We start from the raw sequence: 57,671 nt of genomic DNA, 5'->3' as shown, positions 1-57,671 counted from the left end.
AACCTTTTTATTATAGGATGAATACTTATGGTTTTTCAAGATAGAAGTGATGTAAAGCTCCTCAACAAGTTTATTCGAGAAAATAAAAACCCTCTCCTTCCATAACGGAAAGAGAGGATTTCATTTTATCTATACCATTTTCTTATAATCAATTGTTGAACTATTAACAATAAAGCACTAACAGTCCAATAGATCGGGATAATCGCTGGATTGAACAGACTAAAAATGAGGATCATGAGAGGATTAATAAATACCATTATCTTCATATTTAATGGTTGACTTTTCTCTAGGGCTATACAACTTTGAATGAAATAAATCAAACAAGCAATCATCGAAACCCCAATATCAATCGTCCCTAAATTCATCCAAAGGAAATTTTCACTGGCAATCACTGAATCTAGCTTAATCGCGTAGTACAGTGAAAATAATATCGGTAATTGAATAATGATTGGTAAACAACCTAGTAAAGAGCTTTTCAATGAATCTGAAGTTAGCTCTTGGATTTGTTGCTGTACCATTCTTTTTTCAGATTCGCTTTGACTATTCTTATATTTATCTGTAAGCGCATCTAATTCAGGCTTAATGGTAGTCATTAATTCTTTTGAGTGCTTTTGGTGTTTTGCCGATCGAATAAATAACGGCATAAGAATTAATCTGACTGCAATCGTAATACCAATGACACTAAGTGCGTAGCTACCTGTAAAAGAATGGATGAAATGAATGAGGGTAATAATAGGTTGTGCTAAAAATGTTAACAATGGTTGTCCTCCTAGTTTTAAAGTTTAAATCAAACTAGGAGATACACTTTCTTCCTCATTGTCTTCGGATATTCTAATACATAGAACAAACCACGTTAGCATAGGTGGAGTCCAAGTATTCGTGATAGTATAGTCAACTTCAAACTCCTCGTCTTTCACATCTTGAACGGTTATTTTATTGACGAGATACAGATGCAAATGAACACTTAATACAGTTAAAACCAAAGATGCTAATAGCCAAAAGTATTCCATTGTACTGACAAAAATGAATAAATCATTCATGAGAAGTGACCAAATCATAATACTCCTCCTCCCTTTATTAAAATTGAAGAAACATACATTTTACCTAACTTATCTACGCTACAAAGTAAAATAAGTTTCAATTTTATGCTAAGGCTCATTCTTCATTTCAAAAATATAAAATGGGGCTAGCTCATAGCTAAACCCCATTCAACCAATCTTATTTATTTTACCCAGCCTAAAATCATTTCCCGTAATAATTTTGAAGCTGTGTTTGCTGTCATTTCTGAAGAATCGTAGATCGGTGCTACTTCAACTAGGTCGAAACCTACTACATTTACACCACTTGCTGCAATAGCATGGATGGAAGCGAGTAATTCTTTCGAAGTAATACCACCACAGTCTACTGTACCAGTGCCTGGTGCGTGTGCTGGATCTAAAACATCGATATCAATTGTTACATACACATTGCGTCCAGCTAGTGTTGGTAGGACCTCTTTTAACGGTTCAAGTACTTCAAATTTTGAAATATGCATGCCGTTTTCCTTTGCCCATTCAAATTCCTCTTTCATACCTGAACGGATACCAAATGAATAGACATTTTTTGGTCCTATATGTTCCGCAATTTTACGGATTGGTGTGGAGTGCGAAAGTGGCTCTCCCTCATATTCCACACGTAAATCCGTATGTGCATCAAAGTGAATAATAGCAAGATCATCATATTTAGCTGATACAGCCTTCATTACTGGCCAAGACACTAGATGCTCGCCACCCATGCCGACAGGAATCTTGCCATCTGCTAATAATTTCTCTATAAATTTCTCAATTTCATCTAAAGAACGCTGTGCATTACCGAATGGTAGTGGAATATCCCCTGCATCAAAGTACTTTACTTCCTCAAGCTCACGATCTAGATATGGACTGTACTCTTCAAGACCAATGGATACCTCACGGATACGCTGTGGACCGAAACGTGATCCTGGACGGTAACTTACTGTCCAATCCATTGGCATACCATAAATTACTGCCTGTGCGTCGTCATATGTAGGATGACTTTTTATAAAAACATTTCCTGAATAAGCTTCATCAAATCTCATTGCTAGCCCTCCATATAATTAATCATCATTTTTCGTCTTCTTCTATTATGGCTTACAGGATTGTAATGAAACCTGTATCCTTTTATCCTCGTATACATTATTGGAACGTCTAGCAAATTTCGATTAAAATCTACAAGGTGCAATTTTTTTGTCGAATGCCAGCATTTCAAGTAGTACAAAAAAAGTATAGATGTTTTTGAATAAAGTGCAATAGTTTTTAGTTAGAATTTCGATTAAAGATGAATGTTCGAACACATACTAAAGCTAAGTTCGAAGTTGTGAGAAAACGAGGTGAAGTCGGATGAAACGAAAAAGCTATCATCGAAAGCAACAACGTGTAAAGCGCACACGCAAAAGCCTTACGTTATTCGTGGCCTTTACATCTGCAATTGTCGTAGCGTTTGTCGCACTCCGCATCTATGTTCAAGTGGCTGGTGCACCGCCTTTAACCGTACCAAAGGCTTCTATTTTCTTAGATGAAAATGAGAACCAAATTGGGGATCACTTTACAAATCAACGACGATATTGGGTCGGCCTCGATGAGATGTCACCTTATTTAAAGGAAGCAGTTGTTGCTGTTGAAGATAAAGATTTCTATCAACATGGCGGTTTCGACTATTCACGTATTGCTGGTGCCATTTTAGTGGACATTAAGGCTGGTGGTAAGGTTCAAGGAGCTAGTACCATTACGCAACAATATGCTCGTAACCTTTATCTTTCCCATGAAAAGTCTTGGACACGTAAATTAAACGAAGCCCTGTATGCTTATAGATTAGAAGTTTTTTATGACAAGGACGAAATACTAGAGGGCTATTTGAATACGGTATATTACGGTCATGGCATGTATGGAGTAGAAGCTGCAAGTCGTTTTTATTTCGGAAAATCTGCCAGTGATTTAACGCTTGCTGAAGCAGCAATGCTAACAGGCGTACCAAAAGGACCAAGTATTTACTCACCAATTGCCAATTTAGATAAGGCTACCAATCGTCAACACGTTATTTTAAAACTTATGGCAGACCAAGGTGCCATTACACAAGAAGAAAAAACGCGTGCTGAAAATGAACAGCTCGTCTTAAAAAATGATAGCTGGGTTGCAACCAAATCTGTTGCCCCTTATTTCCTGGATGTGGCTTGGCAAGAAGCCAGTGAAATCTTAAAATCAAAAAACCTTGATATTAGTGAAGGTGGCTGGACAATTCAAACAACGCTTAATCTGGAGCATCAAAAAGCAGCTGAAGAAGCAGTAGCCAAAAATATGCCTGCCAATGATCTGCAATCTGCGTTTGTAAGTATGGAATCTAAAACAGGAGCTGTCACTGCACTAGTCGGTGGTCGTGATTATTCAGTAAGCTCATTTAACCGAGTTACACAAGCCAAACGTCAACCAGGCTCTACTATTAAGCCGATCTTATATGCAGCGGCGCTAGAAAATGGTTACACGCCACTAACTTTTTTAGATGTTGGTGAAACAACTTTTACGTATGATAATGGGCGTGGCACTTATGCACCTAAAAACGTCAACGGTCAATTTGCAGATCATGATATGACGATGGCACAAGCTATTGCTATCTCAGATAATATTTACGCAGTAAAAACCTTAGAGGACATTGGCTTCAAAGAGTTTCATGATATGGCAAACCGTTTTAATGTAGGAATTGGTGCGAAGGATAATTTATCCATTGCACTAGGAACGATTGAAACGACATTATACGAAATGACAAATGCATATAATATTTTGGCGTCGCAAGGACAGCAAACAACACCAACAACCATTGTATCCATTAAAAATGCACATGGAGATGTTATTTATGAAAACAAAGATGTAGCAAGCAAAGCTGAAACAGCCATTTCTAAAGAAAATGCATACATCTTAACAGAAATGATGACAGGTATTTTTGATCCTGTTTTCAGTGACTATTCACCCGCTACAGGAATCAGTATTCGTTCACGTATGACACACACATATGCTGCTAAATCAGGTTCTACGAATAGTGATCAATGGTTAATTGGTTTTACTCCAAAACTAACTGCTGGTGTATGGAATGGCTATGATCAGGGTAAAAACCTTACCACGAAGGAAGATACTGCTGCAACAAAGCAAATCTGGATTGACTTTATGGAAACTGTCAACAAAGGTACAAAAAATGAGGATTTCAAAAAACCTAAAGGTGTAGAGGGCGTTGTCATTGATATTGAAACAGGTAAATTAGCGACTGACGCTTGTCCTAAACAACGTCTAGTCTATGTAGAGTCGAAGGATGTACCTACTGAAAAATGTACAAACTTCGATATTCTCGACAGTAATACATGGGGAGAATTTTGGAATATGCTACCATTCTCTATATTTAAGGACTAAAAACAAGATAATTTCGGAAACCTTTTTAATCCTAATACGTTTTTAGCTATGAAGGCTCTCGACAAAGTAACTGATATACTAAAAATAAGAAAAGCTTTCTCTTCCCCGGAGACGTGTCCGTGGGAACAGAAAGCTTTTCTTTTTTTATGGTCCGCGAAGTATGAGCATCATGGGGCATTTGGCTTGGGTTTGGGTTGTTCAAATGCCGCATAGCGCTCATCACATTCGCGATACCAAGTGTCCTAGCTTACTAAAATGTAAGCTCTGCATCAAGTGTACTTTGTTTCAAACACACTTTCAACCTAATATCGAAAGCGATTGCAAAATGTCACAGATTGTTCAATCATTACGAGTCTATTCGACAAATAAGTCTTGACGCAATTGCTCCTCACTACGTTCCCACAATTCTGGATTAAGTTGTTTAAGGAAAGAAGCTAACACTTTTTTAGACGGTGCATCCATATGCTCTACAATAATATGACGTTTCATGGATTTATCCATTTTATTTACATGATCAGCTAGAATTTTATAGCCACGTCGTTTTTCACGATTTACAACCATCTCACAGGCTGTAACTCCTGCATAATATGGCCCATTTTCTTTATGGTCTATCGTCACCCACACGAGCCAATACAGTTTCCCGCCCTCTGAATCAGCACGGTCCATTGTAAATTTAATACCACGCTCTACGTCACTTCTTGCATGCATGGCACCAATTTCAACAGAAGCCGTCCCCTCTTCTACGTCCACTATTACAGGCGATACATTCTCTAATGAAAGTGAACCGATACCAAACCCTTTATGTCCATCTGTTGGATCGTTTTTTATAATGGTAAAACCCATTTTTTGTTTTGGTTTTTCTTCATTTGTCATACTTAAATATCCTCCATTCTGCTATTATAAAGGAAAGCATATCAACGCATATTTTGTCGAAACAATCACTATTTTCGCCATTGCGTATATGCCTCAACGCAAGTAAGAAGTTTATACTTTCTTATAAACTAACTATACAACATTATTCTATAAAGGAGGCAATATTATGCCATACGTAACAGTGAAAATGCTTGAAGGTCGTACAGAGGAACAAAAACGTGCTCTTGTAAAAGAAGTAACAGAAGCAGTATCTCGCACAGTTAATGCACCTGCAGAAAATGTAACAGTTTTTATTGAAGAAATGTCTAAAAATCATTACGGCGTTGCAGGCGTGCGTTTTAGCGACAAATAGTAGTAAGATGGATAGAGCAAGCATCTTAACGCTCTATCCATTTTTTTGAAATGGTCATAAGTTAACCATCTTTTGCTGGAATAAAACCTTCTATTTCAAAAACAAGGATGTGATCTACGACATGAATAAACTGAAGATAATATTGCTCATCACTATGCTCGTCCTTGGCCTAATACTTGTATTTATCAGCCCCATTCAAAATGCGATCATTGCCCATTTAAGCCATCAATTAAATACTACTGAAATCAGTGTAGAAGAGATTGAAAAGAATAATCAGGTTAATGCAGATTATGTATTTGAGGATGTACAATCGCTGTCCATAGCGGAGGTATTAAAGGCTCAAACAAAGGCCAATAAAATGCCCATAATTGGTAGTATCGCCATACCAAGTGTTGACATGCAACTTCCGATTGTCAAAGGTGTTGGAAATGCTGCACTTGCCGTAGGGGCAGGTACCATGAAGCCAAATCAAAGCCTCGGGCAGGGAAATTACGCCTTAGCAGGACATTATTTTGAAGAAAAGGATATCTTATTTAGTCCTCTATATAAAGCAAGTATAGGAGATACAGTCTATGTAACGGATTTAACCAATATTTATGAATATCATTTAGCTTCTAAGAAAGTCATTGCGGCAACAGATATTTATGTAATCGATGATATTCCAAATAAAACTGTTTTAACACTCATTACATGTGCTGATAATGGATCAAAGCGTCTTGCCATACAAGCTGATTTTGTTCAACAATATCCATTTGATAAAGCACCTGAAAAGCTATCAGAAGCATTTTAGAAATAGGTGAAGCCCCTAAGATTTAAGAGTCTTAGGGGCTTCTTCTTTTAAGTAATTATTTAACTTCAGCGTTGCGGCGACGTAAGAAGTATAATGCACCAAGAATAAGTGCTACTCCAATCAGCATTAGTGCTGTTTGATCGGCACCATCTGTCTGAGGTAATTTACCTTGTGCTTTTAATTGAGCTTCTAATCGTTTTGCATCCGATTTAATTTTGTTAATATCAAGTGATTCTGCAACAGCTTCCTGTTCCTCTTTAGTTAATTGACTATATTTATTCAAGAAATCCTTATAAGCATCTAATGTATCTTTTGTAGCTTTAGTTGGATTATAAGGCGGTAAGTTTTTCCCTTGATCAATGACACCTTGAACAGAAGGTTTAGATCCCTCAGTTTTTCCAGGATTGGCCGAATTATTTGAATCTGTATTTGGTTTGTTTGGTTCTACAGGATTCTCTGGATCTGGATTTGGTTTATTCGGATCCACCGGTTTTTCTGGATCTGGATTGGGTTTGTTCGGATCCACCGGTTTTTCTGGATCTGGATTTGGTTTGTTCGGATCCACTGGTTTCTCTGGATCTGGATTTGGTTTGTTGGGATCCACTGGTTTCTCTGGATCTGGATTCGGTTTGTTCGGATCCACTGGTTTCTCTGGATCAGGATTCGGTTTGTTCGGATCCACTGGTTTTTCTGGGTCTGGATCTGGATTTCCTGGATTAGTTGTAGGAGGTGTTACTGGTAGACTTGGCTGAATTTTAGCCTCGCATGTATTACCCACGATAACTGTACCAATAATTGTCTTACCATTCTCCCTTACAATATACTTACCTGGCTTAATAATTGAATTATTGATCGTAATTTGACCCTTACTATCTGTTATAAACTCTGTTGAACCATTATCTTCAACCTGTATACCATCTTCACCTGTTATTGTTACTTTTACGCCTACACGTGGTTGACCAAACATATTGTTAATTGTCAATGTAAAGGCTGGACAAACTGGTGCAATTGATAATGTAATTTCACAAGGAACACTCGCATAAGAAACTTCTATCTCACCTAAGTAAATATTTTTATCATATACATCATATTTACCCGCAGGAGTTGTTTTAGATACAAATGTTAAATTTCCATCTTTATCCTTATTTGTTGAGATTACTTTTCCAGATTTATCTTTAATAATGACATCGTTACCTGGCTTGATGATGCCAGTATTATCTTTGATTATTACTGTGAAGTTTTCACATTTTGGTGTTGGTTGAACGCTCGCTTTACAATCGATATTGCTTTCAAACTCATCAATTTCTTCTCCATCAACTACAACTGTGTAAACACCTGGCTCTAAATCACTTAATTCAATTACACCGTCTTTTGTAGTTTTTGTAGCTATAATGTTACCTGTATCTTTATTTTTAACCGTTACTGAAGTACCATCTGCAACTAAATTACCATCAACATCATAGACAGTTAATTCAAACGTTTCACATTTTGGTGATAACTGTACTTCACTTTGGCAATTATCATTGTGATACGTAACATTTACTTCACCTAAATACTGGGTACCCTCATATAGCTTATATTTTCCTGCTGGAGTTGTTTTATCAATGATGAATTGACCATCACTATTTGTTGTGCCAGTAGCTATAACAGTATTACTTAGATCTTTAAGTGTAACTGATACATTTGGACGTGGATTTCCATTCTCATTTTTTACAGTAATTTTAAAGTTAGGACATGAATTTGTAGGTTGGACTGTATCTTGACATTCTCCAGTACCATATTTAACGGTAACAGTACCTAAAGGAATGTCATTTTCGTCCACTAATGTATACACGCCTGCTTGGACTTCTTTACCACCTGTACCAGGTCGCTTAATATCTGATACTTGCCCCGCAGCATTTGTTGTGCCCGTGTATTTTGCATTGCCGTTGCTATCAATTAATTTAATATTTTTATTAGCAATAGCATTACCATCAATATCTTTCACTGTTAATGTGAATGCTGGACAGGCATTTGTTAAATTAACATCCTCAATGTTATCAATAACATATGCTTTACCATCCACACCTGGAGTAATATCTATATTTGCTCCCATTGTAATCGTGATTGGCGCAATCGCAATATAGCCCCCTGGTGATTCCTCTCTTAACGTATACTTTCCGTAACGCACTTGTTCAAATGTCAATGTACCATCTGCATCTGTTGTTCCTTCATCAAGTTTGATTGTGTTATTTTTATTCCATAATTCAAACTTAACACCAGCAAACTGTTCACGTTTACCTGTTAAAGGATTTACTTTATATTTTTTTAATTGCAATGTACCCTTAACACCTGATGCACTTGTATCAGATGAGCTATATTTAAATGTTTTGCTATCGCCACCGTGGTCACTTGTACCTGCAGCTGTTGCTCCAGCGTAACCAATAGAGGCACTATTAGAAATTGTTTCACCCGCGTTACCATCCCCCATAAAGAATGTGGAATACGTAACAACATAACCTTTGCCATTTAATTCTCCCAAATTAAGACTAAAACTACCATCTTGATTTAGGACAATTTCGCTAGCATCCACAGTAATAGGGGATCCTATATTTTGAGAAGTCCCATTTGCATTTAGTTTAATCTCTTGTTTCTTGAACGTATTTGTTAATATTTTTTGGTTACTTGATGGTTTGTCTGTTAATGTAATATTTCCTAATTTTGAATTAGAAGCATTTACTGTAACTGCCCAATTAATAATATCGCTGGCTGGAACAGGTGTCGCTGTTTTTTTAATTAACTCATTTGCAAGATTACTAATTTTTGCTGTTGCATTATAATTATAGCTTCCATTGTGTGGAGTATCTAGAGTCGCTGTATTTGTGTAATCTCTTGGAGCATTAGTTGAGTTTTGACCATAAATATCGTCAGCATCTTTTGTTTTGTATTCAATTAAATACGCTTCGTTGTTATCAGTAATTGGATCTAGGTTAATAAACGTAATTTCAAAACCTGTAACCTTGTTATCTGTTAGTGTTTCTGTAACAGTCCATTTAGCAGGATCTAATGTACCATTTTTTGTTCCCTCTTCTGTTGTTAAGTTTAGCTTAGATATGGTAATTTGATCTTTTAATGTTTGACCATCTGGAACAGGAATATAATGACCCGCACCTAATGTATCTGTTAAGGTAGCACTGTTTATATCTTGTTTATTGATATTAACCCCAATACGCCAAGAAAACTCTTGTGTCTGGTTATCTACGACAACTTTTTTGTAGCCATTATTGTTTGTTGGAGAAGTAGAATCTGGCGTATAATTAGCAGTTCTATCTAATGCTTGGTTATGAGAATCTATTGCGCCATCCCATGTTGCATCAGCCGTATTAATATACGCGGTTGCTACACCTCCGTTTGGCTTAATATCGTACTTTGTTTTGTATCGAATAGTAACTGTGCGGTCTTTTGGAATGTCACTTGAAAATTCCATTTTAAAACCTTCGTTGCCTATAGTTGGGGCACTCCCCCCCTTATCTGTAATCGTGTACGTTAAACCATTTGCACCAGTAACCTCATAGAAGTCAGTACCGTTCCATGGTGTTAAAGTGTGTTTTAACGTTTCTCCAGCTTTATTTGTGGTTGTAAAGTCATCTTCTATTACAAAGTTTTTCAAATCTTTCTCAGCATTAATGGTTAAAGTCCATGTAATTGTTTTGTTTACATAGTCAATTGCCCCGCGTGCTTTATTAAAGATGTTTGAAGCCAGGTCTAGAGTTGCTGTGTCTGAACCACTATCTCCTCTTGTTACAGTATTTGTAATCGTACCCGTATTTGCATCTGTAACAAATTCATCTTCCAGCTCTGTATCATAGACAACTTTAAACGCTGATGTCACCTCACCAGCTGGACCTGTAGTATTTGTTGAATGATCAAAGTTGATTATAAAATTATAATTATTTTGTGAATCGAAGCTATAATCTTGACCTTCACTTAACAGAATTGAAGATTGCTCCGTTTGACCGTCATTCGATAAAGTTACACGATATACTTCAAAACTACTGTAATCAATTTTATGCTTACCAGTTGTTGGCGACGAGCCTGTTAGTGTATCTGTTAGTTTCGCTTTATCAGCAGGTATTTTTTGACCTAGCCAGTTATACTTGATTGTCCATGTCGAATTATATTTATCGCCACTTCTTGTTTTATCTAAGCTTGGTCCATACTGTACAGTTTGTGTTCCATTGGCTGTTGTGTTAGCAGGGATATTTGTCCCTGTCAAAGTAGCTACGTTTGTATAGGGCATACTTGATGCAGTTGGATCTGCTGTTACAACAGTGTTATATGTTACTTTGTATGCATAGTATCCATCTGTCAATGAGATAGGGAATGAGGTTTCATTGCTTGTAGCGTCTACAGCACCTGGGCTGTTTGGATTAAATCCACTCAAACCTATTTTATATCGCTCAACTGTAATATTTCCTGCCAGCTCATGCTTTGTATCTGGTACATCATTCAAACTTGCACTTTCAAGTTTTTGCCCACCAGTATTCACCCAAACTGTCCATGGAATCGTTACTTCACCACTTGCGTCACGTGTAATAGAACCAGCATTTTTAGTTAGTAATTGCCCACTACCTGTAGGTGCAAATTCAAAGTCTAGTTGAACATCTGCTCCTCCAAGCACAGGGATTATTAATGATTGTTCAAGTTCACTTTCATCAGCAAAATTATCAAATTTCGCCATAAACTCAAAGTTCATACTACCTGATTGCCCTTGTTCTAATTCACTATCTATTGTGACTGTTACTGTTTTTGTAGCACTGTTATAGCTTGACGAATAGGCTAACCAATCACCAGTCTCTGTTAATGTTCTTGATTGATTAAAAGAACCTGCTGTGTACTCTTCAATCATATTGGCAGGTAATTGGAATGTGAACGTAGAACCTATTCCATAATCAATTGTTGGATCCACAGAGAATGTGTAGTTTAGATATACTACATCACCCTTTTTCGGTTTTGGCCCTGAATAATTTGCTAAATCTGTAGCATTTGTAATTAATGCTCCACCTTGTGAAAAGAGCTTTAAGCCACTAAATGACATCGTCACATCTGCTTGCATATTTTCAACAGGGTAACCTACTGGCGCACCTAATGGCATTATTAGCTGTGGCTGGTTTTCTATCTGCTCTTCTTCTTGTTGTTCTTCTGGCTGTCCTTCTTGCTGTTCTTCTGGTTGCTCTTCTTGCTGTCCTTCTGGCTGCTCTTCTTGCTGTCCTTCTGTTTGCTCTTCTGATTTTGTTTCATCTTCTGGAGTTGTCACTTCAGCAGCATCTTCACTTGGTATTTCACTTGTAGTATTTTGGTTTCCTACTTCTCCATTAGAATCAATCACAGTATTTTCGCTAGATTCATTTTGAGGAGTCACAGGTGGTTGACTCTCGTCGGCAAACACTGAAATTGGTGAAAGTACTGTTTGAAATACAAGTAGCAATATAATTATCGCTATGTTTAATTTTTTCATGTTTCTCTCCTTTTTTAGTTAGAGAGATACCTGATACTGTTTGCTACAAAGATTGATCCTTTCAGTTTTAGGAAAGGAATGAACAAACAATAGGTCACTCTCTCTTTCCTTTAATTTTTATGGAAACATCTCAAATAAAACTCAACCATTATCTTAATATAGGTCATTAGAATCACTCAAATATGTTTCCACATATCTTCACGGCACTTTTGTATCACAACAATCAATTTGCACCACCTCCATTTCAAAATTATTGATTAATTATATCTAATTCAACTTAACAGTTTCTAAACAATTATCTAAAAATAATAAAGCAGTAANNTTACTGCTTTATTATTTTTAAAATTTATATTTATTTATTGTCTTTCCTTAATAACATTAATATTTGTTTTTTTACAGTTGAGTTTGTTGAATCGTCCTCTAAGAAATCTAATGGGAAATAGATTTTATGATCTCGTTTCATACGCCCTGAGATAGCATCCACAATAATGGATTCACGTGAAAGCTCCCGTAGCTCACCATTTTTCATTTCTAAAAAAATTGGTACACGCACTTCTTCCTCTCCTGGTCTGTAAAAATCATATGGCAGATCTGCTGTTGTATCATGTACAAGATAATAATCGGGGTCTAATCCTGCCTTTTTGAAAAGCTCTTGGAGTTTTTGATATTTATTGAGCTCTACTCCAGGGTCTAAATCAATGTATTGAAATAGCTTACGATTCACAAAGCGGCGGCTTAAATCACTTAGAATGGCATCCTCCTCTTGCATCCATAACTGAAAATATGTAAAAAGTATACTCTCGTCTAACGCAAGATAATCCTCTAATGTAATAACATTTCGGAAAAATGCTAGGAAATGAGTAGGCTCATGCTTAAATGTATAGCCCGCTAAGCTTAATTGTTTTACTCTTTTTAATATATTATTTAAAATTACCTCTGCACTTCGTGAAACAGGATGGAAATAAATTTGTAAGTACATTTGATAGCGACTCATTATATAGTCTTCCACCGCATGCATGCCTGTTGCTTTGATTACTACTTGGTTTTTTCTTGGACGCATTACTCTTAAAATCCGTTCCATATCAAAATGACCGTAGCTTACACCTGTAAAATAAGCATCACGTTGTAAGTAATCCATACGATCTGCATCAATTTGGCTCGAAATTAAACTAATTACTTGCTTATTTGGATATGTCTTTTCAATTACTTGGGATACCTTTTCAGGAAAATCAGCTGCCACTTTTTTTAAGATCGCATTTACTTCCGTATCTCCCAACAAAATCTGCCTTGTAAAATATTCATGATCAAGCTCAAATACATTTTCAAAGGCATGGGAAAATGGGCCATGACCTAAATCATGTAAAAGGGCTGCACATAACACTAATAATCTTTCACTTTCATCCCAATCTGGACGCCCTACAAAGATATCATCTACTATGCGACGTACAATTTCGTAAACCCCCAGAGAATGACTAAAGCGACTATGCTCTGCTCCATGAAATACTAAAAATGTGGTACCTAGTTGACGAATTCTACGTAAACGCTGAAATTCTCTTGTACCCACTAAATCCCATATCACTTGATCTCGAACATGTACATAACGGTGTACTGGATCTTTAAATACCTTTTCTTCTTCTAATTTAGCGTTTGCATATGTCATTTGGATAGCACCCCCATTTTGTTATAGTTCTATTATATGCGATAAATCTAGGACTAGCATACTTATTGCCATTTTTCTATAGATATTAACAACCTATTTCGATTACCTTTATCATTATTTTTATATTTATATTGGTCTAATTTCTCAACATATAAAAAAAGCAAAACAAAAACTATCCCCCAAGTAGAGATAGCTTTTAGTTTTACTTTTTTAATTTTGCTAAAACCTTTTCCATTAGTTCATCTTCTGTTAATGCAGCAACAGGTCGGCTATTTACAAAGGTAAATGTCTTTTTGCGTCCTGGACCACAGTAAGAATGACAGCCAATTTCGATGGTTGCATCAGGATCGATTTCCTTTAATTTTGGAATTAACGTTTTTAAGTTAACGGCCTGACATTCATCGCAAACTTTAAATTCGTTTGCCATTTTGTCAACAACCCTTTCTATATAGTATTTTTCAAACATAATCTCGCTTTATTGCACACATGACCTTCACATATTTAAGTATGCAGCATGTGCGCAAACCTACATCGGGTATTGTATCGTACTTTTCCCCTTCTATTCAAGCATAATTCCTTCTACATAGATGAATAAAAGGTTAAAAGATTGGTCATGCTAGTCTTAAATAACAAGTTCCAGATAAAGGTGGGAGGATTTTAATATGAGTAAAGTAAGACAAGATGCTTGGTTAAAAGAAAACGATGAATTACTAGCAGAGGCTGTAATCCGTCATGTAACAGAAGGAAGCACACAGCTTAATGCCTTTGAAGAAGCGGGCGATGCATTAAATCGTACTGCGGCGGCCTGTGGTTTTCGTTGGAATGCCGTTGTTCGTAAAGAATACGAGGAACAATTAGCAGAAGCTAAAAAGGAAAGAAAAGAGAGAATGCGAGTGTTGGGAGCGCCAGCAAGACGCCGTGCTTCTAGTATGTTTACCGTAAATAATAGTGCTGCAGAAGGAAAATCAATTCCGCTATCTGCCCTTTCTCTTGATATTGTCATAGCTTATTTACTACGTTTACAGCATTCTGGTGAAGTAGGAAATGAATCTTCAAAATGGCGACAACTTGTACATGTAACATCTGAGAAAAATAAAAAACTAGAGAAAACCATTACAAAACTAGAAGAGGAAAATCGAGCGATTCGCAAAGATTACGAGCAATTTGTACAAATTATGAATCGTGCTAGACGTCTTGTTACGCTTGATGAAGAGGAAGAGCGAATTGCACCTGTTTTTAAAATGGAGAAGAACGGAAATCTTGTAACTAGCAGTTCTATTTATCAACCAGAAAATGGCGATGCGCTAAATTAGCCGCATCGCTTTTTCTGTTTCATATAATCAACCAGCTTACTTACGTTCAAGCATTTTGGTGTTGCGCTCAAAAACGCGCTGTAAATAAAAACCATACAACGTTAATTCTTCGTCGTAAAAGGACTGTGGACGTACTTCCTCGGCCCACTGATTAAGTAGTTGCTGTAGACGAATAACAACCGCTTCTACTGTTAAATGAGGGTCTATAAGCTCCGATAGCGAAGCCATGACTTCTGGCACGATTTGAGGGTAAGCGAATTTTGTTTCCTCTTGTTGCAAGCTCTCTTCATAAAAGTCACGGATAAGTGCCGCGCGTTGTGAGCCACTCCCCTCAATACATAAATAAATTTGCACTGCCACCCCTTGACGTAAGCGTCTTTGTGAAATACCAGCAAATTTTTTCCCATCAATACTTAAATCATAAGAACCTGGGCAATAAGAGCCCACTATTTCATAAGCCTCAATTTTTTCAGCTACTTCTGGGAACAATCCCTTCACAAGGTCCACCATCACATCGTAGCCATCATTTATACTGAGCGACTCTTTTTGTTCAGACAATACCACGGAAATATTGAGAACCCCTTCATCTAGCACAACAGCTAGTCCACCAGAATTACGAACAATAGGATGATAGCCTCTAGATTCTAGTAATTCCATACCTTGCTGAACATAAGGTAACCGATGGTCTTGAATACCTAGCACAACAGATGCCTCATGAACCCATGTACGAATTGTTGGAGGAGACATCAATTGGCCAACTAATTGGCACAATGTATCGTCCGTCGCAAAAGATTCAAGCGGTGATCTTTGCTTCGCACTAATGGATTGATCATAATAACGCCAAATTGGTTGTTGTAAAATATGTTTCATTTTGGAACTCCTCTTATTACATCTCTTCTCTTTAGAATACATTATCTTTAGATGGTGTCAAATTCGTGAATTACTATCATGAACTTAGGGTTTTTGTACAAACTATGATAAACTAATTTTTGAATGGTATTCACTTATAAAGGAGTGTTTTCAATAATGAATGAAGCAGCAATTACGTTAGATGGATGGTACGCTTTACATGATTTCCGCTCAATTGATTGGGCATCTTGGAAACTTGTATCTGCTGAGGAACGTCAAGCAGCAGTAGAGGAATTTATTGCTTATTTAGAAAAACTGAACGAAGCAGACGTAGCTAAAACAGGTGCTCATGCTTTCTATGCAATCGTTGGTCAAAAAGCTGACTTTATGATTATGACATTGCGTGAAACAATGGATGAGTTACAAGAGCTTGAAGCAGAATTCAATAAATTAGCTATTGCAGATTTTACAATTCCTACATATTCTTATGTATCTGTGGTAGAGCTTTCAAACTATTTAGCTGGCGAATCAAATGAAGATCCTTACCAAAATCCACATGTACGTGCGCGTCTATATCCTGAACTTCCACGGGCTAATTATGTATGCTTCTATCCAATGGATAAACGCCGTCAAGGGAACGACAATTGGTACATGCTATCAATGGATGAGCGTAAATCATTAATGCGTTCACATGGAATGATTGGTCGCGGCTATGCTGGTAAAGTAAAACAAATTATCACTGGCTCTGTAGGCTTCGATGATCACGAATGGGGCGTAACTTTATTTGCTGATGACGTACTACAATTCAAAAAACTAGTATATGAAATGCGCTTTGACGAAGTGTCAGCTCGCTATGGCGAGTTCGGGGAATTCTTCGTCGGCAACCTACTTGATAAAGAAAAATTGGTTAAATTCTTAACTGTTTAATATCTAATTAAAAATGCGAGTCCATATTGACGGACTCGCATTTTTAAATTTCGTTTTCTTCTGCATTCTCAGATTCGAATATTAAAATAATAATATGAATAAAAATCCCAGTTAGCATCATAAGAAAAACTAAATACCAATTATATGGTTGATGATAATATTCTGCTATTCCAACTGCCAGAAAAGCGCTGATGATGATCGCTACAAACATACTAAAAATACGCATGGAAACGCTCCTTCATAAAAGCAAAAATAAAGTCAATTTTAGTATGTCACGCTATATTTTTAATATACTTACTAGGCAAGAATAATTATGTCTTATTGGATAGCAGCTAAAACAAGCATTGTAAAGGCATTTTTCCTGATGCTCTGCTTTCCACACTATTACTCACAATATAAAAAAGTGCCATCTTTTAGCGATGACACTTTCTTAACCTCAACACGTTTCTTCTATATACCTCATTAAGAGCTCTCGTTCTTTACTTTTAAAATTAAGATAACCGTTTGAATAAAAAAACCAATCACTATAATAACAATAAAGAGATACCAGTGGAGCGGCTGTCCATAAAACTCCCCTAATAGAAAAGCCAGTACTGCACTTAATAAGATCCCAAACCAAACGCCAATTTCCATAAGCCATCACCTCACATGTATTAGATACACATGCAATTCATTGATCTCACGTTCCCCTAAATCTATTTTTTTCTATTTACCCTTTTTGCTATAAAAACTATCGGGCCTTGCAGGATTTGAAGTATTTTCTACGTACTTGTCGTTATTACTACTATATGCATAGTAACTTTAATATGTGATTGTCTTTCTTAACAAAATTGAACATGACTACTATACCTTCGTGCATATACTGTCTGCGAGGAGGTATGAAAATCGCTGTTATTAAGACGAATGATGCACAGACAGCCCTACTTGCAAGACTAATGCGTGCCGAAGCAGAAGGCGAAGGAGAGTTAGGCATGCTGATGGTTGGGAATGTTGGCGTTAATCGTGTAAGAGGTGATTGTTTAGATTTTGGTGATATTCGAACAATTGAACAAATGGTTTATCAGCGTCCGGGAGGCTTTGAGGCAACACAAAAGGGTTATTTTTATCAAAGAGCACGTGATCAAGATATCCGGTTAGCTAAAAGGGTGATTCAGGGTGAAAGATTTCATCCAGCTACCCGCTCTTTGTGGTTTTTCATGCCAGCAGGTGATTGTCCTGCACAATGGTATGGCCAATGGAATACTGGCAGGTTCAAATCCCATTGTTTTTTCTCGCCAACTGAACAAGATTGTCCTCAAATTTAAAAAGAAAGTAGGTTGATAATTGATGATGCCTTATTATTGGACACCAACAACGCAACAACAAATGACTCCTCCTCCAGTCACACTTCCGAGCGGACGACCACCTGGCCGTGAGGAGTCCTATATAGAAAATATTTTGCGTTTGAACCGTGGAAAACCAGCTACCTTCCATTTTTCTTTTGAGCACGCAGTAGAGCAGGGAAAAAACACAAAAACTGTTCGTGGTGTGGTAGAAGCAGCTGGTCGAGATCATGTCATTATTCGTGAGCTTAAGTCTAATCATCGTTTTCTTTTCCCTATGATTTATTTCGATTTTGCTGAGTATGATGAGGAAATGGCTTACTTTAATCAAAATCCATAATTCTATCTCTAAGTAAAAATCCGCAATACACTCACTGACCAAAAGTCGATGGGCGTATGCGGATTTTTATATTCGCTATATTCAATTTTCTTTTAAATACGTTAAGGTTGCTTTACCTAAGGTTTTTGCTGCAATTAGCATGGCACGTTCATCAAAATCAAAGCGTGCATGATGATGCGGATAAGCCGTTTCCCATTCTGGCTTTTTAGCTCCTGTGAAGAAAAATGTGCCTGGTACTTTTTCTAAATAATACGCAAAATCTTCCCCAATCATAAATGGCGGACATGTTATTACTTGATCTACCCCTGGTACAGTCGACGCCAATTGTTCCAAAAACTCGGTTTCTCTCTGATGGTTATAAACAGGTGGATAACCCCTTGTGTAACGATATTCGTAACTTGCCCCAAATGCCAGACAAGTCGCATTTAATACTGCTTCTAACTCTTGTTCCATTTGTATGCGTACTTCTTCTTCAAATGTACGAATTGTCCCCGCTAAAACTACCCGATCAGCTATAACGTTAAATGGATTAATTGCCTCAAAATGACCGATTGTTAAAACAGCTGATTTCAATGGGTCTATTCGTCTTGAAACAAGCTGTTGAGCATTAACGACAAATTGGGAGGCTAGGGTAACTGCATCAATAGAATGATGAGGCTCTGCGCCATGACCACCCTTTCCTTGTACCGTTATTTCTACTTTATCCGCGGCAGCCATGATGGCCCCATCTTTCACTAATATTTCTCCTAATGGTGTAGGTGCCCATAAATGTGTACCAAAAATAACATCTACACCTTCTAAACAACCATCCTCAATCATCGGCTTAGCTCCACCTGGAGCCACTTCCTCTGCATGCTGATGAATAAATACGACATTGCCTTCAATTTGGTCCCTCATCGCATTCAATGCCTTAGCTAGCCCAAGCAATGTAGCTGTATGTCCATCATGTCCACATGCATGCATTTTTCCAGCTATTTTAGATTTGTAAGGTACATCATTTTCTTCTTGAATCGCTAATGCATCAAAGTCAGCTCGTAAAGCCACCGTTTTGCCCGGCTTTCCGCCACGTAATATCGCTACGACGCCACGTCCTCCCACTCCTTCTCGAACCACATGACCCAATTCTCTATGAAAAGTAGCTATATAGGATGGCGTTTCGACTTCTTCAAAGGATAATTCAGGGTATTCATGTAAATGGCGACGAATCCCTACCATCTCATTATAGTTAGCATCCAGTAATGTAAATAGTTTTTCCATACTACGTAACCTCACTTTTGATATTTTCGAAATATTGCAAGTAATATTAGTAGTGTACTATAAATTCTTACAAAATGGATAGGATTTAAATCCCTATCTTTGAAAGATGACTCATAACAAAGAAAAACCCCCCTACAAATAATGTAAGAGAGTCAGCTTAAAATTAGCGAGCATGCTTGATAGCAGTTAAAATAATAAGTAGCCATCCAGCTAAAAATAGTACGCCACCAATTGGTGTAATAGCTCCTAATACTTTAATACCACTTATCGCCAGAACATATAAGCTCCCAGAAAAGAAAACAATACCAAGGTTAAAGAAAATACCTGCTAGATTTAATTGTTTCACTTCACCTAATAGTTTAGAGCTCATTAACAGACCAATGATTAGTAATCCTGTAGCGTGAAACATTTGATATTGAACAGCTGTTTCCCAAATACCTTGACTATATTCATCTAAAATTTCCTTTAAAGCATGTGCACCAAATGCACCGAATGCTACTGCTAATAGGCCATGAAGAGCACCTGTCACGATAAATCTTTTCATTTTCGTTACCCTACCTTTAAAATGGATTAAAAATCAAAAATGGAATCGCCATTGGCTCCATCTTCTTCAATCTTTGCTGTATATAAAGTGGATGGTTTTGACTCTGATACAAGCATTTGCGGTACATGCTTATGAGGAGTGATAGATGGTGCATCACTTGAAGAATCTAACACCACATCACATAATGCTCGAATGGCTGTAAGTGTCTCACGAATTTGCTGATCATTTCCCGCATTTTTTGCGTAAGATAATTGTTTTTCAAGTTGCTGTATAACGGCTTGATAAGAAATCATTACATTCTCCCACTTTCTACTTTTGGTACGAATTTTAAACAATCTACACCCGAGGATTGCTTCACAACAACGGATGGTATTTGCTTTGTTTTAAAGCCATAAGCTGCACATGCTCGTGGGTTTTGAGGGTCCCAGGTTACTTTAAAAAATTGACACTTAAAACAATTCACCTTCATCAATGTCCCTCACTTTCTTCTATATTAAATGTAACATGATTGCTAAAGCGTATAAAGCAAACGATTTGTGCCAATCTATTCTAAACACCAATCAATCGGCTGCTTGCCCCACTCAACTAATTGTTGATTTATCTTTGAATAAGGTTTACTACCAAAGAATCCTCGATAAGCACTTAATGGACTTGGGTGTGGCGCTTCGAGTATGACATGTGGTGTTTTATATTTTCGAATTAATTGCTTTTTGCGTTGCGCTGGTTTGCCCCACAATACAAAAATTAGTGGTTCTTCCCTTGCAGCTAATAGATCGATAACCGCATCGGTAAATTGCTCCCACCCTTGTTCTTTATGGGAATTCGCTTGTCCTGCTCGAACTGTAAGCACCGTATTTAATAGCATAACACCCTGTTCAGCCCACTTTGTTAGCGTTCCATTTTGAGGAATTGGACAGCCTAAATCATCCTGTAGCTCTTGAAACATATTCCGTAAGCTAGGAGGATGTGGAATACCTGGTTTAACAGAAAAGCTTAGCCCATGCGCTTGATTAGGCCCATGATAAGGGTCTTGTCCCAAAATAACAACCTTCACATCATGATATGCTGTTGTATAGAATGCGTTCATCACATCATTGATTGGTGGATAAATAGTTTGTGTCGAATATTCATTTGCGACAAATTGACGTAGTTTTTGATAATATGGTTTTTCTAATTCTTCTTTGAGTACTTCTTGCCAATCATTCGGGAATACTTGTTTCATCGTTCATTAAGCCCCTTTCTCTTCTTACAACGGTACAAAAAATTAAAGATGAATTCAAGCATCAGTTGAAACTGACCATATAAAAATATAGTATTCTGGCTATTTTTATAGAATCAGAATCGGACTATACTAGATGTTAATTTTATAACTCTTAACGATAAAGGAGATCCTTTACATGACTCTAAAAAAAACATTAACAATTGCTGGTTCAGATACATCAGGCGGTGCAGGAATGCAAGCTGACCTTAAAACATTCCAAGAGCACGGTACATATGGGATGGTGGCATTAACAGTTGTCGTAACAATGGACCCTAACGGCTGGACACATAACGTCACACCTTTGCCAACTGATTTACTACAAAAACAAATTGACACAGCACTTTCCACAGGAATTGATGCCATTAAGACAGGAATGCTCTCAACAGAAGAAATTATTCGTATTGCTGGAAAGGCTATTGCAAATTCAGGGACTACAAATGTGGTCATCGATCCTGTTATGGTATGTAAAGGTGACGATGAAGTACTGAATCCAGGTAACACAGATGCCATGATTCAGCATCTTTTACCACTAGCAGCGGTAACAACACCAAACCTGTTTGAAGCTGGACAATTAGCTGGCACAGGTACACCAAAAAACATTGACGACATGAAGATTGCTGCTCGTAAAATCCATGAACTAGGAGCTAAAGCTGTTGTCATAAAAGGTGGAAAAGCCCTAGCTACTGAAAAAGCAATAGACTTATTCTTTGATGGTGAAACATTCTACTTATTAGAATCTGAAAAAGTTGCATCTACAAATAACCACGGTGCAGGCTGTACTTTTGCTGCCTCTGTCACAGCGAATCTTGCGAATGGACTTACTATTAAAGATTCTGTCATTGAAGCAAAAGAGTTTGTATCGGCAGCTATTGCACATGGCTGGGCGCTAAATGAATATGTAGGTCCTGTCATGCATGGAGCGAAATCACGCTTTGGTGCTCCACACTTAACAGTAACAGAAATATAAGGATGAAAGGGATGTCTCAAAGTCATTTGAGACATCCCTCTTTTTTTACATATAATTCTCCATCATTTCTAGCCGATAATCCCATGGATCATTCATAGATATAAATTGCGCTAATGCTTTACTTTCCTTTTTACGTTCAGCACGGGCCTTCGCTCGTTCTGAAGCTGTTTCATGCAATTTTGTCTCTTCTACTGTTTCAGGTATTACTCGTGGGACCAGTGCTGGTTTGTTATTTTCATCCAATGCCACGAAAGTTAATAATGCAGTCGCTGCCACCTTTCTCTCCCCAGTTTTCAAGTTTTCAGAAATGACTTTAACAAAAACCTCCATAGAAGACCTTCCCGTCCAAGTTACATAGGATTCGAAATAAACCGAATCTGTTGGGCGAATGGGATGTAGGAAATCGACTGAATCAGTTGAGGCTGTAACACAATCTCTTCTGCTATGCTTTGCAGCTGAAATGGAAGCAACTTGATCAATATCGCTCATCAATCGTCCGCCAAATAATGTATTATGATTATTCACATCGTTTGGAAATACACGACTTGTACGCATCACTCTTGATTCCTTACAATATTTAAAGTCCTTATTCACACCAATTCCCCCTCTAAACGTCTTGTTTATTCCTACTATAATGCTATATTTAAATGGAAAAATCAATGTAATTATTAGAAAATTACAAATACTAAACAATTATTTAATGATGAGTATTTATCCGATAAAGATTAAAATTGGACAAGATACGTTAATGCCTCATACCCCATATATTAGCTGTATGGGAGGGGAAAAAATGAAAAAAAACAAGGTAGAAGACTTAACGGAAGAATCAGGTTTACTAGCTGGAGAAATCACCTCTTCAAAAGTTGAAGTAATTGCCTCCATCATATTAACACTTGGTTACTCATTATCCACCCTTGCCACAATATTGGCTCTGCAGGAGGAGGAAGAATTGGCACAAGCCAAAACTACTGAAACCCAAGATCAAAATCTTTATATGAAGCAAATGTTTAAACAATTACAAAATGTTAATAATCGTTTAGATACAATAGAACGAAAGCTCAATCGATACTAACAAATACATAGCCTACATTAATTTTTAATAAAAAAAACCGCGACTCTCCGTCATAAAGAGAGTCGCGGTTTTTATTATACTATGATAATGAGCTTCATTTTTCTTCCCTTTTTCACAGCTACCTTGCATAACCTGTTCAAGGAACGTCATCTATTGTACCAAGATAGAATTCATTATTTCTGAAATAATACTACCTTCAACAGGTGGAGCTGTCTACACACACAAATTAGGAAGAAGTCATGGTTGCAATATCTTTTCAGATGTGAAAACGGATACAATGCGAAACGACACAGTTTGTACATATTTATTTTCACACTCCCTATATTGATACATTACAATAATTTTTTCAAGAATATTGCTTAAGAACTTGTCATAGGTTTAGAGATGATGATTTATTTCTCTGGATGCTACGATTCAATTTCACACTCTCAAAAATTTGGACAAAATGGCGCTAAGGTTTGTAAATATAAATCATCAATTTTTTTATCAAAGCAATCAATTTCCCTTTGCGAATTTTTTTTACTATACTTAAAGGAGAAATGATCGAGAGGAGTGTTAAGATGCAAGAAGTACAAGTAGAGACGTTGCAAAAATTGCTGAATTCTTTCGCCAACAAAGACGTTTATATTCATCTTGAGACGACAAACGGATCTTATGCAGCACACTATGATGAACAGTTTTTTAATGCAGGTGCTTTTATTCGCAATGCTAAAATTAACTATGAGCTTGCTAAGGTTGTAGATAATGCACCTCATCGTGTGGGTTTAAAATTACCTCATGGCTGGGTTTATGCTCAAGGCATTACACATTTTGAATTAGATGATTTAGGCCGTTTATTAATGGCTGGACTAGACTACTCTGGAAAATTGGCGATTGCGCTTGAAATTAGTGAAACGCCATTTACTTACTAAGGGGGACGACTATTTGAATTTACAACCACAACGTCATATTTTAATTGTGTACCCTCACCCAGATGATGAGGCTTTCTCAGTTGCGGGAACCATCGCCTACTATACAAAGAAAATGAATACACCTGTTACATATGCCTGTTTAACATTAGGCGAAATGGGACGTAATTTAGGTAATCCACCCTTTGCTACACGCGAGTCTTTACCTGAAATCCGTCGTAAGGAATTGGTTGCAGCGGCAGAGGCAATGGGTATTCAAGATTTACGCATGCTTGGTCTACGTGATAAAACAATAGAATTTGAAGATGATGAGAAAATGGTAAAACTAGTGGAAGGGCTAATCGAAGAACTAATGCCTTCTTTAATTTTCACATTTTTACCTGGCTTTGCTGTTCACCCAGACCATGAAGCAACAGCACGTGCTGTAGTTGAAGCTGTACGTCGTATGCCAAAGGCTGCTCGTCCACAAATATTCGGTTGTGCATTCGCCAATGATACGATTGAAAAAAATGGTGAACCACATGTGGTCTATGATATTCGGGAAATGCGAATGGACAAATTAAAAGCATTACAAGCCCATGCGTCTCAGACTGGTTGGATGATGCAGGAGACTGAAAAACGTATTGATGACGGCGAACCAATGAGCGAGAGCTGGCTTAATGTTGAAAAGTTCTATATTGTTGACCCAGATAAATATGTAAAATAAATAAAGTACTGTTCTCATTTTTGGAGAACAGTACTTTTTAATTAGGCAGCTCTTACTCTCTTCATCATATGCACAATGATCGTGATGAAAAAAGCAATCACTAAGAAAAGGAAGAATAAATAATGAGGGATGTGGATATTGAAAACACTTACTAACATTTTTAAGCCGATGACACCTATAATTATGAAGGCTGTTGCTTCAAGCTCTGGTATTTTTTCAATGATGATTAAAAAAACACCTGCAATCGTCCTCATCATTAATATTCCTAACATCCCTCCAATTAAAAGCACCCAGACCTGATCTGATATCGCAAACGCAGCAAAGATTGAGTCAATTGAAAAAGCAATATCCATTAGCTCAACAGAAATGACAGTTGCCCAAAACGTGCCGAAAAGACGCACCATCCATCCTGTCCTCTTTACCTCTTTTACACTATCCTCATTCCCTATGTGAAGGAAATGAGCTACACAAAGCCAACCTAAATACAAAGCACCTAATACTTTAATAAACCAAAATTCTACTAGATAAACACCTATGCCAATAAATAAAAATCTAAAAAAATAGGCACCTAGCATACCATACATTAATGCCCGTTTTCGCTGTTTATCTGGTAAATGTTTCACTAGTACCGCTAAAACCAGTGCATTATCTGCCGACAGCAAACCTTCTATAATAATTAATGAGGATATTAGTCCCCAGGAGACAGGGTCCATTAGTACTTCTTGCCACATCGCCAAATCAAAAAACTTCCAATATGTTGATAAAATTCCTTGAATGATTTCCACTACATACCCTCCTACTTGTCCTAAGCTAATCTAGTATATGCTTGACCATTTTTGTTATGAGAGTAGTATTTTTTAGATTTGAAACAACTGATTTTCTCCCCTTAAATTGAGCTAATTCTAGGTCTGAGACATTGCTTCTTTATAAAATAATTAGCTATATCAAGATAAAACGCTTACATCATAAAATAGACACGGAAAATTTAGAATTTACTAAAAATTAATTACAAAAAGCAAATAAAGTGTGCTATCATAGATAAATGTTTTAAACGTATAACGGAGGATGAATACTATGGAAGTTGCTGATACTAGAACCGTGCAAGTGGAGAATGTCCTGATTGCACATCATTTTTTAAAAGATGTAGTTGTGCACACACCACTACAAAAAAACGACTATTTATCCGAGAAATACGGAGCTAATATTTATATTAAACGCGAAGATTTACAGCATGTACGCTCATTCAAGCTTCGTGGTGCCTATTATAAAATTAAAAAAATCGAGGATGAAGCGCGCAATGCTGGGGTTGTCTGTGCAAGTGCAGGCAATCATGCACAAGGTGTAGCTTATGCCTGTGCCCAATTAAAAATTCAAGCAAGCATTTTTATGCCACAAACAACGCCGAAGCAAAAAATAGACCAAGTACGTATGTTTGGACGTGAATATGTGGAAATTATTTTAGCAGGAGATACATTCGATGATTCTGCTGAAAGCGCGTTGAGCTATTGTGAAGAGCATGGTAAAATCTTCATTCATCCATTTGATGATTTTGATGTCATTGCTGGTCAAGGAACGGTAGCGGTAGAAATTATGAATGATATGGAGGAGCCAATCGACTACATATTCGGAAGTATTGGCGGTGGTGGCTTAATGTCAGGCGTGTCTGCCTACATTAAAAATCTCTCTCCTGCTAGTAAAATTATTGGTGTAGAGCCTGCTGGTGCTGGTAGTATGAAGGCTGCCTTTGCTGAAGGTGGCGCAGTTGCTCTTGATTGGATTGATAAATTCGTTGATGGTGCTGCAGTAAAATGTGTCGGTCACCACACTTATGATGTTTGTCGTCGCTATTTAGATGATATTGTTCTTGTACCTGAAGGCAAGGTATGTACGACCATTCTAGATCTATATAATAAACATGCGATTATCGCTGAGCCTGCAGGAGCATTATCAGTGGCAGCTCTTGATTTTTATAAAGAAGAAATTAAAGGTAAGTCAGTCGTTGTCATCATCAGTGGTGGGAATAATGACATTGGACGAATGCAGGAGATTAAAGAAAAGTCACTTATACACGAAGGATTACTTTACTACTTCATCGTCAGCTTCCCTCAGCGTGCCGGAGCATTACGTCAATTCCTCACTAGTGTACTTGGACCAAACGATGACATTACTACCTTTGAATATACCAAGAAAAATAATAAAGAAAGTGGCCCTGCACTAGTCGGCATTGAGTTAGGTGATCGTGCTGAATATGAAGGACTACTTGCCCGAATGGATGAATTCGGCTTCAAATACAAAGAAGTAAACAACGATATTCAACTATTTGGCTTACTCGTTTAAAATGAAGAGCCTCACTTCTCTGAAAGTGAGGCTTTTTTATGCGATAAAGTTTATCGATCGTTTAATTTCCCTAAATAAAAATTATTAAAACTAGTGCATGAGCGTTTTATATGATGTTGAAAAAATAATATCGTCTGTGGAAAGAGACATTCTGGCAAGGCGAGGGATTGATATCTGTTCCGCCAGCGTCCAGGTGGCTTCTGATGAGCCGCTAAATCCCCTAAGGGGCAACTCCTCTCCAATCAACCCTTTTAAAACTGTTCCTTTCATTTTCTATCATACTAACAATGCGGAAAAACGATGTGTGACAACGCTCCTCCATAAAGAGTAGTGAGGACCTTTTCTAAATTAATGTGCTGGATTGGAAGGCTACTAGACTCCCATAAGATAGATCGGCACCCCCCACACGTGAAATTAGGGAACCTGCAACGGTCATTCATTTACACCATTCATAAAAACACTATTGATGAAATTTTTTACACTATGAAAAACGCCCATACAAGTGTATGAGCGTTTCGATATTAACCTAATAGAGCACGGTCTGAATTCATTTTTTCCCCACGAATACGTTCAAACTCGGACATTAAATCAGGAATTGTTAATTCATGTTTGCGATCTTCACCAACTTCTAAAATGATTTGGCCTTTGTCCATCATAATAAGACGATTCCCTAAATCTAATGCTTGCTGCATATTGTGCGTTACCATTAATGTCGTTAAATTATCTTTTTCCACTAAATACTTCGTAATACGAGTAATTAACTCTGCACGTGATGGATCAAGTGCAGCCGTATGCTCATCCAGTAATAAAATAGATGGCTTTGTAAAGGTAGCCATTAAGAGCGACAAAGCTTGACGTTCCCCACCTGAAAGTAAGCCTACCTTAGCAGAAAGACGATTCTCAAGATTCAAACCAAGCATCGCTAGCGATTCTTTAAAAAATTCACGACGCTTTTTGTCCACACCATTGCGTAGCCCTCTATGCTTATTTCGAGAGTATGCTAATGCTAGATTTTCTTCAATTGTCATCGTAGGTGCAGTTCCTGCCATTGGGTCCTGGAAGACACGCCCAATGTATTGAGAGCGTTTATATTCAGGCAAACTTGTCACATCATTACCATCAATCAATACTGTACCGAAATCGGGTGTTAAAGCACCTGAAATCATATTCATCATCGTTGATTTACCTGCACCATTACTACCTATAATTGTCACAAAATCACCGGGCTTTAAATGTAGGTTTATCTCCGCAAGTGCAATCTTCTCATCAGGTGTTCCTTCATTAAATACCTTATTAATACCATGTAATTTAAGCAAGGCCATTACCTCCCTGCTCTACTTTTTTTACTTGTGAAAGTTCTGCAGCACGTTTAGCTTTACGTTTACGTTCTTTACTCTTATTTATAAATTGCGGTAAGATCAGCGCCAAAATAACGATGATCGCTGTAATTAATTTCATGTCTCCTGAATCAAGGAAATCTACACGTAATGCTAAAGCTAATATAATACGATAAATGATGGCTCCTGCAATAACTGCAAACGTTGTACGGATAATAGTTTTAGTCCCAAAAATAGCTTCACCAATAATAACGGATGCGAGACCGATCACAATCATACCAATCCCCATACTAACATCAGAGAACTTCGAGTATTGTGCGATTAAAGCTCCAGAAAATGCGACAAGCGCATTGGAAAGACCTAGCCCCAAAATGATAAGTGTATCTGTATTTGCAGAGAAGCTGCGAATCATTCGTTTATTATCACCAGTTGCTCGGATAGCTAGCCCAACCTCTGTCTTTAAGAACCAGTCTGCTATTAACTTAATTAAAATCGTGATGATTAATACAACAATCAGCACACTCCATGTACCTGGTACATGCTGAAAGCCTATGCTTTTTAATAGGTTATTGATAGCATCATCGATCCCTAAATTACTCCAAAAAGATTGAAACTTTGAAAAGATTGTTTCAGAGTTTAGTAGTGGAATATTCGGGCGACCTATCGTATTTTCTGCAGTTAACCCCATGATACGTAGATTAATCGAGTATAAAGCAATCATCATTAAAATTCCTGATAAAAGCGGATTAATCTTTCCTTTCGTGTGAAGAATTCCTGTCATACATCCAGCAATAAATCCAGCAACAATTGCCACTAAAGTCGCTAAGATTGGGTGGTAGCCAAGCAAAACCATTGTTGCTGCAGTTGCCGCCCCTGTTACAAAGCTTCCATCAACCGTTAAATCCGGAAAATCTAACACCCGAAATGTTAAATATACACCAAGTGCCATAATTGCATAGATGATTCCTTGCTCCACTGCGCCAAATAATGCTAAAAACATCGTTGAATCATCTCCTAAATCTCTTTTTTATTTATACCGCTTATAAATGAAGATAAAGCGGGGATAGTTCTCCCCCGCTTCGTTTTACTTTTCTAGAAGTTCTGCACCCCAAGAGTCTTTAATTTCAATTCCTAAATCATCCGCTACCTTTTTATTGATTAGTAGTTTTAGATTTTGTGGATATTGTGCTGGTGTATCAGCAGGTGTAGCTTCACCTTTTAAAATTTTCACAGCCATTTGACCTGCTTCATAACCGATATCGAAATATTCAAAACCATAAGCGGCTAAACCGCCACGTGCTACAGAATCTAGTTCTCCTACAATTAATGGTAATTTATTCGTATCGGCAACATCAATTACCGATTCTAATGCAGAAACAACTGTGTTATCAGTAATAATATAGAAAGCGTCTACTTTACCAATTAGAGACTCTGTCGCTTGTTTTACATCCGCTGAAGTAGATGCTGATGCTTCTACCACCGCTAAACCTTGTTCGTCCATAACCTTTTTCACTTCTGAAACTTGTGCAACTGAGTTTTGCTCACCCGCATTGTAGACCATCCCTACTTTTTTCGCACCAAGTTCTTTTAGGAATGCTACAGTTTTAGAAATCGTTTCTGGATGTAAATCGATTGTGCCTGTAATATTTTTCCCTGGCTTCTCCATTGAGTCAATTAGCTGTGCACCAACAGCATCTGTAACAGATGTAAAAATAATTGGAATATCACTTGTTGCTGTTGCAGCGGCTTGTGCAGAAGGTGTAGAGTTTGCAAAAATTAAATCTACGTTTGCACTTACTAGATTGTTAGCAATCGTTGTGTTAAGGCTATTATCTCCCTGTGCAATTTGTGGATCGTAGTCAACTTTTAAACCAGCATCTTCAATTGCTTTTTTAAAGCCTTCCGTTGCTGCGTTTAACGATGGATGCTCAACAATTTGAGTAATCCCGATTTTATATGTTTTATCATCTGCATTTCCGCTCTCACTTGCATTGTTTTTTTCATTTCCTTTTGAATCTGCTGTACCTGAGCCACCGCTACCACAAGCAGCAAGAAGCAACACTAATCCAAAAAGAAGGAATGACAACTTCTTTACATTGCTTTTCACAAATAATCCCCCCGATTATATTCTCGAATATCTATCGCACTTTATCCAAACAAAGTGTGAATGTATCGCTATATTATCGTTATTATCGAGCTCCGTCAACAACATTATGAATGTTCTGACTTTTAAAAGTGACAAAATATTTTAGTTTTTCATTCAATTTGGCGCTTTAAACCGCTAAACTACGCTGTTTTAGTTAATCGATTTCTTTTTTCAACATAGTAAAAAATATTTATGACAATTTTGCGACGATAGGACATTATAGACAAAGTCTGACATTTGACTTCTACTAGATATCTATAATAGAATATTTACTTGTGTGAAAGCACCGTGGTTCGTAACCATCCCACGAAAAAAAACTAAGGAGAAATGAATATGAAGATAAAATTTTTAGCAGCAAGTGGTATCATTGCGGCTCTATATATAGCTGTAACCATGCTTGTTGCCCCATTTGGTTTTACAGAGGTACAGTTCCGAGTATCTGAGATGTTTAACCATTTAGTGGCCTTTAATCCACGCTTTGCCGTAGGGATTATTATTGGTGTATTGATCTCTAATCTCTTTTCACCACTTGGCATTTACGATTTAGTTTTTGGTGTAGGTCATTCAATGATTACTCTTGGCCTGTTTATTTTAATCTGTAAATTTGTCAAAAATATTTGGGCACGTTTAATTATTAATACATTGCTCTTTACATGTACTATGTTTATCATTGCCTTTGAGCTGAACTTGGCTTTAGAGTTGCCATTTTTCTGGACTTGGCTAACAGTCGCGGCGGGTGAATTTGTTGTATTAGCTGTAGGTGCACCGATTATGTATGTTTTAAACAAACGCCTTCACTTTAAAAATTTGATTTAACTGACGGATCTTTTTAGATTCGTCTTTTTTCTTGACACTATTCTGAAAATACTCTACAATTCTTTCTAATAAATGCAAGGAAGAAGAGTAGTAGCAAGCATTGTTACTTTTAGAGAGCTGGTGGTTGGTGCAAACCAGTAGTACAGACTTGTGAATGGACTTCAGAGCAGCCTTATCAAATGTAAGGCCGTTTCGCTCCCCGTTACAGGAGCAGGAAAGCGCGCAAAAATTGCGAATGAAGGTGGCACCACGGTTACTCGTCCTTTTTATGAGGGATTGGAGTGGCTTTTTTTTTGGAAAAATTAGCATAGAGGAGTCGAGTTAAGATGAGTACAGTAGTAGAAAAAAAGGGATATTTCGGTGAATTTGGTGGAAGCTTTGTTCCAAAGGAGCTTCAAAATGTTTTAAATAGACTAGATGAGAATTTTCAAAAGTATAAAGAGGATGATGATTTTAAGCAAGAATTAGATTACTATTTCCGTGAATATGTCGGTCGTAAATCCCCTCTTTATTTTGCAGAGAATTTAACAAAGCAATTAGGTGGCGCAAAAATCTATTTAAAACGTGAAGACCTTAACCACACAGGCTCCCATAAAATCAATAATGTATTAGGTCAAATTTTACTAGCTAAACGTATGGGAGCAAATCGCGTGATTGCCGAAACAGGGGCAGGTCAACATGGTGTAGCAACAGCTACAGCGTGTGCCATGTTTGGAATGGATTGCACGATTTATATGGGCTTGGAAGATACAAAACGTCAGGCATTGAACGTATTTCGCATGGAACTTCTCGGAGCGAAAGTTGTAGCTGTCGATAAAGGGCAAGGACGCTTAAAGGATGCAGTAGATGAGGCATTCGCTGACTTAGTAGAAAACTATGAAACAACCTTCTATTTATTAGGCTCAGCAGTTGGACCACACCCCTTCCCATCAATGGTTAAACATTTTCAATCAGTGATTAGCCGCGAAAGTCGTGAACAGATTTTAGAAAAGGAAGGAAAGCTGCCGACAGCTGTTCTTGCCTGTGTAGGAGGCGGTAGTAATGCCATTGGGGCATTTGCTGATTATATTGCAGACGAAGATGTTCGTCTTATTGGAATAGAGCCAGACAAAGCTGCTACCTTAAACGAAGGAACACCAGGAGAGCTACACGGCTTCAAATGTTTAGTACTTCAGGACGCAGAAGGCAACCCACTACCTACCTATTCAATAGCAGCTGGTTTAGATTATCCAGGTGCGGGGCCTGAGCATAGCCATTTGAAAACAATCGGTCGTGCTGAGTATGTGACCGTGACAAATGAAGAAGTTTTAGATGCCTTCCAAGTACTTTCTAAGGTTGAAGGTATTATTCCTGCTCTTGAAAGCTCACATGCAGTCGCACATGCTCTAAAATTAGCACCAACTTTATCATCTGAGGAAAGCATTATTATTAATATCTCTGGTCGTGGCGATAAAGACGTTGAACAAGTCTTCCACATGCTAACTAAATAACTCAAAAAAGAGCGACTTCCATTTACGGAAATCGCTCTTTTACCTATACCAATGATTTAGGATAAATTTCTGCTACATTATCTCGCAGCTTCGCTTTCAGGAATTTTCCGACAGATGTCTTTGGAATTTCTTCTAGAAAGACAACTGCATCTGGTACCCACCATTTGGCAAATTGATTTTCTAAAAAAGCAAGAAGCTCTGGTTCAGTTACTGATTGTCCCTCTTTCAATACAACACAAGCTAATGGACGCTCCTGCCATTTAGCATGGGGCATGGCAATGACAGCCGCTTCTAAAACGGCATCATGAGTCATCAGCGCGTTTTCCAAATCAACAGAGGAAATCCATTCCCCACCTGATTTAATAAGATCCTTCGTACGGTCAGTAATTTTAATAAAGCCATCTGCTGTTCGTACAGCAATATCACCAGTATATAACCAACCATCTCGATAGGCATCTGCTGTTCGCTCATCACGATAGTATTCGTTGGAAATCCATGGGCCTTTTAAACGTAATTCCCCCATTGTTTCGCCATCCCAAGGTACCTCACCCGCCTCATTAATAATACTAGATTCGATACCTGCCATTGTCATCCCTTGCATCGCTCGAGCTTCAATACGTTTTTCAATCGGCCAATCTTCCATCCATGACATATAATTAGACAATGCCATGATTGGTGTAGTTTCCGTCATGCCGTAGACAACAATATAAGGAATCCCATATTTTTCTTCAAATGTCCGAATGAGTCGAGTTGGTGAAGCCGATCCACCACAGCATATCGCTCTTAAAGAACTAATATCTCGTTCTTTCTTTTCCTGCTCCTGTAGGGCACCTATCCAAATGGTTGGAACACCAGCAGTTAATGTAACCTTTTCTTGTTCGATTAAATCCATTATTAATGCTGAAGTAAATTGCGGACCTGGTAGAACTTGTGTAGCACCCACATTGACACTAGCAAAAGGCAAGCCCCATGCATTTGCATGAAACATGGGTACAATCGGCATCACGACATCTCTTTCCGCAATTCCCATAGAGTCAGACATACTCAGCATGATACTGTGTAGTACTAAACCCCGATGGGAATAGACAACCCCCTTTGGATTCCCTGTTGTGGCGCTTGTATAGCACATACCGGCAGGTGCTTCTTCATCAATATCCTCTGGAAATTGAAATTCTTCATCAGCAGTAGCTAATATGTCCTCATAGGATAAAACATTTTGTAATGTAGTCTTTGGCAAAGCTGGTTCATCCGTCATAATGATATAGTGTTTCACTGTCTCAAGTTTTGGCGCAATATTTTCAATGATCGGTAATAAATCTACATCGACCATTAAAATCTCATCTTCTGCATGATTAATAATATAGATCAAATGCTCTTCTGATAAACGAATATTTACCATGTGTAAGATTGCCCCTGAGCAAGGCACAGCAAAATAAGCTTCTAAATGTCGATGCTGATTCCACGCAAAGGAGCCGACTTTTGTTCCTCTTGTCATCCCAAGCTTCGTAAGGGCATCTGCTAAACGACGCGTTCTTTTTGCCCACTGCCCATATGTTAAACGATGTATTTTGTGTGGGCTTGTCCGTGAAATAATTGATTTTCTTGCAAAATAGCTCTCTGCTCGTTTAAAAAAACTAGTTAAAACTAATGGTGCTTGCATCATAAAACCCATCATCCCTTCATTTGTGAATTTCCCCTTGTGAAATTATCATAGCACCTATTTAACTGAATACTATTAATATTCCGAATATTATTATATTTTAATTTCATAATTTAATCTATATATTCCAATAATTTTCTTTTATATATAAAAAAACGGATGAAGTCTAGTCTTCACCCGTTGCCTATCTATTATGAAATTGCTTTTTTATGCAGTTTAATTTTCAATTTTTCTAACATATCTACCGTCATTTTAGCTAAATCATATTCTGCTTTGAAGCCCCACTCTTTTTGAGCCGCTTCAATATTTAAAGAGTTTGGCCAGCTATCTGCAATGGCTTGACGAACAGGATCTACCTGATAGCTCATTGTGAAATTTGGTAAGTGTTTCTTGATTTCAGCCGCGATTTGCGAAGGTTCGAAGCTCATGGCTGTAATATTAAAAGCATTGCGATGAACAAGCTTACTACCGTCTGCTTCCATTAAATCTACAATAGCTTGTAAGGCATCTGGCATGTACATCATATCCATAAATGTACCTTCCTGAATATACGATGTATATTTGCCTTGTTCAATGGCTTCATAGAAAATTTCTACTGCATAATCTGTTGTACCACCACCAGGAGGTGTTACATAAGAAATTAGCCCTGGGAAGCGTACTCCGCGTGTATCAACACCAAAACGATTGAAGTAATAATCGCATAATAACTCACCCGCTACCTTATTTACCCCATACATAGTTGTTGGTCTTTGCAAAGTATCCTGTGGTGTATCTTCCTTAGGTGTAGACGGACCAAACGCACCAATCGAGCTTGGCGTGAAAAATTGCATATTTAACTCACGTGAAACTTCTAACGCATTCATTAATCCACCCATATTTAAATTCCAAGCTAACAATGGATTTCTCTCTGCTGTAGCTGATAATAATGCTGCTAAATGCATCATCGTATCTGCACCGAAGTCCTTTGCTAAATCATGCATTCTTTGTCCATCTGTCACGTCCAATATTTCAAATGGGCCCTTAGTATGTTCAAGCTTTCTAATGTCTGTAGCAAGTATATTGTCCTCTCCATAAATACCACGAAGTTTTTCTACTAGCTCAGAACCAATTTGACCAAGTGCTCCAGTAACAATAATCTTTTTCATTTCCCAAAACCTCCACATGTGAACAATTGTACTTTCTGAAAGTACAAAAATACATTAATAAACATTGATTTAATAACACTTTCAATGAAATTCATTATAATGTGTTCGTTTTGAAAATACAACAATTATATTAATAATATTCCTTACAAAGAACATACAATCCCTTATTCACAGTATATGAGAACAAGAAAAATATTGTGCTACAAAAATATACAAAACACATTTGTACATCTCAAAAACACAAATCATTTACACTTTCATAAGCTAGTTTTGTAACCATGCAAAAAAAGAATCTTCTTTGCTATTTTTTGCAAAGAAGACCCTTTTTGAATATTATTCTTTAATATTAAATTATATCGAAAAACGTTTGACAGCTATTTGCAAAACTTTTGATACTTTGCGCAATTCCTTAATATAATTATGGAACTGTTGCTGAGCTGTTAATTGATCAGCTGTTAACGTAGCAACATGCTTAGTAGACACGGCATTCGTATCGGATAAGGCTGTCAGCATACCCGCATCCTCACTTACCTTCTTCGTGTGATTGGCAATCTCTTGAACCGTAGCAGATACTTCCATAATATATGGCTTAATAGTATGTACTTTTTCTAAAATTTGATCAAAACTTGACGCAGTTTGTCCTGTAACAGCTACACCTTTTTCAGTCGCTACTAAAACCCCTTCCATCATTTGTACCGCATAACTCGAATCTAGATGGATGTTCTGTACAATGGATGTAATCGTTTGTGTCGATTGAACAGTTTGCTCTGCAAGCTTACGAACCTCATTAGCCACTACTGCAAAGCCTTTACCATGCTCTCCTGCTCTAGCGGCTTCAATTGAAGCGTTTAAAGCCAGTAAGTTAGTTTGCGCTGTTATTCTTTCTATTACTTCAATCATTTGATCAATCGATGCAGCCCGCTCTACTAAATTAAAGATAGCTGTATTAGATTTTTCAACCGCCTGCTTAATAGCTTGCATTTGTGTTAAATTAGCCTGTACAATTTCAGTTCCACTTTCTGCATCTCTGGCCGTTTTTTGTGCAAAACTTTCTACAACCTGAACCTTTTCTAAAATAACCTGTACATCATTTAAAACCTCCTCTAAGGAAGCAGTATTCGAAGCTAATTTACTAGAAGAAGCAGACGTTGACTCTGAAATAGATTGTACATCCTTCGCTATTTTTAATGTCGTTGTTGATGATTGCTCAGAGGATTTCTGCAATTTCCCTGTCATTTCTTCTACTTCATAAGCACTGTCTGTGACAGTATGGAGTAGTCTTTTCACCTCTGTTACCATTTGATTGTATGACAGAACTACTTCACCAAGCTCATCATGAGCTACATAACTTGCACTGGCAGTGAAATCACCTTGTTCTGCTCGTTTTAATAATGACTTTAGTTGACGGGTTGGCACATTGACTGCCTTCGTTGCAATAAAGCCGATAAGGATAACAAGCAAGACAACCGCTAAGCATACGCCACCTAGTAACCAGTAGCCAAATTGTACATCTTTTTGATAAGCCTGCTGTTGGTCTTTTGCTCGTTGAACCAAATAATTTTGCGTGTCTTCTAATAATGCATGACTCTCCTGACTAATTGGTAAAAATGTTTGCACATAAAACTGATCTAGCTCACCATGGTTCAATTGCTTAAAGTTCTCAATGGCTTCTTCCTGCTTCTTAAGCAATGACTTATACTTCTTAATTTGATGACTCATCTTCTTGTCAATTTCTTGGCTATCTAGATGATCTAAAGGCTGCGCCATGTTTTGTAAAATGGCTGTCATTTCTTTATCGTCACCCTTCGAATCTACTATAAAATCTAATCGACGCTGTGATTCTTCTAGCTCATTTAGCCACCCAATTGGGACCAGTCCCTGTGTGTAACTCTCACTTGCATGCCACGACATTTTCCTTAAATAATCTACACTGAATACACCTAGCAATACATTCGATAATACACAAACAATCATGAGTACAAGTAACTTGTCCTTCACCTTAATGAAACGGAAAAAATGCATGATCCTTGGCTCCTCCTCCAACTCTTACCAATAATGATAGTATAGAGATATAAAGCCAGTGTTATATTTTTGTAAATTTTAATCGAAATATTAAGAATTTATACCCATCATTTAGTTTTATTTAGGTAATTTAACTCGCTAAATTAGCCAGATTATTGCTTCTTATTCATACTATTTTTAGAAAAACATTCGCAACCTTCCATACATTGTAAGCGTTCATACTAGAGAATGGAGGTGTTACATTTGACGCAATTCAAGAAGTTAGATTGGAGTTTAGTAATAAGTCTTCTTTTACTCGGCGCTATTAGTTGCCTTTTTGTCCATTCTAGTAGTGTAAATTTTGAACAGTATGCAAGCTCCTTTATTATCAAACAGTTTTTATTTTATGTCATCGGATTAACCATCATGCTTGGAATATCCTTGCTTGATATTGAACAGTTGAAGAAGATTGGATGGCCATTTTACTTCCTAATAGTTGCTTTAACGGCTGGTCTTATTGTTGCTCCTGAAAGCATTGCTCGAACGATCAATCAGGCAAAATCATGGTATCAAATCCCGTTTTTAGGTTCTCTCCAACCCTCGGAATTTTTAAAGTTTGCTTTTTTAATAGTTGTGAGTAAGGTCATTATTGCTCATCAAGAGAAAAATGTCCGCCCCTCCTATCTAGCAGATTTTTGGTTACTTATAAAAATCGGGCTAATTGTCCTTCCTCCTACGCTACTTGTTTATAGACAACCCGATACAGGTATGGTCATGTTGTATATGGCAATGATTTTACCGATGATTTTCTTTTCAGGTATTCATAGAAAGCTTCTTGTCGTATTTACGGCTGTTCCGCTAGTTATCATCAGTACGCTGGTAGTGCTCTATGTCAGATTTAATGAATTTTTTACAGAGAAGGTTTTAGGTGCTCTATCAGGACATCAGATTTCTAGAATTTATGGATGGCTTCAGCCTTATGAATATACAGATTCTTCTTTTCAAGTACGCCAAGGCTTTATGGCTATCGGGTCAGGAGAATTTGTGGGCAAGGGCTATCTACATAACAATGTCTATGTACCAGAAAAACATACCGATTTTATATTCTCTGCTATTGCAGAAGAGCTAGGTTTTATTGGAGGAGCATTTGTAATCGCGCTACTTTTTTTTGTTATCTATCGTATTGTCGTTATTACGGTAGTAGCGCGAGACCCCTTTATGACTTTAATGGGGGCAGGTATTTCAAGCTTACTAGCCTTTCAAATTACTCAAAATATCGGCATGACCATTGGGCTTTTACCTGTCACAGGTGTCACCCTACCCTTTTTAAGCTATGGTGGAAGTTCGTTATTATCCAATTTTATGCTTATCGGAATCGTCATGATCATTCATCATTCATATAAGGGGTATATGTTTAAAGTAGGAGACTGACAAAATGCAAGTAGAGACATGTATATGCTATTCTCTACTTGCTAAGTTAAGGGGGATTAATTCGTTAAAAACTTCTTCATACTTGCATTATATTGATCGATAAATAGCTTTGCCTCATTATATGGTAATCTTAAAGCAGCTAAAGCGGCACCACCTACCGGTAAGCTATAAGCACCCACGAAGTCATACTGATTACTATTCTTTTTATCAATAGCGATTAATTTTTTAGTAAATAGCTCCAATTCATTAAAAACGCCACCAGCTAGCACTACTTTGACTTGCTTATGTGCAAACGGGTTTTTTTTGTAACAAGCGTCTATACTTTGATAAAAAACATGGCACACTTGATCAATAATTGTATTGGCTTCTCCATCACCACGTTTAGCGCATTCAATTGCAACCTTACTTAAAGGTGATATGGTATCCCGCGGATGTCCTTCGCCATATACCACTTCAATTATCTGCGGAACGGATTGTAATCGAAAATATTCTAATACCGCTGCTGTTAGAAGCGTTTCAGGACCTCTTTTGTCGAATGCTTTAAATACCGCTTTTAATGTGCGAATGCCAATATCATAGCCACTGCCCTCATCATCAAAAATATAACCCCATCCTGCTGTACGCTCAATTCTTCCAGATGCATCTATACTGAGTGTAATCGCACCCGTACCAGAAATTTGTACAATGCCTGGCTGCCCCAAGGTTCCCGCATACAGCGCGTTCATTCCATCATTCGATAGTGATAGTTGACAGTCTTTCGGTAAAAGCGAGGTTAATAATGCATAGGTAATTTTCTCATTATTATTTTCTGTTACACCAGACAGGCCAGCATGGCACTTTGTAATGTGTTGAAATTCGTGAGGCTGTTGTCTTTTTAAATTATTTATTAATTCTGTTATCGTCTCTGTAAAATGCTCGAAGCTCATGGATGTGGGATTACTTTTGCCTGTTTCTGCTAGCGCCATAATTTGCCCATGACATGTTGAGATTGTTGCAATCGTTTTCGTTCCACCGCCATCTATTGCCAAAACATGCAAGTGCCTTCACCTCTATACAATTTTAATTGTAGATACAATTTCTCCTACCTCTACCCCTGCATCATTACGCACAAATGCAGGAGACAATGCTTTAATACGCTCAATTGTTTCTTGATTTGTATACTGCATTTGTTCCAATACAGAAGCAATTACATTGGGCCACGGACTTTCGGAGCCATTCATAATTTTCAAGGCAAAACTTACTCCTTCATTTCTTAGAGCAAAACAGTATACACCCTGTGCTCCGCCCTTCGCCACAATATTAGGGTCCTTTAATAATGCTGTACAAATAAAGTTTTGCGCTGCAATGATATGACTCTCTTGATTCATTACTGCTGTAAGTTTTATTACTGCTTCACGAATTAGTTCATCATCAATCAATTCTGGTCGTGCTAACTTTAAATAGGCAATGGCCATGTTTTTTAGCGGAATCGCAAAGACAGGCGCACCACAGCCATCAATCCCTGTACGAATTCTCTCTATCTCATATTCACTTAAATAGGCAATATATTTTTTTATCATCTGTTGCAGTGGATGTTCTGGATGACAATATTGCTTGACATCATAGCCATTTGCTAAACATGCAGTTAAAAATCCTAAATGCTTGCCCGCGCAATTATGAAAGAGTTTCCTCTTTTCAAATCCCTGTTGAATATACTGTGTTTTAGGTTCCTCATTTAGTGGAAAGGATGCTGCACAAATTAAATCACTTTCATTAATAGGGAGTTTTTCCAGCAAAGAGACTAATGCCTCTTGATGATAAATTTCACCTCTTTGCGAAGCCAGAAATAATGCACTTTCATTTGAAGTAATTCCGTATTTTTCTATAAAATCAGTCATAAAAATGGGAATGGCTTGAAATGGTTTTGCTGCAGAACGAAAATACACAGGCTCATAGTCTTGACCTACAGAGACGAATTCTTCCTTCGTTAGATTCACAGCACTCATTTGTCCATAATGCACATTTTCCATTAATCCTGAACGATACTCCTTTAAAAATTCTGAGTAAGCCACGAATCAACCAACCTTTCTTTAAACAGACAGCAACTGCTTTTGTGCTTGTAATGCCGCTCCTTTAACAACCCCTTCTTTTAATTGATTGGAAAACTGCAAATCAAAGTAGGGTTGTAATTCCTTCCATATATACTGTTTACACTTTTCACTAAGTAGTTTTTGAAATGTCACATTGTGCTCAATAATTTCTCCACTGACGATGACAGCCTCTGGTTCGTATAAACAAACTAGATTATTGATGGCTATAGCTAGAAAAGTAGCTACATCTTGTTGAATATCGATCGCCCATTGCTCACCTTGATCAACACACTGCAAAATCTCTTCTATTGATTGAATATTAAGATTTTTAGGCGTTCTTTTTAACAGCGTAACTTCAGAAACATACATCGATAAGCATCCTCTTTTACCACAGTGACACATTTCACCAAAGGGATTAATCGTTATATGACTTATTTCTCCAGCTTTATTTTGAATGCCACGATACACTTCTCCATTTAATAATATGGATGCTCCTATTCCCGTTCCAATTCCGACTAAAATACAATTTGAATACAGTGGCGTATAGATATCACCAATTTCAGCAATGATTTGCATTTTTAATTCATTATCTACGATGACTTCACAACCAAAAACACCATTTAAATCTTCTCTTATATGGCAGTTTTCCCACTTCAATTGCTCAGAGGAAACGATAATTCCTTCCTCGTTATTGATTACTCCTGGAATTCCTATCCCAATGCCTAGTAATTTATCCTGAGCAATCTGATATTCTGTCATGATATTTTCTATAGATCGTTTAAGTAGATATATAGCTTCTTCGTATTGATGCTTGATGCTACATTTGACTTCCTGAAAGGCAATAAGCTTCCCTAAGAAATCTAGTATACCTATTCGAATAGTAAAACAGTCAATTTCTATCCCAATCGTATATAAAGCATCTTCTCGCATATGAATTAACGTAGGACGTCTACCAATGGCTGTTTCTTCCGATACCCCTTCAAGAATAAAGCCTTCCGCTTCTAGCTCCTGCACAATACGAGTAATAGTCGTAGGGCTCATTTTTGTATATTTTGATAATTGAATTCTTGAAATTGGCGCCATCTGCCTTATTGCGTCAAGCACAATATATTTATTTTGTCTTCGCATTTGTACTTGATCTTGCTTTTTCAAATTAGATTCAACCCCTATTTAAACTTTTCTATGAATTGTACAGCTTCTTTGATGTCTTTTTCGGGATTTGATCTCACTTCTCGTTCAATAGTTAAATAGCCATTGTATCCGATTTCTTGTAAAGCTGAAAAATAAAGCTCGAAATTGACATCTCCATGACCTAATGGAAGTTCTCTGAAAAACTCTCCATTTTCCACCATTTCTTCTATTTTATCATGAGATGTTCCAGAATCGTATCCTAAGTACCCGTACACATCTTTAGGATTCGTTGACTGCAGTTGAATACCATCCTTTACATGTGTATGTACAATATATTTCTTTAATAGTTTGACTCCAGCTACAGGATCATCTTTTGTTACCATCACCATATTGGCTGGATCAAAATTAACCGATACACCGTTCGTTGATAGCTTATCTAAAAACTCTTTTAATGTTTTACTCGTTTCTGGCCCTGTTTCAATCGCAAAATAAGCATCTAATGATGTAGCATATTGTCCTAATTCTTCACAAGCTTCCAGCATTGTTTGATAGATTGGGTCATTTTCATCTTCAGGAATAATACCGATATGGGTTGTAACAATGGATGTTCCTAGGTCCTTGGCTAATTGCAGTATTTCTTTTGATTTTTTTATTTTTCTGGCATTTTCTGCTTTATCTTGGAAGCCATGTCCTCCTAAATCTCCACATAAGGCGGAGATTTCTAGACCTAACCCTAAAATATACGCCTTCAATTCTGCTCTTTGTTCAGCATTTAGGTTATCGGGGTCCAGCTCACCTGAAACGGCATACATTTGTACCCCCTGTGCCCCAACTTCTTTCGCCTTTAACAAACCTTCACGAATAGGTATACGAAAGCTGTCTACTATCACACCGATTTTATTATCCAATTTCACCATTTTAATAAACAACCTCCTTTCCTTCAGTTGCAGAAATATAAATACCTTCTAAGATTTTCATAATTTCTACCCCATCCTCCACAGGTGCAACTGAATCATAATGATGAAGGCAACAATCAACAAATGAATTAATTTCATTTTGAAAGGCAGTTGCAAAATCAAAAGTTAGATCGTTAATTTGAGGATGAATATTTAAAATCGTATTATGCTCTTCACTTACAATTTTTAATTCAGGCTCTAGCTCTGCTCCACCGTTCGTGCCATATAGCTTAATACTTATTTCATCTTTTAAAGCATGTAGTGTATAGGAAACGTCTACCATTAGCGATGCTCCATTCTCAAATGTAATGAGGGCATTTGCTAAGTCTTCTACTGTGTTTTTCGTTGCATCATAGTCTGCAGCCTTGTAGAAGGATAAATTTTCTATATGATTTCGATTTCCTAATTGATTGTAAGTATGACCTGTTATACGTTTCACCTTTGGTCTACCCATTAAGTACCAGCATATATCAATTACATGTACCCCTAGATCAATTAAAGGTCCGCCGCCAGACTTATCAATTTCGGCAAACCAGCCTCCTGGATTCCCTAATCTTCTTAGGCAGGAAGCTTTGGCATAATAAATATCGCCCAATTTGTTATCGTCGATGAAGCTTTTCAGTACTTTGGTATTTGTTGCAAATCGTCTTACATAGCCCACTTGAAATACTTTCTGATGCTTTTCTGCAACCTTTTGGATATTTAGAGCCTCTGCATAAGTCATAGATAGCGGCTTTTCTATTAGAACATGTAAGTCATTTTCCAAAGCAAAAATCGCCAATTCTGCATGCGTATTATTCCATGTACAAATACTGACAGCATCCACATTTTTATCTGCGAATAGCTCTTCTTTTGAAGAAAAAACATGTGTTGCTCCAAATTGGGCTGCTTTTGCTTTGCCTCGTTCAATGGAAGCATCATACACGCCATATAATTCAACGTATGGATTATTCGTATAGGAACCTAAGTGAAAATCTGAAATAGAACCTGTGCCAATGACACAAACTTTTAATTTATCCATGTGCTTTCCCCCTTTAGAGCTTGCATTCATTCCATAAACGACGTACATTATCCATCCCTATTTTTGAACCAACTTGGCAATCTTCCATCCCTTCAAACTCAATAGTAAGATAGCCATCATATCCACTGCCTTTTACGAGTTTAATAATTTCTCGAATATTTATATCACCATGCCCGACAATAGCACCTCTGATGTAGTTGTTATGAACTGTACGGAACCACTCGCCCTCACCTGGATTTTCATAATAAGGACGAATATAAAAATCTTTGAAATGCACTGTAGCAGCATAAGGAATGTTTTTCATAACACCAATGAGAGGCTCTTCATCAATACATAAAAAATTACCGATATCTAAAGTTGTTTTAAAGTTGTCTCTGTTTACCGCATGAATTAATTGTTGTACACGATCACTTGTTTGAACATTAAAGCCATGATTTTCAATCGTTGTCGTAATATTAAATTGTTTCGCGTAATCTGCAATTAACTGACAGCCTCTAACCATTTCTTCAAAATGCTCGTTGTAATAATGAATGGATGTTTGCTCCTTTGGTAAGGTAAAGAGAGTAACGTCATGGCGCATAATGTGAATACCCATATGATGTACTACATCAATATGTTTCTTTAAACGTTCAACTTCTTCTAAAAAAGCTTCCTCCGTATCATGAATAAAGTTAGCTGGTAACGAATAGGCGGATAACTCTAATCCTAGCTCTGCTGCTTTATCTTTAATTTCAGTTGCAAGTTCATAGTTATCTACAACCGTAAATTCATAGGGCACTAATTCTACATGCTGACCACCGTTGTCTGCTACCCATTGTAAAACATCTAGAACATCCATCTCTCCCTGTCTCATTTTTTTAACCATGCTGTATGTGCTTAACCCTATTTTCATTTATAAACATCCTCTCCATTAGTTAACAAAGTGACATGCAACACTTTGCTCTTCGTTAATTTTCCTCATTTCTGGTATAGCTTGCTTACATATATCTGATGCAAAGGGGCACCTTGTGTGGAAGGTACAACCACTCGGCGGATTTTTAGGATTTGGAATATCACCAGTTAAAACGATCTTCTTTTTTCGTAATGTTGGGTCTGCAATCGGTACGGAAGCAATGAGCGCTTGTGTATAGGGATGCTTTGGTTCATTAAATATGGTTTCTTTACGCCCAATTTCTACAATGGATCCTAAATACATAACCCCAATATAATGGCTAATATGTTCTACAACACTTAAATCGTGAGAAATAAAGAGATAAGATATTTTATATTCTTGCTGCAATTGCTTTAATAGATTCAATATTTGTGATTGTATAGATACATCCAACGCAGACACAGGCTCATCAGCAATAATTAATTTTGGCTTTGTTATTAAAGCACGGGCAATACCCAAACGCTGTCTTTGTCCACCACTGAACTCATGTGCATAGCGATCAGCATGTTCAGCATTTAATCCAACGACTTCCAGCATTTCAAGCACTAGTTTTTCACGCTCTACTTTCGAAAGTTTTGTATGAATTTCTAAAGGCTCTCCAACAAGCTCCTTGACCTTCATTCTTGGATTCAATGAGGCATATGGGTCTTGAAAAATCATTTGAACAGTTTGCCTTAAGTGCCTTAATTCAGATGGCTTTGCAGTAGCTACTTCTTTCCCATCCACAACGATACTTCCATTCGTTGGTGCTATTAATCTAGTAATTAATCTGCCCGTAGTAGATTTCCCACAACCACTTTCCCCAACTAAACTAAATGTCGTACCTTCTTCTATTTCAAAGGAGACATCTATAACTGCGTTAACATATTGCTTTTTTTGAAATAACCCTCCGGCTATTTGAAAGCTCTTTTTTAAATTCTCCACTTTTAATATACTATTAGGCATTTACTTCCACATCCTTTTTCACATATAGCCAGCAGCTACATTGGCGTGTAGCCGAAATTTTTACTGTCGGTGGACTCTCCTGATGGCATATAGACATCGCTTGATTACAACGTGGAGCAAATTTACAACCATTCGGCATATTTTGTGGGGATGGTACTTGACCATTGATAGAATCTAATACTTCTTTGTTATCACCAATTTTCGGTACAGATGCAATTAAACCTTTTGTATAGGGATGCTTGGGGCTAGCAAATAATTCAAAGACATCTGCTTCCTCTACAACCTGCCCTGCATACATGACCACTACCCTATCGCACATTTCCGCCACAACACCTAAATCATGTGTAATTAATAAAATAGCTGTCTCATTTTCTTCCTTTAGCTTTTTCATTAGCTCTAAAATTTGAGCTTGTATCGTGACATCAAGCGCAGTGGTTGGTTCGTCGGCAATAAGTAAATTAGGGTGGCAGGCCATAGCCATTGCAATCATTACCCGTTGGCGCATTCCTCCTGAGAGCTGATGTGGATATTCATAAATGATTTCCTCAGCTCTTCCTATGCCCACGCTTTTTAACATTTGGATTGCATGATGCTTACTTTCGTTTTTCGGCAGCTTCAAATGCATCTCAATTGCTTCCATTAACTGCTTGCCTATTTTTAAGACAGGATTTAAAGAAGTCATGGGCTCTTGAAAAATCATGGCCATTTGCTTGCCACGAATCTTCCGAATTTCTGATTCGGACATTTTCGTCAAGTCATGTCCATTAAAATGTATAGTGCCATTGACGATTTTGCCTGTAGTACCGTGAAATAATTGCATGATGGATAACGATGTTAAGCTTTTTCCACTGCCCGATTCTCCCACTAAGCCTACTATCTCTCCTTTACGGATGGAAAAATTGACACCTCTTAAAATTTTGATTTCCTTATTATCACGCGTAAAGGACGTTTCTAAGTCACTTACTCGCAATACATGTTCTGGCATAGGCATTCTCCTTAATTATTTTTTATTTTTGGATCTAACACATCTCGTAATCCATCACCTATTAAGTTAAATGCTAGTACGGTTAAAAATATGGCAATACCTGGCATGATGACTACATGCGAAGATGTCCCTAAATAGTCGCGCCCACTACTTAGCATTACTCCCCACTCAGGCATTTCAGGGCTTGCACCTAAGCCTAAAAAACTTAAACCAGAAGCTGCTAAAATGGCTGTCCCTATACGCATTGTGACAAAAATGATTAACTCACTAATTGTTTCAGGGAAAATATGTTTCCACAGCACTCTAACATGCGATGCTCCCATAGATTGTGCTGCTTCTACATAGACATTCTCCTTCGCATTCAATGTAGCACCTCTGACTAAACGAGCAAAAGATGGCACACTAAAGATCATCACAGCAATGATGACATTATTAATACCAGGGCCCAATAAGGCTACAATGGCAATCGCTAATAATAAATCAGGGAATGAAAACAAAACATCACAGCTACGCATGATGATTTTGTCAACCCACCCACCGAAGTAACCGCTAATTAAACCTAAAATAGTTCCTAGTATTAAGCCTAAAAATACGGCACTGAAACTCACCATTAAGGATATTTTTGCGCCTACTATTAAACGACTAAAAATATCTCGACCATACTCGTCCGTTCCTGCCAAATGACTTGCACTTGGTCCCTCTAATAAAGCATTATAATTCGGTTCAAAAGGATCGTAAGGTGCGATATAAGGGCCAATAATAGCGATTACAATTAACAATCCTATAAAGATACTTGCTACCAAAGCAGCCTTTTGTTTTTTAAAAGACTTCCAAAATTCTTTAAGAGGAGAGTATTTTCTTTGTGTATTTTGCACTTGGCTATTTTGCACAGTAGTTGGTGAAGTCATTTTGTTCCCTCCCTTAAGAATTTAATTGGATTTTTGGATTTAACACGGTATAAAGCACATCAACTATTAAATTGACTAAAATAAATTCAAATGCAAATAACAGCAGTGCAGACTGAATGACGGGATAATCTCGAAAGGCAATCGAATCAATTAAAAGTCGTCCCATTCCTGGAAAACTAAAGACTGTCTCCACTACCACCGATCCTCCTAAGAGAAATCCGAATTGCAGACCTGCTACTGTTACCACAGAAATCAAGGAATTTCTTAAAGCATGGGTCACAATAACGGAGTGTTCTTTCAATCCTTTTGCTCTCCCTGTTCTTATAAAATCAGCTTGTAACGTTTCAAGCATGGAAGAACGAGTAAATCGCGCAATCATTGACATAATGCCAGCCCCTAAAGTCAAGGAGGGCAAAATATAACTTGAAAAGCCATCTAATCCACCCGTCGGAAATAACCCTAGCTGCACTGAAAATAATTGAATTAATAATAAGCCCAACCAAAATCCTGGAATTGAGATGCCAGAAACAGCCGTTACCATACCAAAATAATCAGGCCATTTGTTTTTATTGATGGCAGAAAAAACACCAATCACCAAACCCATTAATGTAGCCCAAAACATGGAAAGGAAAGTAAGATGAAGAGAAGGCATAAACCTTGTTTTAAACATATCTATGACAGGTAGTCCTGTTGTTAAAGATGTTCCAAGCTCACCCGTCACAAGATTTTTCATATAATCCATGTATTGTTTAAGAATGGGTTTATCTAAACCTAACTCATGGCGTACATTTTCAACATCTTCTAGCGTGGCATCCTTACCAGCTACTAATCTTGCAGGGTCACCTGGTATGAAATGAATAAATAAGAATGTTAATATAGAAATGACAATTAATATCGGTATCATTTCAACAGTTCTTCTTGCTATATACTTCCACATGTGGCCTTCCTCCTTTCTATTTTTATGGAAAAGGAATTGACGAGCATCAATTCCTTTTACTGTTCATTACTCCACTTTGGCATTCTTCACATCAAGCCCACCTGTAGGGTTTACTAGCACACCGCTCACATTTGAACGTACACCATATACAACTTCATCTACCCCTAAGAAAATCCATGGTGTATCTTGATAAACGATTTCCTGTAATTTTTCATATAATTCAGCTTGGCGATCAACATCTGAAATGGAGTTAGCTTCATCCATTAATTGATCTGCCTCCGTGTTATGATAGTAAGCTGTATTTGCACCATTCGGTGGGAATGATACGCTATGGAAAAGAGGCTTTGTTGCATTCGTTATATCCGAAGCATACGCTGACCAACTCACATACCACATTTGTAATTTCGCATCATCTGGTGTTTGTGCTCCATAGATTTCGTCTGATAAAGTTCCTTCTTCCATCGATTTAATTTCTACTTTTACACCGATTTGACCTAACTGTTGTTGAATAAACTGCATACCCTTCATCGTATCCGAGTTTGTGTTCCCCCAGATTTCAATATCGAAGCCATCTGGATAGCCTGCCTCAGCCAATAATTCTTTTGCCTTTTCAATATTGTGTTCATACATTTTTTGCTGCTTATAATAAACGGTTTTGGAAGGAATAATAGAGTCTAATGGTAAACCAAGCCCTGCATTCACCACTTTTAAATAAGCATCCTTGTCCACGGCGTAGTTAAAGGCTTGTCGAACTTTAATATCATCCAAAGGTTTTTTATAGGTATTTAATGAAACGTAATGTGCAATTGTAGAAGGAACCTTATTTACCTCTACATCTTTACTATTAGAAAGCTCATCAATATTTTGTGCTGGTACTGGATAGATAACCTGAGCATCGCCCGCTTTTAGCATCGCTACGCGCGAGCCGTTTTCTGGCACTGGTTTATAGGTGATTTTAGCAACACGTTCTCCACCATCCCAATAGCCATCAAAGTTTTCAATTGTTAAATGGTCTCCTTGTACCCATTCAACAAATTTATATGGTCCTGTACCAACAGGTTTTTTAGGTATGTCTGCTGAATTTTCTTTAATCATTTTTGGACTAATCATTTTGGCAACTCCGAAACGTGTAATCATTGGTCCATATGGTTCTTTTAAAGTAACTTTAATTTCATAGTCGCCTAGGATTTCAACATCGCTGATTAAGCTAAAACCACGAGAATATAAACGTAAGCTTTCATCATTCATGATTCGTTCAATGTTGACCTTTACAGCTTCAGCATTAAACTGCTCCCCGTCATGGAAAGTAACCCCTTCTTTAAGTTTGAATGTATAGACTAGCGCGTCTTCACTAATTGAATAGTCATCTGCTAGAACCTTAATAATTTGACCATCTGCATTAAAGCCTAACAATCCTTCTAGCATTGTCTCCTGTACAGAACTCGAATTCGTATCCCCTGTGTTATGTGGATCCATTGAAATAAAGTTTTCATTTACAGCGATAACAAGTTCATTTTTTGAACTAGCTGTACCTGAATCTGTAGTAGACTTGTCCCCAGTATTTGATGCGTTAGAATTGTCTTTCTCTGCGCATGCTGCTAAAAGCAACGTACATAGAATTACAAAAACCAATTTTTTAACATAATTCATCTCATCTACTCCCTTTGTAAAAATCTATAAGAATATTTCTTAAAACTTAAATTAAGAAATATAATTACCAAAAAATATTTATTTTCTCCACTGATGAAAATAAGTAGGCAAAAAATAAACTATATTTTCTTACGATTAGACAATTCAATTCAGGAAAAATTGCTCCCTCAACTATCACAATTGCTTTTAATCAGAAAGTATAGTTCAAAATACAAGGTGTATTTATTCCACTGCTGAAAATAAATGATTAAAAAAATATTCCCTCTCAGGACATTTTTATTATCAGAAAATTAATTATTTTTTAACAACTATAAACTATGAAATCTATTATTTCCACTATTTTTTAAATAAATTTCAGAATTTTATAATTATTTTTATAGAACTATAATAATTATCCCTAGAATTTTTGTTGCCTCAAAGGCCAATAATAAAAGTTCTAAAAGCCCTTATTACATGGCTTTTAGAACCTACATGAATAGTTGCTATAGCGTATTTATACTATTCACAACCACATTTAGTATGCGGTCAAGATCTTCTTGTGCAATATTAAGTGGTGGTGATAACGTTAAGACATTATTAAACCCTGCTACAGTAGCTCCATTTTTCCCAATGATGACCCCTTGCCCTTTACATGCTGCAATGACAGCATTCACTTTCTCCACAGGTAAAGGTTCTTTCGAAACTTTATCTACCACTAATTCAATTCCAATCAATAAGCCTTTGCCTCGTACATCTCCTACATTTGGGTGAGGCTGTAATTCTTGTTGCAGTGTTTTTAGTGTTGCTGCACCAAATTCCTTGGAACGGTCAAATAAAGCCTCTTGCTCAAGAATCTCAATATTTTTTAATGCGACTGCACATGCCACCGGTGAGCCACCGAATGTATTTACATGGCGGAAATAGCCGTATGCATCTGATCCAGTAAACGCCTCATATATTTCACGCTTTACCGCTGTAGCTGATAATGGTAAATAGGCACTTGTAATTCCTTTGGCCATTGTAATAATATCAGGCTTTACACCATAATTCATAAATCCAAATGGCTTCCCTGTACGACCAAAGCCACAAATAACCTCATCCACAATCATTAAAGCGCCGTGTTTTTTGCATACTTCTTCAATACCTTTTAAATAGTTTTCTGGAGGCATAATGACACCCCCACCTGTAATAATAGGCTCTAAGATCATTGCTGCAATTGTATCGCTCAGCTCCCAGGTCATCGTTTTGTCTACGGCCTTTACACTCGCTAAATCTAATGGCGCAATAGTCTCACTTTCATGCTCACGATATTGATCAGGTGGTGCAACATGGATAAAGCCAGGTGATAGAGGCTCATATTTATATTTACGCTCCGCCTGCCCTGTTGCCGCTAATGCACCGAAGGAATTCCCATGATAAGCACGGTAGCGAGAGACGATTTTATAGCGCGAGTTTTGTCCTTTTTGCTGATGGTATTGTCGAGCTATTTTAAAAGCTGTTTCATTCGCTTCTGAACCACTGTTAGAGAAGAAAATAACATAATCTCCACCAAGCATTTCATTAAGTTTTTCGGCTAGTTCCACGGCTGGTAAATGTCCCTGAGATAAAGGTGCATAAGCATTTTTCATCATTTGTTCATGGGCTGCATCCGCTAATTCTTTACGACCATAGCCAACATTGACACACCATAGCCCAGCCATCGCATCAATATATTCCACACCATCTGTATCAGTAATTCTTGCACCATCAGATTTCTCTACTACATACGTGGCTTGTGGATTATAGGGTTTCATCGAATGCCATACATATTGCTCATCCTTTGCTAATACATCACTTTTAAGATTGATCTGCGTCATCGTCAAACACCCCTCATTATTATTTTAGTTTTTCGCATCGTTATTACTTGGGAAAGCAAAGGAGCTTGCTGTATCCTCTGTCTCATCGGGCCAACGTTCAGAAATCGTTTTTGCCTTTGTAAAGAACCTCGCCTGATCTGGACCAAACATATGCCCTTCACCAAACTTAGAACGTTTCCACCCACTAAAGTTATGATAGCCAACTGGGATTGGGATTGGCACATTTACCCCTACCATACCCACCTCTATTTCCTCTTGGAATTTACGCGCTGCCGCACCACTGCTTGTAAACATTGTGACACCATTGCCAAGCTCATGATCATTTATTAAATCAATAGCCTCTTGTAGTGAATCAACCCCTACTACAATACGTGCTGGACCAAAGACCTCCTCTTTGAAGATCGTCATTTCTGGTGTGACATGATTAAGTAATGTAGGACCAAGATAAAAACCATTTGACGATTCACATACTTTTGGATTTCTTCCGTCGATGACAAGATTCGCTCCTTCACTGACTGCCCCATCGATATAACGTATAATCGTTTCCTTTGATTGTTTAGTGATAACAGGACCAAAATCGACGTCTTGCTCTGTATAAGGCCCTACCTTTAGTTCGGAAATTTTATTTTTCAATATTTCCGTAAATCGTTGCTCCGTATCCTTCCCTACAACGAGTGCACCAGAAATAGCCATGCAACGCTGAGATGCTGCGCCATATGCTGCTCCTAAAAAGGCATTTGCTGTCTGTTCTAAATTGGCATCAGGCATAACAATCATAAAGTTCTTTCCACCACCAAATGCAGCGACTCGTTTATTGTGCTTTGTCCCAGTTTGATAGATATATTCAGCAACAGGCGTTGAGCCAACAAATGAAATTGCTTGAATCTCTTTATTTTCTAATAGTTCATCGACTGCCTCTTTATCTCCATTAACCACTGTCCAAATACCGTCTGGTAGACCTGCCTCTTTCCATAATTGGCACAAATATAATGCTGAAATAGGTACACGTTCAGATGGCTTTAGAATAACTGCATTTCCTACCGCAACAGCCATACTTGTAATAGCCAGTGGTACCATAACAGGGAAATTAAATGGTGCAATGGTTGCTACTACACCAAGAGGCGATTTGGCAGAAAAAGCATTAATATTTCCACCTACATTGACGGAATACTCTCCTTTTAGCAATTGGGGGGCACTGATCGCCATATCCACAGATTCAATACCACGAACAATTTCACCTTTCGCATCTTCCTTAGTTTTTCCACTTTCTTGGCAAATCACATTGATAAGTTCTTCCTGTCTTTCTACTAACAGCTGACGGAAACGATGTAGCACTTCTACCCGCTTCCCAATTGATGTTTTTTTCCATGCTGGAAAGGCTTCCTTAGCTAACTGAATAGCATGCTTTACCTCGGCTCTTGAAGCAAGGGGTACTCTTGCAATAACCTCACCTGTTGACGGATTATATACTTCAGAGAATCTGTTACTTGTACCTGCTACCTCTTCTCCTTTGATAAAATGTGTTAGCGTTTTCATTTCTTGTTGAACTGTCATAATTGACCACTCCTTTTTTTCGTCTTATTGTTCAAAATCAAACTTGTCTTTTGTGAAAAGGGAACTTGATTCATCGGCTTGTTTGATCACCTTTTTCTTTTGAGTCAGCATATAGAAAATCATCACAATGGCCACAATAACGCATGTAAATAAAATTTGTGAGCGCATAGACTCTATAAAGAACATCGCAATGAGTAATGCTGTTGTTGCTACTATTGTTAAATATGTTAAATATGGAAATAGCCACATTTTCACCTTTAATAGCTCTGGATTTTCTTGCTCAATCTTCCGTCGCATTCTTAACTGTGAAAAGGCAATGATTAAATAAAGAATCAACGTAATAGCACTACAAGAACTTAATAAAAACATAAATACTTTATCTGGCGACACATAGTTCATAATGACCGCAATATATGAGAAAAATGTTGCGGCAAGTATGGCATTAACAGGTGCACCATTTTTATTTAATTTTAAAAATGCCTTTGGTGCTTCTCCTTTTTCCGCTAAAGAAAATACCATTCTTGATGTAGCATATAGTGCTGAATTTAGGCATGATAATACAGCAGTTAAAACAACAAAATTCATAATTTGTGCGGCTGCAGGAATACCAATATAATCAAGTACCGCTACATAAGGACTTGTTAAAATATCTGAGGAATGCCAAGGCAATAGCGTCACTACAACTGCAATAGAGCCTACATAGAAAATTAAAATACGCCAAGTAATAGAATTGGTAGCTTTTGTGACAGCGGCTAACGGTTCATCCGATTCACCAGCAGCAATCGCAACGATTTCTGTCCCCATAAATGAAAAAATAACGATAACGACACCCATTAGAACAGCGCCAAAACCATTTGGTAAAAAACCACCCTGTTCAACTAAATTGGTCATACCAACAGCATTAAAGTTTGGAGCAATACCAAAGATAATAAAAGCACCAAGACCTAGAAAAACGACTATACTTGCAACCTTAATAAGAGAGAACCAATACTCAAACTCACCAAAAGCTTTGACAGAAAGAACATTTGTTAATGTAAGTGCTACAGTTAATAACAGACTTAAAAGCCATAAAGGAATCCCATCGTACCAATATTGAATAATGGCAGCTGCTGCTGTTGCCTCTAAAGCAATAGCAATCACCCAGAAAAACCAGTACAACCATCCAATCATAAAACCTGCCCACGGACCAATGGCTTCATGTGCATAGTGAGCAAACGATCCACTCGTTGGATTGACTGCCGCCATCTCACCTAGCATACGCATAACTAATACAACGATAATTCCTGCAAATATATACGATAAAATTGCCCCTGGACCAGCTAGGTTAATGACCGAGCCACTCCCCATAAATAGTCCAGCACCGATTACACCGGCAATCGCAATCATCGTCATATGCCGCTTCTTTAATCCTCTTTGTAAATGCGTTTGTTGCCCCATATCTGTCACCTCTTTTAGTAGATTGCTTGATCGCTTACAAAAATCTTACATCTTTCATAACGTTGAAGTAATAGACAAACTGTAAAATTCTATACTTTTGTTTTATACATAATGTAAAATAGACTAAATATTCTTAAAATAATTTTTAAACGATTTTATGAGTAAATTTTTAGCGCCAAGCAGAAATTATTGAATTCCAACCACAGACACGCATGTCAAAAGGAGGGGCAAAAATGAGCCCATTTCAACTAAAAGTACTAGACGTTTTACAGAATAAATATTTTCAAAATGCAGAGGTAGTTGCAGGTCATGAGGGATTAACAAGGAGCGTTAAATGGGCACATGTACTAGAAATCATACATGTTGATAATTTTTTAGTTGGTGAAGAGTTAGTATTAACTACAGGGCTTAGTCTCCAACATAGTATTGAGGACTTTGTATCCTTTATAGAAGCCATCATTCAAAAAAATTGTGCAGCACTTTGTATTGAATATGGCACCTCTATTCAAGCAGTACCTGAAGCGATTTTAACACTTGCCAACCGCCACCAGTTTCCTATTATTGTTTTTCATGAAGCAGTTCCTTTTGTTCGTATTACACAGGATTTACATAGTCAAATTATCAATCAGCAATATCTATTGATTTCTTCACTAGAAGCTTACTCACAAACATTGAACAAAAATGCAGTATTGGGACAAAACACGGACGATATTTTACAAAATATGTATAATGAATTGAAAATACAAATTATGTTTTCCATTAAGGGAAGAGAACCTGTCTTTTTCCCGAATATGGCTCATAAAAAGCGGCAGCAATTCCTAACATTGAATACATCGTCTCAGCAATTTAAACATGAGCCTATTTTTCTATTTGATCAACATTATGCCGATTTATCAATTTATCGAGAAGATGGGCTTTTCTCCGAATTTGAATTATTAATATTAGATCGCACGGCAACAGCGTTCGCACAGCTTTTAATGCGAGAGTTCTATATTGAGGAAAAAAAGAATATTGAGGATGCTTCGATTTTAGCTGATTGGATTGATCAAAAACTATCTAAGGAGGAAATCTATAAATTTATCGTTACACATTATACTAACTATATACAATCCAGTGGCACTGTCTTTATTTTGGCTTCTCCTAATACGTTGACAAAGGCACAGGAGGATGTAGTCTATAGTAAGCTTTATTATCGTAATCTCTTTGAGCAACATGGCTTTATTCCATTTTTATTTGAAAGAAAAAGCTATGTTATTTTTATTTTACTGCATACAAAAGATAGTAAAGCCATTCGTGATATGTTAAACAACATGTTTTCCTCTTTGGTCAAAACTGAATTTTATAAAAAGCAGCAGGCACAAGGTTATCAGATAGCTATTGGGAAGGTCGTTTGTGATGTGGATGAAATTCCTAAAAGCTATCAAACTGCACTGGAAACCTTATATATTTGTCGAAAAGTACAAACGTCCTCGTTCTTTTATGATGATCTGCATTTATATCATTTAATCTATAAATTACAAATGCAGGTGGATTTACAGGAAGTGATTTACGACTATTTACAGCCCGTTATTGAATACGATGAAAAATATAATAGTAAGCTTCTCGAAACATTGCAAGTGTATTTACAAACAAATGGCTCTAAACAGCAAACAGCGAATCAATTGTTTATTGTTCGTCAAACACTCTATCACCGCTTAAAAAAGCTTGAAAGTTTACTTGGTAAAAATTTTATGAACGGGCATAACCGCATTACACTTGAATTTATGCTACTAGCCAATTCATTAATCGAGGATAAGAGCTAGAAAAAAGTTGGCACGCTTAAAAAGGTTAACTCCCCTCCTAAACTGTACCCTATAAGAT

At 37.4% G+C, this 57,671-nt stretch carries 53 protein-coding genes, 1 riboswitch and 1 other annotated feature; of the genes, 16 read left to right on the top strand and 37 right to left on the bottom strand.

Features of this window, described 5'->3' with window-relative positions:
* Positions 1–125: 125 nt before the first annotated feature.
* From yidC to speB, 3 genes are all read right to left on the bottom strand, one after another.
* Positions 126–758: a membrane protein insertase YidC gene (yidC, locus tag C7B89_RS17575; RefSeq protein ID WP_115674198.1), complete on the bottom strand. Its 633-nt coding sequence runs from the start codon at positions 756–758 to the stop codon at positions 126–128.
* A gap of 24 nt (positions 759–782) precedes the next feature.
* Complete coding sequence (locus tag C7B89_RS17570) at positions 783–1,058, bottom strand: hypothetical protein (protein ID WP_115674197.1); 276 nt, start codon at positions 1,056–1,058, stop codon at positions 783–785.
* A gap of 164 nt (positions 1,059–1,222) precedes the next feature.
* Positions 1,223–2,095, bottom strand: a complete 873-nt coding sequence (gene speB / locus C7B89_RS17565; protein WP_004231519.1) for an agmatinase — start codon at positions 2,093–2,095, stop codon at positions 1,223–1,225.
* 301 nt (positions 2,096–2,396) lie between these two features.
* Between speB and C7B89_RS17560 the strand changes: the two genes are divergently transcribed.
* Positions 2,397–4,451: a transglycosylase domain-containing protein gene (locus C7B89_RS17560; RefSeq protein WP_048393764.1), complete on the top strand. Its 2,055-nt coding sequence runs from the start codon at positions 2,397–2,399 to the stop codon at positions 4,449–4,451.
* Between the two features lie 354 nt (positions 4,452–4,805).
* On the opposite strand, the gene C7B89_RS17555 is transcribed toward C7B89_RS17560, so the two are convergent.
* Positions 4,806–5,324, bottom strand: a complete 519-nt coding sequence (locus C7B89_RS17555) for a YwhD family protein (RefSeq protein ID WP_066036952.1) — start codon at positions 5,322–5,324, stop codon at positions 4,806–4,808.
* 166 nt (positions 5,325–5,490) lie between these two features.
* On the opposite strand from C7B89_RS17555, the gene C7B89_RS17550 reads away from it, so the two are divergent.
* On the top strand, positions 5,491–5,676 hold the full coding sequence (locus C7B89_RS17550) for a 2-hydroxymuconate tautomerase (protein WP_004231516.1): 186 nt from the start codon (positions 5,491–5,493) through the stop codon (positions 5,674–5,676).
* Positions 5,677–5,797: 121 nt separating this feature from the next.
* Positions 5,798–6,466 carry a class A sortase gene (locus C7B89_RS17545; protein ID WP_054548575.1) on the top strand — a complete coding sequence of 223 codons (669 nt, stop codon included), beginning with the start codon at positions 5,798–5,800 and terminating at the stop codon, positions 6,464–6,466.
* Positions 6,467–6,521: 55 nt separating this feature from the next.
* Here the strand turns inward: C7B89_RS17545 and C7B89_RS23460 are convergent, their stop codons facing one another.
* The 3 genes from C7B89_RS23460 to C7B89_RS17530 all read right to left on the bottom strand — a co-directional run bounded on the left by C7B89_RS23460 (position 6,522) and on the right by C7B89_RS17530 (position 14,050).
* Positions 6,522–11,963 (bottom strand): collagen binding domain-containing protein, encoded by a 5,442-nt coding sequence (locus C7B89_RS23460; protein WP_115674196.1) that lies wholly within the window; start codon positions 11,961–11,963, stop codon positions 6,522–6,524.
* Between the two features lie 352 nt (positions 11,964–12,315).
* On the bottom strand, positions 12,316–13,623 hold the full coding sequence (locus C7B89_RS17535; protein WP_004227654.1) for an HD domain-containing protein: 1,308 nt from the start codon (positions 13,621–13,623) through the stop codon (positions 12,316–12,318).
* A 202-nt stretch (positions 13,624–13,825) separates the two neighbouring features.
* Entirely contained in the window at positions 13,826–14,050 is a 225-nt protein-coding gene (locus tag C7B89_RS17530; RefSeq protein WP_004227652.1) for a YuzB family protein, read from the bottom strand.
* Between the two features lie 235 nt (positions 14,051–14,285).
* Between C7B89_RS17530 and C7B89_RS17525 the strand changes: the two genes are divergently transcribed.
* On the top strand, positions 14,286–14,936 hold the full coding sequence (locus tag C7B89_RS17525) for an RsfA family transcriptional regulator (protein ID WP_004227650.1): 651 nt from the start codon (positions 14,286–14,288) through the stop codon (positions 14,934–14,936).
* Between the two features lie 36 nt (positions 14,937–14,972).
* Here C7B89_RS17525 and lipL read toward each other — a convergent pair whose 3' ends face one another.
* Positions 14,973–15,806: an octanoyl-[GcvH]:protein N-octanoyltransferase gene (gene lipL, locus C7B89_RS17520; protein WP_115674195.1), complete on the bottom strand. Its 834-nt coding sequence runs from the start codon at positions 15,804–15,806 to the stop codon at positions 14,973–14,975.
* Positions 15,807–15,962: 156 nt separating this feature from the next.
* On the opposite strand from lipL, the gene hemQ reads away from it, so the two are divergent.
* Positions 15,963–16,712: a hydrogen peroxide-dependent heme synthase gene (gene hemQ, locus C7B89_RS17515; RefSeq protein ID WP_115674194.1), complete on the top strand. Its 750-nt coding sequence runs from the start codon at positions 15,963–15,965 to the stop codon at positions 16,710–16,712.
* A 43-nt stretch (positions 16,713–16,755) separates the two neighbouring features.
* Here hemQ and C7B89_RS17510 read toward each other — a convergent pair whose 3' ends face one another.
* Together C7B89_RS17510 and C7B89_RS23115 are read right to left on the bottom strand one after the other, a co-directional pair.
* Complete coding sequence (locus C7B89_RS17510; protein WP_115674193.1) at positions 16,756–16,938, bottom strand: hypothetical protein; 183 nt, start codon at positions 16,936–16,938, stop codon at positions 16,756–16,758.
* A gap of 236 nt (positions 16,939–17,174) precedes the next feature.
* Positions 17,175–17,345 carry a hypothetical protein gene (locus C7B89_RS23115; protein WP_004227634.1) on the bottom strand — a complete coding sequence of 57 codons (171 nt, stop codon included), beginning with the start codon at positions 17,343–17,345 and terminating at the stop codon, positions 17,175–17,177.
* Between the two features lie 245 nt (positions 17,346–17,590).
* On the opposite strand from C7B89_RS23115, the gene C7B89_RS17505 reads away from it, so the two are divergent.
* Both C7B89_RS17505 and gerQ read left to right on the top strand, forming a co-directional pair.
* On the top strand, positions 17,591–18,016 hold the full coding sequence (locus C7B89_RS17505; protein WP_004227631.1) for a cell wall hydrolase: 426 nt from the start codon (positions 17,591–17,593) through the stop codon (positions 18,014–18,016).
* 22 nt (positions 18,017–18,038) lie between these two features.
* Positions 18,039–18,374 (top strand): spore coat protein GerQ, encoded by a 336-nt coding sequence (gerQ, locus tag C7B89_RS17500; protein WP_004227629.1) that lies wholly within the window; start codon positions 18,039–18,041, stop codon positions 18,372–18,374.
* An 81-nt stretch (positions 18,375–18,455) separates the two neighbouring features.
* Here gerQ and C7B89_RS17495 read toward each other — a convergent pair whose 3' ends face one another.
* The 5 genes from C7B89_RS17495 to C7B89_RS17475 form a co-directional block, all read right to left on the bottom strand.
* Positions 18,456–19,631, bottom strand: a complete 1,176-nt coding sequence (locus C7B89_RS17495; protein ID WP_115674192.1) for a M20 family metallopeptidase — start codon at positions 19,629–19,631, stop codon at positions 18,456–18,458.
* 163 nt (positions 19,632–19,794) lie between these two features.
* Positions 19,795–20,175: a DUF423 domain-containing protein gene (locus C7B89_RS17490; RefSeq protein ID WP_115674191.1), complete on the bottom strand. Its 381-nt coding sequence runs from the start codon at positions 20,173–20,175 to the stop codon at positions 19,795–19,797.
* 26 nt (positions 20,176–20,201) lie between these two features.
* Positions 20,202–20,468 (bottom strand): YwdI family protein, encoded by a 267-nt coding sequence (locus C7B89_RS17485; RefSeq protein WP_115674189.1) that lies wholly within the window; start codon positions 20,466–20,468, stop codon positions 20,202–20,204.
* A complete protein-coding gene (locus tag C7B89_RS17480) occupies positions 20,468–20,644 on the bottom strand; it encodes a hypothetical protein (protein WP_048393435.1) in 177 nt (58 codons plus the stop codon). The genes C7B89_RS17485 and C7B89_RS17480 overlap by 1 nt, the downstream gene beginning before the upstream one ends.
* A 75-nt stretch (positions 20,645–20,719) precedes the next feature.
* Positions 20,720–21,397, bottom strand: a complete 678-nt coding sequence (locus C7B89_RS17475) for a uracil-DNA glycosylase (RefSeq protein WP_103117405.1) — start codon at positions 21,395–21,397, stop codon at positions 20,720–20,722.
* Between the two features lie 175 nt (positions 21,398–21,572).
* Here C7B89_RS17475 and thiD point away from each other — a divergent pair, with 175 nt between their 5' ends.
* Positions 21,573–22,403, top strand: coding sequence for a bifunctional hydroxymethylpyrimidine kinase/phosphomethylpyrimidine kinase (gene thiD, locus C7B89_RS17470; RefSeq protein ID WP_115674188.1), 831 nt, complete (start codon positions 21,573–21,575; stop codon positions 22,401–22,403).
* Positions 22,404–22,448: 45 nt separating this feature from the next.
* On the opposite strand, the gene C7B89_RS17465 is transcribed toward thiD, so the two are convergent.
* Positions 22,449–22,997 carry an acyl-CoA thioesterase gene (locus C7B89_RS17465; protein WP_004227610.1) on the bottom strand — a complete coding sequence of 183 codons (549 nt, stop codon included), beginning with the start codon at positions 22,995–22,997 and terminating at the stop codon, positions 22,449–22,451.
* 196 nt (positions 22,998–23,193) lie between these two features.
* On the opposite strand from C7B89_RS17465, the gene C7B89_RS17460 reads away from it, so the two are divergent.
* From C7B89_RS17460 to bshB2, 3 genes are all read left to right on the top strand, one after another.
* Complete coding sequence (locus C7B89_RS17460) at positions 23,194–23,475, top strand: hypothetical protein (protein ID WP_048393429.1); 282 nt, start codon at positions 23,194–23,196, stop codon at positions 23,473–23,475.
* A gap of 560 nt (positions 23,476–24,035) precedes the next feature.
* Positions 24,036–24,386, top strand: a complete 351-nt coding sequence (locus C7B89_RS17455) for a YojF family protein (RefSeq protein ID WP_004225428.1) — start codon at positions 24,036–24,038, stop codon at positions 24,384–24,386.
* A 13-nt stretch (positions 24,387–24,399) separates the two neighbouring features.
* A complete protein-coding gene (gene bshB2, locus C7B89_RS17450; RefSeq protein WP_115674186.1) occupies positions 24,400–25,089 on the top strand; it encodes a bacillithiol biosynthesis deacetylase BshB2 in 690 nt (229 codons plus the stop codon).
* A 41-nt stretch (positions 25,090–25,130) separates the two neighbouring features.
* Here the strand turns inward: bshB2 and C7B89_RS17445 are convergent, their stop codons facing one another.
* Positions 25,131–25,874: a TerC family protein gene (locus C7B89_RS17445; protein WP_115674185.1), complete on the bottom strand. Its 744-nt coding sequence runs from the start codon at positions 25,872–25,874 to the stop codon at positions 25,131–25,133.
* 289 nt (positions 25,875–26,163) lie between these two features.
* Here C7B89_RS17445 and ilvA point away from each other — a divergent pair, with 289 nt between their 5' ends.
* Positions 26,164–27,426, top strand: a complete 1,263-nt coding sequence (gene ilvA, locus C7B89_RS17440; RefSeq protein WP_115674183.1) for a threonine ammonia-lyase IlvA — start codon at positions 26,164–26,166, stop codon at positions 27,424–27,426.
* A gap of 521 nt (positions 27,427–27,947) precedes the next feature.
* Here ilvA and C7B89_RS17435 read toward each other — a convergent pair.
* The 3 genes from C7B89_RS17435 to C7B89_RS17425 form a co-directional block, all read right to left on the bottom strand.
* On the bottom strand, positions 27,948–28,742 hold the full coding sequence (locus C7B89_RS17435; RefSeq protein WP_054549124.1) for an ABC transporter ATP-binding protein: 795 nt from the start codon (positions 28,740–28,742) through the stop codon (positions 27,948–27,950).
* Complete coding sequence (locus C7B89_RS17430) at positions 28,735–29,763, bottom strand: ABC transporter permease (protein WP_009371612.1); 1,029 nt, start codon at positions 29,761–29,763, stop codon at positions 28,735–28,737. Before C7B89_RS17430 ends, C7B89_RS17435 begins: the two co-directional genes overlap by 8 nt.
* Positions 29,764–29,847: 84 nt before the next feature.
* Entirely contained in the window at positions 29,848–30,870 is a 1,023-nt protein-coding gene (locus tag C7B89_RS17425; RefSeq protein ID WP_115674182.1) for an ABC transporter substrate-binding protein, read from the bottom strand.
* A 321-nt stretch (positions 30,871–31,191) separates the two neighbouring features.
* A riboswitch (PreQ1 riboswitch) is annotated at positions 31,192–31,236 on the top strand.
* 6 nt (positions 31,237–31,242) lie between these two features.
* On the opposite strand from C7B89_RS17425, the gene C7B89_RS17420 reads away from it, so the two are divergent.
* Together C7B89_RS17420 and trpB are read left to right on the top strand one after the other, a co-directional pair.
* Positions 31,243–31,725: a QueT transporter family protein gene (locus C7B89_RS17420; protein WP_048393417.1), complete on the top strand. Its 483-nt coding sequence runs from the start codon at positions 31,243–31,245 to the stop codon at positions 31,723–31,725.
* 68 nt (positions 31,726–31,793) lie between these two features.
* Positions 31,794–31,993, top strand: a binding site (T-box leader).
* A 58-nt stretch (positions 31,994–32,051) separates the two neighbouring features.
* Complete coding sequence (gene trpB, locus C7B89_RS17410) at positions 32,052–33,215, top strand: tryptophan synthase subunit beta (RefSeq protein ID WP_048393416.1); 1,164 nt, start codon at positions 32,052–32,054, stop codon at positions 33,213–33,215.
* A 43-nt stretch (positions 33,216–33,258) separates the two neighbouring features.
* On the opposite strand, the gene C7B89_RS17405 is transcribed toward trpB, so the two are convergent.
* From C7B89_RS17405 to C7B89_RS17395, 3 genes are all read right to left on the bottom strand, one after another.
* Positions 33,259–34,878, bottom strand: coding sequence for a long-chain fatty acid--CoA ligase (locus C7B89_RS17405; protein ID WP_115674278.1), 1,620 nt, complete (start codon positions 34,876–34,878; stop codon positions 33,259–33,261).
* A gap of 188 nt (positions 34,879–35,066) precedes the next feature.
* On the bottom strand, positions 35,067–36,020 hold the full coding sequence (locus C7B89_RS17400; protein WP_004225462.1) for an L-threonine 3-dehydrogenase: 954 nt from the start codon (positions 36,018–36,020) through the stop codon (positions 35,067–35,069).
* 351 nt (positions 36,021–36,371) lie between these two features.
* Positions 36,372–38,042, bottom strand: coding sequence for a methyl-accepting chemotaxis protein (locus C7B89_RS17395; RefSeq protein ID WP_112117299.1), 1,671 nt, complete (start codon positions 38,040–38,042; stop codon positions 36,372–36,374).
* A 243-nt stretch (positions 38,043–38,285) separates the two neighbouring features.
* Between C7B89_RS17395 and C7B89_RS17390 the strand changes: the two genes are divergently transcribed.
* Positions 38,286–39,452 carry an FtsW/RodA/SpoVE family cell cycle protein gene (locus C7B89_RS17390; RefSeq protein ID WP_053075715.1) on the top strand — a complete coding sequence of 389 codons (1,167 nt, stop codon included), beginning with the start codon at positions 38,286–38,288 and terminating at the stop codon, positions 39,450–39,452.
* A 56-nt stretch (positions 39,453–39,508) separates the two neighbouring features.
* Here C7B89_RS17390 and C7B89_RS17385 read toward each other — a convergent pair whose 3' ends face one another.
* The 14 genes from C7B89_RS17385 to C7B89_RS17320 form a co-directional block, all read right to left on the bottom strand.
* Positions 39,509–40,489 (bottom strand): N-acetylglucosamine kinase, encoded by a 981-nt coding sequence (locus C7B89_RS17385; RefSeq protein WP_048393411.1) that lies wholly within the window; start codon positions 40,487–40,489, stop codon positions 39,509–39,511.
* Between the two features lie 12 nt (positions 40,490–40,501).
* The gene (locus C7B89_RS17380; protein WP_048393409.1) at positions 40,502–41,503 is read right to left on the bottom strand and encodes an asparaginase; all 1,002 of its coding nucleotides are present in this window, start codon (positions 41,501–41,503) and stop codon (positions 40,502–40,504) included.
* An 18-nt stretch (positions 41,504–41,521) separates the two neighbouring features.
* Positions 41,522–42,673: an ROK family transcriptional regulator gene (locus C7B89_RS17375; RefSeq protein ID WP_048393408.1), complete on the bottom strand. Its 1,152-nt coding sequence runs from the start codon at positions 42,671–42,673 to the stop codon at positions 41,522–41,524.
* Positions 42,674–42,687: 14 nt separating this feature from the next.
* Positions 42,688–43,569: a sugar phosphate isomerase/epimerase family protein gene (locus tag C7B89_RS17370; RefSeq protein WP_048393406.1), complete on the bottom strand. Its 882-nt coding sequence runs from the start codon at positions 43,567–43,569 to the stop codon at positions 42,688–42,690.
* Position 43,570: 1 nt separating this feature from the next.
* Positions 43,571–44,629 carry a Gfo/Idh/MocA family protein gene (locus tag C7B89_RS17365; RefSeq protein ID WP_048393404.1) on the bottom strand — a complete coding sequence of 353 codons (1,059 nt, stop codon included), beginning with the start codon at positions 44,627–44,629 and terminating at the stop codon, positions 43,571–43,573.
* A 13-nt stretch (positions 44,630–44,642) separates the two neighbouring features.
* Positions 44,643–45,521: a sugar phosphate isomerase/epimerase family protein gene (locus C7B89_RS17360; RefSeq protein ID WP_048393402.1), complete on the bottom strand. Its 879-nt coding sequence runs from the start codon at positions 45,519–45,521 to the stop codon at positions 44,643–44,645.
* A gap of 18 nt (positions 45,522–45,539) precedes the next feature.
* Positions 45,540–46,505, bottom strand: a complete 966-nt coding sequence (locus C7B89_RS17355; RefSeq protein ID WP_048393399.1) for an ABC transporter ATP-binding protein — start codon at positions 46,503–46,505, stop codon at positions 45,540–45,542.
* Positions 46,498–47,490 (bottom strand): ABC transporter ATP-binding protein, encoded by a 993-nt coding sequence (locus tag C7B89_RS17350; RefSeq protein WP_048393397.1) that lies wholly within the window; start codon positions 47,488–47,490, stop codon positions 46,498–46,500. The genes C7B89_RS17355 and C7B89_RS17350 overlap by 8 nt, the downstream gene beginning before the upstream one ends.
* Positions 47,491–47,501: 11 nt before the next feature.
* On the bottom strand, positions 47,502–48,398 hold the full coding sequence (locus C7B89_RS17345) for an ABC transporter permease (protein WP_048393395.1): 897 nt from the start codon (positions 48,396–48,398) through the stop codon (positions 47,502–47,504).
* A gap of 13 nt (positions 48,399–48,411) precedes the next feature.
* Entirely contained in the window at positions 48,412–49,335 is a 924-nt protein-coding gene (locus C7B89_RS17340) for an ABC transporter permease (RefSeq protein WP_048393392.1), read from the bottom strand.
* 66 nt (positions 49,336–49,401) lie between these two features.
* The gene (locus C7B89_RS17335; protein ID WP_103117391.1) at positions 49,402–50,985 is read right to left on the bottom strand and encodes a glutathione ABC transporter substrate-binding protein; all 1,584 of its coding nucleotides are present in this window, start codon (positions 50,983–50,985) and stop codon (positions 49,402–49,404) included.
* Between the two features lie 482 nt (positions 50,986–51,467).
* A complete protein-coding gene (locus C7B89_RS17330; protein WP_115674180.1) occupies positions 51,468–52,820 on the bottom strand; it encodes an aspartate aminotransferase family protein in 1,353 nt (450 codons plus the stop codon).
* A 24-nt stretch (positions 52,821–52,844) separates the two neighbouring features.
* Entirely contained in the window at positions 52,845–54,374 is a 1,530-nt protein-coding gene (locus C7B89_RS17325; protein ID WP_115674179.1) for a CoA-acylating methylmalonate-semialdehyde dehydrogenase, read from the bottom strand.
* 24 nt (positions 54,375–54,398) lie between these two features.
* Positions 54,399–55,811 (bottom strand): amino acid permease, encoded by a 1,413-nt coding sequence (locus C7B89_RS17320; protein ID WP_048393384.1) that lies wholly within the window; start codon positions 55,809–55,811, stop codon positions 54,399–54,401.
* 233 nt (positions 55,812–56,044) lie between these two features.
* Between C7B89_RS17320 and C7B89_RS17315 the strand changes: the two genes are divergently transcribed.
* A complete protein-coding gene (locus C7B89_RS17315; protein ID WP_115674178.1) occupies positions 56,045–57,613 on the top strand; it encodes a PucR family transcriptional regulator in 1,569 nt (522 codons plus the stop codon).
* Positions 57,614–57,671: the final 58 nt, after the last annotated feature.

Origin of the sequence: Lysinibacillus capsici, assembly GCF_003367505.1 — a bacterium.
GTDB classification, from domain to species: domain Bacteria; phylum Bacillota; class Bacilli; order Bacillales_A; family Planococcaceae; genus Lysinibacillus; species Lysinibacillus capsici.
Note: the sequence above shows the minus strand (reverse complement) of the source record. Positions and strands in the feature narration are given on the sequence as shown.

What these genes read in the sequence shown, in the direction of transcription:
- C7B89_RS17570 (WP_115674197.1), bottom strand. Translation starts at nt 1,058, where the DNA reads ATGATTTGGTCACTTCTCATGAATGATTTATTCATTTTTGTCAGTACA.
- speB (WP_004231519.1), bottom strand. Translation starts at nt 2,095, where the DNA reads ATGAGATTTGATGAAGCTTATTCAGGAAATGTTTTTATAAAAAGTCAT.
- C7B89_RS17560 (WP_048393764.1), top strand. Translation starts at nt 2,397, where the DNA reads ATGAAACGAAAAAGCTATCATCGAAAGCAACAACGTGTAAAGCGCACA.
- C7B89_RS17555 (WP_066036952.1), bottom strand. Translation starts at nt 5,324, where the DNA reads ATGACAAATGAAGAAAAACCAAAACAAAAAATGGGTTTTACCATTATA.
- C7B89_RS17550 (WP_004231516.1), top strand. Translation starts at nt 5,491, where the DNA reads ATGCCATACGTAACAGTGAAAATGCTTGAAGGTCGTACAGAGGAACAA.
- C7B89_RS17545 (WP_054548575.1), top strand. Translation starts at nt 5,798, where the DNA reads ATGAATAAACTGAAGATAATATTGCTCATCACTATGCTCGTCCTTGGC.
- C7B89_RS23460 (WP_115674196.1), bottom strand. Translation starts at nt 11,963, where the DNA reads ATGAAAAAATTAAACATAGCGATAATTATATTGCTACTTGTATTTCAA.
- C7B89_RS17535 (WP_004227654.1), bottom strand. Translation starts at nt 13,623, where the DNA reads ATGACATATGCAAACGCTAAATTAGAAGAAGAAAAGGTATTTAAAGAT.
- C7B89_RS17530 (WP_004227652.1), bottom strand. Translation starts at nt 14,050, where the DNA reads ATGGCAAACGAATTTAAAGTTTGCGATGAATGTCAGGCCGTTAACTTA.
- C7B89_RS17525 (WP_004227650.1), top strand. Translation starts at nt 14,286, where the DNA reads ATGAGTAAAGTAAGACAAGATGCTTGGTTAAAAGAAAACGATGAATTA.
- lipL (WP_115674195.1), bottom strand. Translation starts at nt 15,806, where the DNA reads ATGAAACATATTTTACAACAACCAATTTGGCGTTATTATGATCAATCC.
- hemQ (WP_115674194.1), top strand. Translation starts at nt 15,963, where the DNA reads ATGAATGAAGCAGCAATTACGTTAGATGGATGGTACGCTTTACATGAT.
- C7B89_RS17510 (WP_115674193.1), bottom strand. Translation starts at nt 16,938, where the DNA reads ATGCGTATTTTTAGTATGTTTGTAGCGATCATCATCAGCGCTTTTCTG.
- C7B89_RS23115 (WP_004227634.1), bottom strand. Translation starts at nt 17,345, where the DNA reads ATGGAAATTGGCGTTTGGTTTGGGATCTTATTAAGTGCAGTACTGGCT.
- C7B89_RS17505 (WP_004227631.1), top strand. Translation starts at nt 17,591, where the DNA reads ATGAAAATCGCTGTTATTAAGACGAATGATGCACAGACAGCCCTACTT.
- gerQ (WP_004227629.1), top strand. Translation starts at nt 18,039, where the DNA reads ATGATGCCTTATTATTGGACACCAACAACGCAACAACAAATGACTCCT.
- C7B89_RS17495 (WP_115674192.1), bottom strand. Translation starts at nt 19,631, where the DNA reads ATGGAAAAACTATTTACATTACTGGATGCTAACTATAATGAGATGGTA.
- C7B89_RS17490 (WP_115674191.1), bottom strand. Translation starts at nt 20,175, where the DNA reads ATGAAAAGATTTATCGTGACAGGTGCTCTTCATGGCCTATTAGCAGTA.
- C7B89_RS17485 (WP_115674189.1), bottom strand. Translation starts at nt 20,468, where the DNA reads ATGATTTCTTATCAAGCCGTTATACAGCAACTTGAAAAACAATTATCT.
- C7B89_RS17480 (WP_048393435.1), bottom strand. Translation starts at nt 20,644, where the DNA reads ATGAAGGTGAATTGTTTTAAGTGTCAATTTTTTAAAGTAACCTGGGAC.
- C7B89_RS17475 (WP_103117405.1), bottom strand. Translation starts at nt 21,397, where the DNA reads ATGAAACAAGTATTCCCGAATGATTGGCAAGAAGTACTCAAAGAAGAA.
- thiD (WP_115674188.1), top strand. Translation starts at nt 21,573, where the DNA reads ATGACTCTAAAAAAAACATTAACAATTGCTGGTTCAGATACATCAGGC.
- C7B89_RS17460 (WP_048393429.1), top strand. Translation starts at nt 23,194, where the DNA reads ATGAAAAAAAACAAGGTAGAAGACTTAACGGAAGAATCAGGTTTACTA.
- C7B89_RS17455 (WP_004225428.1), top strand. Translation starts at nt 24,036, where the DNA reads ATGCAAGAAGTACAAGTAGAGACGTTGCAAAAATTGCTGAATTCTTTC.
- ilvA (WP_115674183.1), top strand. Translation starts at nt 26,164, where the DNA reads ATGGAAGTTGCTGATACTAGAACCGTGCAAGTGGAGAATGTCCTGATT.
- C7B89_RS17430 (WP_009371612.1), bottom strand. Translation starts at nt 29,763, where the DNA reads ATGTTTTTAGCATTATTTGGCGCAGTGGAGCAAGGAATCATCTATGCA.
- C7B89_RS17420 (WP_048393417.1), top strand. Translation starts at nt 31,243, where the DNA reads ATGAAGATAAAATTTTTAGCAGCAAGTGGTATCATTGCGGCTCTATAT.
- trpB (WP_048393416.1), top strand. Translation starts at nt 32,052, where the DNA reads ATGAGTACAGTAGTAGAAAAAAAGGGATATTTCGGTGAATTTGGTGGA.
- C7B89_RS17405 (WP_115674278.1), bottom strand. Translation starts at nt 34,878, where the DNA reads ATGATGCAAGCACCATTAGTTTTAACTAGTTTTTTTAAACGAGCAGAG.
- C7B89_RS17400 (WP_004225462.1), bottom strand. Translation starts at nt 36,020, where the DNA reads ATGAAAAAGATTATTGTTACTGGAGCACTTGGTCAAATTGGTTCTGAG.
- C7B89_RS17395 (WP_112117299.1), bottom strand. Translation starts at nt 38,042, where the DNA reads ATGCATTTTTTCCGTTTCATTAAGGTGAAGGACAAGTTACTTGTACTC.
- C7B89_RS17370 (WP_048393406.1), bottom strand. Translation starts at nt 43,569, where the DNA reads ATGGTGAAATTGGATAATAAAATCGGTGTGATAGTAGACAGCTTTCGT.
- C7B89_RS17365 (WP_048393404.1), bottom strand. Translation starts at nt 44,629, where the DNA reads ATGGATAAATTAAAAGTTTGTGTCATTGGCACAGGTTCTATTTCAGAT.
- C7B89_RS17360 (WP_048393402.1), bottom strand. Translation starts at nt 45,521, where the DNA reads ATGAAAATAGGGTTAAGCACATACAGCATGGTTAAAAAAATGAGACAG.
- C7B89_RS17355 (WP_048393399.1), bottom strand. Translation starts at nt 46,505, where the DNA reads ATGCCTAATAGTATATTAAAAGTGGAGAATTTAAAAAAGAGCTTTCAA.
- C7B89_RS17350 (WP_048393397.1), bottom strand. Translation starts at nt 47,490, where the DNA reads ATGCCAGAACATGTATTGCGAGTAAGTGACTTAGAAACGTCCTTTACG.
- C7B89_RS17345 (WP_048393395.1), bottom strand. Translation starts at nt 48,398, where the DNA reads ATGACTTCACCAACTACTGTGCAAAATAGCCAAGTGCAAAATACACAA.
- C7B89_RS17340 (WP_048393392.1), bottom strand. Translation starts at nt 49,335, where the DNA reads ATGTGGAAGTATATAGCAAGAAGAACTGTTGAAATGATACCGATATTA.
- C7B89_RS17335 (WP_103117391.1), bottom strand. Translation starts at nt 50,985, where the DNA reads ATGAATTATGTTAAAAAATTGGTTTTTGTAATTCTATGTACGTTGCTT.
- C7B89_RS17330 (WP_115674180.1), bottom strand. Translation starts at nt 52,820, where the DNA reads ATGACGCAGATCAATCTTAAAAGTGATGTATTAGCAAAGGATGAGCAA.
- C7B89_RS17325 (WP_115674179.1), bottom strand. Translation starts at nt 54,374, where the DNA reads ATGACAGTTCAACAAGAAATGAAAACGCTAACACATTTTATCAAAGGA.
- C7B89_RS17320 (WP_048393384.1), bottom strand. Translation starts at nt 55,811, where the DNA reads ATGGGGCAACAAACGCATTTACAAAGAGGATTAAAGAAGCGGCATATG.
- C7B89_RS17315 (WP_115674178.1), top strand. Translation starts at nt 56,045, where the DNA reads ATGAGCCCATTTCAACTAAAAGTACTAGACGTTTTACAGAATAAATAT.